Here is a 57671-nt window from a genome sequence, read left to right as displayed (position 1 = left end):
TCCTCTGCCTTGCCGACGAAGAACTCGGCATTTGTGATTCCGTTGATCTCGGCATTGTGTCTTGCATCATCTATAGCCTGTGGAACGATCTCCACTCCGTATACCTTCTTTGCCTTCTGTGCGAGGAACAAGGATATGGTTCCTATTCCGCAGTACATATCCCACACGGTCTCATCGCCTGACAGGTCCGCATACTCCAAAGCCTTGTTGTACAGGACATTTGTCTGGACAGGATTTACCTGATAGAAGGACAATGGGGATATCTGATATTTGATGTCACCGATATAGTCCGTGATGTATGACTGCCCCCAGAGGGTTATGCACTTATCACCGAGTATACGGTTCGTATTCTCCATGTTGACATTCAGGCAAATGGATGTCATGCCGTCTATCTTAACCAGTTCATCTATCAAAATCTCACTGTGCGGAAGCTTGTTGCCATTTGTCACCAGACACACCATGATCTCCTTGGTGGTAAATCCAACTCTGATAAGGATATGTCTGACCAGACCTCTTCCAGTCTCCTCGTCGTAGGTCGATATGTGATTGTCCTCAATGAAGCTTCTGACAATAGCAACTATTTTGTCATTCACTGGCGCACCGATGGCACAGCTCTCTGTGTCTATGATGTCGTGGCTTCTTCCAGCGTAGAATCCGATGACAACATTGCCATTCTTGTCTCTGCCGACAGGGAATTGGGCCTTATTCCTGTAGTGGAATGGATTGTTCATGCCGTAGGCTGGCTTTTCCATGATGGCTTCCACGTTCTCCATCTTGCCGATCCTCTGCAGACAGTTCTTCACCTTGTTCCACTTGTATTCGAGCTGCTGCTCATAGGAAACCTGCTGCATGGTGCATCCACCGCATCGTTTCGCCTTGTCGCACACCGGCTCCACACGGTATGGCGATGGTGTGATGAGCTTCATCAATCTTCCGTAGGCTATGTTCTTCTTCACCTTGACGATCTTCACCTCCGCCAGATCGCCCACCACGGCATCCTTGACAAATACAGTCATGCCCTGAACGTGTCCAATGCCCTCTCCGTCATTGCCCATGTCCTCGATGAGCACCTGATAATCCTCATTTTTGACAAGTGTGACTTCACCAGTATTTGCCGCATCCGTTCCGGATGTTCTAACAACTGAACTTGCACTATTCACTGCCTCCATGGTATTTTTTCTCTGCATACCATTTACTCGTCTATTGTTCTTAGGTCTCCTATTGTTCCTAATATCTGACATATACTATCTCTCTTCCTATTGCCGTTATTAATTATCCGACGTCTTTCGGATGTTGGACTGGAGAGCTCTGTTGAAGCCCAGCCAGCCATTGTTGTCCTTTGCCGCATCCAGCTCCTGGATAAATGTCTGGATCTTGGCGTCTGTGTTGTCCGCCATGGACAGTGCCAGAGCCTCGATGAGTGCCGGCTTCTTTGGTGAGCCGTACTCAAGCTCCCCGTGGTGAGCCAGTATGCAGTGCTCCAGCTCATTTGCCGCCTTGGCAGGGAAATTGTCTATGGTATTGATCTTATCGCGGATCATCATCGTTCCCATGACTATGTGTCCCAGAAGCTGACCTGCGTCTGTGTAGTCGTTCTCAGGGAACTTGGAGATCTCGTAGACCTTGCCAATGTCGTGGAGAAGTGCCGCTGTGATCAGCAGATCTCTGTTGAGCACCGGATAATATGTAGTGTAGTAGTCGCACATCTTGGCAACTGCCAGCGAGTGCTCCAAGAGGCCTCCTATGTATCCATGGTGTATAGATTTTGCCGCTGAATGATTCTTGAATTCCTTGACAAATGCAGGATCCTCGGCGAAGAATTTCTTCAGAAGCACCTTGTAATAATCCTTGTCGAGTGATTCCACGAGAGCCATAAGATCCTTGTACATCTGCTCTATATCTTTCTTGGTACACGGCATATAATCAGCCTCTGAGTATTCTCCCTCATCTGCAATACGAATCTTCTTGATATTGAGCTGAAGCTCATTGTTAAATGATGTGACCTGACCATCCACCTTGATAAAGTTCTTTGACTCAAAGTGTCCTATCGCATTGCTCAGCTCCCAGACCTTTCCGGCTATACTTCCTGTCTTATCCACAAGCTCCAGGTTGTAATATGTCTTTCCTGATTTTGTAGTTCCTGTCTGCTTGTTCTTGCAGAGATAGACATTTGATATCATGTCGCCTTCATTGAAATCTGTTATAAATACCATTTTTCTTTCCTCTTTCTATGCTTAATTATTAATATGTTATTTACATTTTAATCATATATAAGAATACAATAGGCGGTTGTGAAAATCCAGTATTTACTGAACATTTCCACAACCGCCTATATTACCATATCCCCCCACATCACATCTTATCATACTCATGAAGCTTATCTGAAGCAGCCTTCCCATTCTTCCGTGATTCTTCCCTGTCAAGCTTTCTCACTCCAAACAGCCCCTTGATGACAAATGCTATTCCCACGCAAAGTGTTCCAAGAATAAGTGTAAGCTCAAGTCCTGACATATATCTCAGTGAAACATTCAATGATATTATGATGCATACAAAGAATGCTATACAAAGTCCTGTGAACACAAGTCCTGTTCCCATGTTCGGCTTAACCAAAAGTGCGATAAATGCGATGACCAGCAGGACAATAAAGATTCCTCCAATATTCACACCACCACCTATACGAAACAGTGAACTTAAAAGTCCCCAGTCGGACACGACGACATTCTTAAGAAACATCACACCGCCTGCTATCATCAATACTATCCCCAACAAAAACTGCAATAACTCTTTCATCCGCTTTTTCTCCTCTTCCTTTTGTAATACGTAACTCTCTTTGTCTTAAGTCATATATCGCTTTATTTTTCCCAGATCAAACTGTATTTTATAATATCAGCTTTGTGTTTCTCCCGCAACCACAGCCGCTGAATTAATCAGGGAAAATGTGCCTATTTCTACACCTGCAATATGTTGACGCTCTATAATTATAAGGGGTATAATCAATTATGTATGTGTAGAATTAGAGACTTTATGTATATTTAATTATGCTTTTCATGCACTTATCGAGTTAAACACTGATCCTATTCATCATATGATCACAAGATTCATGCCCGTGCATATGAATTTTACAAATCTGCATTTGTATGAACATATTTATATAAACGAATTTACATAAGCACTATAAAATAAAAAGTTAAATAATAAGGAACACAGAAAATGAATCTAAGAACATTAAGAGTTATAGAATACAACAAAATAGTTGAGATGCTGACAACATTTGCCTCATCACCCATGGCGAAGAGGAAGTGTCAGCGCATAAAGCCCCGCAAGGATCTCGCCATGATCGAGACGCTCCAGCAGGAGACAAGGGATGCTCTTCGTCGTCTGAACACCCAGGGCAATCTATCATTTGCAGGACTTAAAGATATCGGGGCATCTCTAAAGAGACTTGAGGTTGAGGGAATCCTCACCACCGCAGAACTGCTTGATGTGGCAAGCATGCTGGACCTCGCACTCACCGCCAAAAGATATGGTGAGAACGAAGGCACAAGCATGACAGATACGAGAAGGCGCAGCAAGGAGCAGATTGAGGAAGAGAAGGCTTCCAACAAGATGCTCGGGCTCAGCATGAACCCGGATGGCACCACATGTCCGGACAGCCTGCGCACGAGATTTCTGGAGCTCATGCCTCTGGAGCATCTGTCCAGGGAGATCCACAGATGCATAATTTCCGAGAACGAATTTGCCGATGACGCTTCATCAGGGCTCAAGGCCGTACGAAGGAACAAGCGTCTGACAAATGAAAAGCTGCACAACCAGCTTGCAAAGCTTGTCAGCGATACCAGCAAGCAGACCATGTTCCAGGATAACCTGGTAACCATGAGAAACGGCAGATACTGTATCCCGGTCAAGGCCGAGTACAAGAACCATTTTCCTGGTATGATACACGACCAGTCGTCGACCGGAGCAACAGTGTTCATCGAGCCTATGGCCATCGTGAACCTGAACAACGAGCTGAAGGAGCTGGACAATCAGGAGCTTGCCGAGATTGAGAAGATACTTGAATCTCTGTCAGCGCAGACCGCAGCGGAGATCGAATACATAAAATACGACTTCGACACTCTGGCTGAACTGGATTTCATCTTTGCAAGAGCTTCATTTGCAAGAAGCTACAAGGGAACCGAACCGGTATTCAACACCGATGGGATCGTCGATATAAAGCAGGGGAGACATCCGCTGCTGGAGAAGCACACCGTCGTACCTGTGGACATCAAACTGGGTGAGGACTACAACCTCCTCATCGTGACCGGTCCTAACACCGGTGGTAAGACGGTATCACTTAAGACTCTGGGACTCTTCTCACTCATGGGACAGTCCGGACTTCATATTCCGGCACTTGACGGTTCAAGACTGAATGTATTTGACGACGTATTTGCCGATATCGGAGATGAGCAGAGTATAGAGCAGAATCTGTCCACATTCTCATCCCACATGAGCAACATCGTGTACATACTGGATCATGTCACCCCCGGCAGTCTGGTTCTCTTCGACGAGCTGGGCGGCGGTACGGACCCTATAGAGGGTGCAGCACTTGCCATCGCCATCCTGTCACACCTGAACGACATGGGTGTCAGATGTATGGCAACCACACACTACAGTGAGCTCAAGACATTTGCCATGAGCACACCGGGTGTCGAAAATGCAAGCTGCGAATTTGACGTGGCAACACTCCAGCCGACATATAAACTGATGATCGGTATTCCTGGAAAGTCAAATGCTTTCGCCATAGCGAAGAAGCTTGGAATCGACGATAGCATCATCGAGAGCGCCAAGGCAAATATCGACAGCGATACAGTTGACTTTGAGACCCTGATCGCGGATCTTGAGAGAAGCAAGAGGGAGATTGAACAGGACAAAGCCGACATTGCAAGACTCAAGGAGGATGCAAAGCAACTTAAGGAACGTGCACAGATGAAGGATACAGAGCTCTCAGACAAAAAATCCGAGATTCTGGCAAAGGCGCGCCAGGAGGCATCCGAGATCATAGAGGAGGCGAAGGCTGAGGCCGATGCCGCTATAAGAAAATACAACAAATGGACCACTAACCCGTCAAAGGCCGATGCCAAGGCGATGGAGGCCGAGAGACAGAAACTCCGCGCGAAGATCAACGACCTCGGCAGGATGAACGAGGAGAAGCGCAAGACTGTAAAGTCAGACCACAAGGCATCCGACTTCAAGGTTGGCGATACCGTACATGTTATCAGCATGGATTCCGAGGGAACCATCATGGCACTGGCTGACTCCAAGGGTAAGCTGAAGGTCCAGATGGGTATAATCAGCGCGGCTCTTCCACCTACTGATCTTCTGCTGGTTGAGCATGAGAAGAAGAAACCGCAGAAGGCCACAGTCACAGGTGGCAAGAGCATGAACAGGATGATGAATATCAAGCCTGAGATAAATGTTCTCGGAATGACGGTCGACGAAGCCACATCACTTGTGGACAGATTCCTTGATGATGCCCTTATGGCACATCTGCACAGAGTCACTATCATCCATGGCAAGGGCACCGGTGCTCTTCGAAAGGGAATACATCAGTTCCTGAAATCACAGCCACATGTCAAATCCTTCAGACTTGGCGAATTCGGAGAGGGTGATGCGGGAGTCACCATAGTGGAACTTTAAAATAATGCTTCAACAATGAAATCGGTGTACGCCTTCGGATTTTTTACAAACTATATTATTATAAATTTACTGGGAGGTTTATATATATGAGCAAAAATAATATTCTCATCGTTGACGACGACGAGAACATCGCAGAGCTTATATCACTCTACCTCAACAAAGAGTGTTATGAGACCGAGATAGCCGCAAGCGGAACGGAAGCTCTACAGTTATTTGAAGAATATTCACCTGATCTGGTTCTCCTGGATGTCATGCTTCCGGGAATGGACGGCTATCAGGTGTGCACAGAGATAAGGAAGACATCGAATACACCTATCATCATGCTCTCGGCCAAGGGTGAGGTATTTGACAAGGTGCTGGGGCTTAAGATCGGTGCAGATGATTATATCGTCAAGCCATTTGACTCCAATGAGCTGGTGGCAAGGGTCGGCGCCCTTCTCAGAAGGTCAGCCATGACTGAGAGTGCACAGAAGCAGCCACAGAGCGCAGCTTACGATGTCACAAGTGCAGACCATGTAGGTACATTTGTGGAGTATGACGGGCTGGTCGTAAATATCTCCAACTACACAGTAACCTTTGAGGGACACAATCTCGAGATGCCGCCAAAGGAGCTGGAGATCCTCTACTTCCTCGCCAGCAGACCAAATCAGGTATTCACCAGGGAGCAGCTTCTGGACAAGCTGTGGGGATACGAGTATGTGGGCGACACTAGAACCGTGGATGTACATATCAAGAGACTTCGTGAGAAGCTGAACAACAATCATAACTGGAGCATTGCCACTGTATGGGGCATAGGCTACAAGTTTGAATGGAGATCATAATGAAGAAAACAGCATTTGACAAGATCGTGGTCGGATTCGTAGTGCTGGTTGTGATCATATTTGCACTGCTCATGGTGTACAGTATATCAACAGCACAGAATTCTGTTCTCTCAGAGCGCAAATCCACCATGAAAAACGAGATCACAATGCTTGCCGACGGCGCCATGACTGATTACAGCAACGGAACCATTGACAGCAAGGAATTATACAAGGAGCTTCAACATGCGGCGGATACCCTGGACATGGGAATCTGGCTCACCGATGAACGCAGCAACATTATTTTCAGGTCGGGAAGCTCTTCAGGAAGCAGTGAATCCGGTGGATCTTCCAAGGATTCAGATTCACACAGCAGCACAAATGACAACCTCAAGAATTATGTGGAACCGGATGAATTGTTTGCATCATTCTGCTTCGAGAATACATTTGGCGGCTATTTCTCGGAGGACACTCTGGTGATCGGCCAGCCTCTCTACTCGTGGAACAATTACATGGGAACTATCATCCTGACATCACCTATGACATTCAAGCAGGATATAAAGAGCAGGATGCTTTCAACGACATTTGTGCCATTCCTGATTCTCATGCTGATCGCCATGATCGCGCTTATGCTCATGTCAAACAGCCTGCTCAAGCCTATACGTGAGATCATCAAGACGTCCAAGTCATACGCCCAGGGTAACTTCAATGCCAGGGTAAATGTGACCGCGAAGAACGAATTCGGCGAACTTGCGAGATACATGGAGGAGATGGCAGATGAGCTGAGCCGTTCAAATGAGTACAGGAAGTCATTTATATCAAATATATCCCATGACTTCAGATCGCCACTCACATCCATCAAGGGTTACATAGAGGCCATGCTGGACGGCACTATTCCACTGGAAAAGCATGAGAAGTACCTCGGCATAGTGTTAAATGAGGCACAGAGACTGACCAAGCTGACACAGGGACTTCTGGAGCTGAACAACTTTGACTCATTTGACCTGCAGCTTGACAAGTCCAACTTCGATATCAGGGATATCATCACGCCAACCATCAATACATTTGAAAAGAGATGTAATGACAGAGGAATATTCCTGGACAGCGTCTTTCTCACGGACAACACAGTGGTATACGCCGACAGGACCAAGATACAGCAGGTTATATACAATCTGGTTGACAACGCCATAAAGTTCACACCCGAGGGACGCCAGATCAGGGTTCAGGTGACTGAGAAGGACAACAAGATATATACAAGCGTCAAGGATGAAGGCGTGGGAATTCCAAAGGATGCCCAGAAGAAGGTATTTGAGAGATTCTACAAGACGGATCCGAGCCGTGGCAAGGACAAGACCGGAACCGGACTGGGACTGGCCATAACCAAGGAGATCATCAAGGCTCACGGCGAGCAGATCACCCTCACATCCGAGGAGGGCGAGGGAAGCGAATTTATCTTCTCTCTTCCTAAGGAGAAGGATATGCAGGTGCCTATCAAGCCTGTGCATGTCGAGCACACTGAACACCACTCCGATACAGACATATCATCGTCTGGCGTGAAGAGCAATGGCAAATTCAGGATCAAGGACTCATAACATATCGCAGAATATTAAAGCCGGGGTATTACCCCAGAGAATGTCTCTGTTGTAATACCCCGGCTCTATTTATTTCACTTTACATTTCCTACCATCTATCCACACATTTTTCACCTGTGAAACATCTATCGGCTTAGTGAAGTTCAACTCCATTCTCTGTATGCTGTCGCCATCACCGGTCTTGCCGATTCCATATACTACATCTTTCAATTCTTTATTGTCTGTCATCTCAAGTATTATATTCTCCAGCGAGTCATCATCGACCGCCGCATTTTCAGCAATGTCAATGGTTATGCCCTTTGTATTTATTGTACATTTTTCAATGCCATCTATGCCGGATATATCCACACTATGTCCCTGCATATCATCCTGAACCTTAAACTGTAAGGTCCAAGGGCCATCCACCTCGTCTGCTACATAGGTGACCGCGCCATCACTTGATTTATTTTTGTTGAACAGGGTAATGCTGTTACATCTCATGGTGATGACATCCCCCACCCTGTATACATTTTTCTTTTTTAACTTGTATACAATATCAGACATTGTCTGCTTGTTCGTGAGCGAGATTCCATCGCCAGGAGCCGTGCTGCCCGCATATTCACTGACGATATTCGCACCGCCTTCTATTATCTGCATCTGAGCATCAAAACTCTCATATTTTTCTGTGTCAAAGTCATCGTATGTGATCACCATCGCAATGTTGACCTGATCGCCATCCACTGCTACCTTCTTCAGATCAAAGCTTACTTTTGCATCGGACTCGGTTATCACCTTTACACTGCCCTTATACTCGTTATTTATGTAGCTCTCGTCCACATATTTTGATGGAATAACACTTCCTGTCTCCCTGCTCAGGCTGTCAAAAAACCATGCCAGCGAGCCGTTCTCTGCCGCATATGTCAGTCCGCCTCCCGACAGGATCAGAACAGCCGCCACTGCCGCTGCCGCCGTCTTCCATCCATGATTTCTTCCGGTTTTCCTCGCCTTCACCTTGTGCCTGAGCCTCTTCACACAGGCATCCTTCTCTTCATCCGACATATCCATGGTCTCAATGTCCACATTTACATCGTTCATAACGTCATATACATTTCTGTCTTTTCCGTTTTTCATGATCATTCACCGCCTTTACACTTGTTTCAATCGACTTCTTGCTCTGGACATTCTGCTGTAGATAGATGATGAAGATACCCCATAATCTTCCGCTATCTCATCTACATCCTGATCATCCCAGTAGTACCTCAGAATGATGTCCCTGTCTTCGTCCGACAGACCACTCAGCAGCTTTTCCATGCTGTCCGATATCTCCTCATTGAGTATCTCCAGCAGGTTGTCATTTGCAAGCTTGTTCTCATAGTCTGCTATGTCTTCCTCCGAACATCTTCTGCTGTATCTTCTCAGATAATCTATGGATCTGAATCTTGCAATTGCCGTTATCCAGCTTCTGAACGAGCCTTTGCTCTCGTCAAATCTGTCTATATTGTTCCATACATCCAGAAACACATCGTCCATGCACTCTTCAATTTCCTCCGGCATGCCCGAAAGATTCTTGTACACAGCGGCTTTCACCTGCCCGCCATATTCCTGAACCACAAACTCCAGAGCTTTCTCATTATGCCGTTTCAGCTTCGATATATAATTGTTCCTGGTTACTATATCATTCACCTCCCCGTGTGTTTCTAATATATATTCCGATCAAAATCTGTGTTTTCTTGCAGTAAAAGCGATTTTTTTATAAAAAAGCTGCCAGTTTTTTGAATTATACTGACAGCCATCTCTTTAATTATTATATTTGTTATTCATTTCCTTTACAGCCTCACCGATCTGGGCTCTGAGCTCTGTGGGATAAATGACCTCCACCGAGGTTCCATACTGCATCGCCCAGTGCGCCATCGCCTGACGGCTGCACACAAGCCGCACGTAAGTTACATCATCCTCAGTCTCCCTGAAGCCTTCGTACTGTCTGGCTATATTTTCATCGACCACATCAAAGTTTCTTCCAAACCAATCCACCACATCCGATATGGCAGTCTTTCTGACACGCATCACTATGGTCACCGGCTCATCGGCAAACATATAGATATGCTCAGCCATATGCTTTGGAAGGTTGAGTCCATGCTCCATTCCCTTTACCTCTGTGCGGTTCTTCACAGGCCTGTCAACTATCTGGACCTGTGTCATCTTATCCACTCTGTAATTCGACAGATTGTCATATTTGTCGTAATTGCAGATGAGGTAATACTTTCCGTCATTCGCCACCATCTGATACGGATTGACTACGTACGGCTCCTCCCGCCTCGGATGAAGCTTCTTGTCCTCACCATAATTATTGTACACAAATGATATCTGCTTCTTCTCAGATATGGCATCGTCTATCATTCCCACGTTGAACAGTGTCTGCTTGTTGCTGGTGTGCTCGAGACCCGGAAGACTGCTCACATGCGTCATCTTGTTTGTAAAATATATATTTGACAGACCTGCTATCTTGTCTATGAGCTGGCTTGCCTGACCAGCCGGTATGGTCTTTGAGAACAGGATACTGTCTATCATCATTCGAAGCTCTGCATCGTCAAACTCATGATTGTAATACCAGTTTGATGTAAGTGTCTCCTTTGTGCCATCCTTCTTCTCTCGCTCAGTCTCGGTGTACTCAATGTCATAGCCATAATCCACCAGACAGTTGAGATTTGCCTTTACGGATTTTCTGTCCACAGTTATATCATAATCCTCTTTGAGCTTCGCAATGATATCCTTCTGATCCATGGTGTGGTCACAGTCCGTATATTTCTTCAGTATATCCAGAATGCATATGTTCAGCATCTTTTTTCCACTTGTAGGATACGCCATGTATATTCCCCCTCTATCACTACATGTCCCAACTAAGGCGATGTAGATTTCCTGCTTCCTCTAGACCTGGGAAATCATTCTGTCTGAGTGCTTCATACAGCACTATTGCCACAGAGTTGCCCAGATTCAGTGAACGAATGTCCGGGAACATTGGAATCCTGATAGATGTATCCTTATAATCAACCAGGATCTCCTCAGGTATACCCGCGCTCTCCTTGCCGAACATGATGTATGCGTCATCCTCAAACTTCACATCTGTATACTTCTTCCTGGCTTTGGTTGTCGCCATGTATATCTTTGCTCCGGGATTCTTTGCAAGGAAATCCTCGAAATTCACATATGTTGTCACATCCAGCTTGTCCCAGTAATCAAGCCCGGCACGCTTCAGCTGTTTCTCATTTATCTGGAAGCCCAGCGGCTCTATGAGATGCAGTCTTGCGCCTGCTGCCACACATGTTCTTCCTATGTTGCCTGTATTGGCCGGGATCTCCGGCTCATGTAATACTATATTTAGCATACTACTCCTCCTATAAAAACCTTGGCGGTGTAAGAAATCTCCTCTCGTCGTCGTGCACTACAACCCTATCGCTTTTTTCCGTAAGATGGCCTATGACTGAAGCCTCATATCCTGCCTCATAGAGCTTATCAGCCAGCAATTTTCCATCCGGAACTACGAAGAGTGCAGAACCACAACCATCTATCATATACGGATTATCCCCGGTGTGCTCACATATCTCTATTGTCTCCTGAAGTATCGGTATATTGTCATGACATACCTCAAGCCCGCACTTCAGCGCATCTCCCATCTCCCAGAGAGCTGCAAATACGCCGCCCCTCGATATGTCGTGTGAATATATACAGCCATGATCTAATGCTATGTCAACCTGGCCGCCAAGCAGTATAAGCTGCTCGAGCTGCTCCACAGGTCTCAGATAGCTCTCCGAATATCTCTCAAAAAGTTCCTTCTGATTGTCATAGTAGAGCTGCAAAGTTCCCCCAACGCCAGTCTGTCCACACATAACTATATCCATACCGGCCAGTCGTTTTGATCCACACAGGTCTAAATCATCATATCCTGCATATTCCTGACCTACAGATATTCCCATCATTGTCAAACTTATAATTGGCTCGGCAACAGAACTGTTCACCTCAGTATGTCCCGTCACTATGTCAACGCCGTATTCCACACATATGCCCGCAAGCTTTCTGAGCAGTTTCTTCATGCGTCGTTCATCGTCATCAGGCATAACTATGGTATCTACTGCCGCCCATGGCATATATCCGCCAATCCTTATACTGTTGTAAAGTCTCGCTATATCAAGTCTGAGTCCCATATACCCGCTGTCACAGCACACACCAGCCGCAACATTCACGCTTTTAGCTGCGCCGGTGTCTCCGCTACCCCCATCACGCAACAAGAGCCGGGCATAGTCATCTCCTATTCCGGCTCTCGTCACATCGTCGTGGACAGTACGTGGCAGACTCTTAAGTATCGATCGCACCGTCTGGTGCTCTCCAAACTTTCCTCTCATATCTACTCTCCAATTCGACCTGTTTTCCTATTAGAATGCTGAAACTAAAAGTGTAACAACCATTGCGATACACAGAACCACAACAATTATTCTGGATACCAGTGTCTTACCTTTCTTGCTGCTAAGATCTATCATCTTTCCACACTCCTTATCAAAGTATCTTGCTCTACAAAATTAACTTAATAATAACAAAATATAAACCGTAGTTCAACAGCAATTATTTTTACAATCCCTGCCCCTTAAGGTAGTTGATAAACTGCTGTGCAGTACGTCCGCTTATGCCGCCATGTGCAAGCTCCCACTTGTTTGCCTCTGCGCAGAGCTCCTTCTCGTCCATGGTGATGTGCTCCTTCTCAGCAAGTCCCTTGACGATCTCAAAGTATTCCTTCTGTGAAGGTGCGCTGTAGCTGATCGTGACTCCGAATCTGTTGACCAGTGACAGCTTCTCCTGAATGGTATCACTTCTGTGAATACCATTGTTATTCTCCATATCATTCCTGTCGTTCCATGTCTCCTTGATGAGATGACGGCGGTTGGATGTGGCATATATGAGCACATTGTCAGGTCTGATCTCAAGTCCACCCTCGATGACAGCCTTGAGGTACTTGTACTCTATCTCAAATTCCTCAAATGAAAGATCATCCATGTATATGATAAATCTGTAATTTCTGTTCTTGATAAGCGATATGACCTGCGACAGATCCTGGAACTGATGCTTGTATATCTCTATCATACGAAGTCCTCTGTCATAGTACTCGTTGATGATCGCCTTGATCGTGGTTGACTTTCCTGTTCCACTGTCACCAAAGAGAAGTGCATTGTTCGCCTTGCGGCCCTCCACAAATGCCTCAGTGTTGTCCACGATCTTCTTCTTCTGTATCTCATATCCGATGAGATCATCCAGCATGACATCCTCTGTGTTATTTATAGGTACAAACTCCAGATCTCCATGCTCACGGGTGATCCTGAACGCTTTGTTGAGACCGAACATACCAACACCATAAGCCTTGTAGAATGATGTCACTATGTCAAATATCTGGTCCTCGTTCTCAGCCTCCTCTATCGCATTGCTGACAGCCTGAACCTTCTCGCTGACATTCTTATTGTACATTCTCTCCTTCTTGCCAATAGACTTGTAATTGTTGATAGTTGAGAAACAATCTATTCCAAGTGCGCTCTCTATCTCTGAGAAATCAAAGTCGAACAGCTTCTTGAATATCCTGAAATCATTCTTTGCAAAATAATTAACTGTTCCGTCATTTGCTCCTACCTTCTCACTGGTTATACTGAATGAGTTCTCATTGGTGATGAGTATAAATGCCAGATAGTTGTGCCACAGATTCTTATCGAATCCATAACTGGTAGCAAGATCCAGAAGTCTCTTGATCTGATCGTATATGCGGGCACACAGCTCCGCATTCTCACACCTCTTGAGATTAAAATCCTCAAATATTCCAGACAGCTTCATAAGTATACTGTCCTCTCCAAGATCTCTGTATAAAACCAATTTCGCTATGTCTCTGTACATGTGTATATCCTTCTTTCTGAACGGCTATATGTATCACCACACAGATGATGCCATATATGAGCCGTTATTTCTTTCTCTTCTTGTAGTTTTTATTTCTGCTACTGTTTCTGACTGTATTGTTTCTTTCTATGTTATTTCTTTCTGAGCTATTTCTTCCCGTATTGTTTCTGCTTGTGTTGTTTTTCCCAGAATTGCCGCTTCCGGCTGTACTGCCCGGTGCATTTGACTCATTCGTCTCGGTCTGCCCGGCGTCCACCTTGCTGACATCAGACGCACATTCCTCATCCAGCCTTCCATTCCATCGCCCCTCGGGGATGTTGCATGCCAGATTATATTTCTTCCACGATATGCCCTTGTCTCTGAGTCTCTTAACCACATATTCTTCAGACATCGCATACAGGACGGAGAAAAGCGGTACAAATATGAGCATACCCAGAATGCCCAACATATCACCTCCAAGCATGACCGCCACAAGTACCCATATAGATGGAAGTCCCACCGAACCGCCAACAACATGAGGATATATGAAGTTTCCCTCTATCTGCTGCAACACGACAAATATGATCAGAAACACTATGGCACGCTTCGGATCCTCTACCAGGATCATAATCGTTCCGGCAAAACATCCGACAAATGCTCCAACAACCGGGATCAGTGCAAATACTGCTATTATGATGCTGACCGTAAGCGCATACGGAATACGGAATATGGTCATCGTAATGAAAAACATAAGTCCAAGGATGCACGCCTCAAGGCACTGACCTGAGATGAACTTGGAGAAGGTCTTATCCGCAAGAACACAAGTCTGAATGAATCGGTCCGCCTTTTCTTCCCTGAACACCGCATACAATACACCCTTTACCTGCTTCTCCAGAGTCTCCTTCTGAGCCAGTATGTAGCACGCAAAGAACAGTCCCACCAGAACATCGACCACGGCGCCTACCACACTGCTGGCAATGGAGAACGTGGAAGACAATACACTGCTGCCGCCGTTCTTCACAATACCAACCACATTTGATATAAGTGCATCCCAATTAATATTGATACTCTTTATCTTATCCACTATCTCCGGCTGGTCCTTCATCAGCTTGATCGCCTTCCTCTGTATATCATCCATGGCCGATGGCAGCTTCTCTGCAAACATAGTTATAGTCTTGGACATCTCAGGTATGATCATAGTTATTGCAAACGTGAGAACAGCTATTATGCACAGAAACGACAGTATGAGGCACACTGGTCTCCTGAACCTGTACAGTCTGCTGTCTTTATTCTTAAACAATACCTTTTCAAGTCCCTTCATAGGTACATTCACCACAAATGCTATGGCAAATCCTATGACAAATGGCATGAGTATATTGATGAGCCAGCTGAACATACTGGACACCTTATCAAAATTAAACAGTACATATGCAAACAGCACCACACCGCACAATATAATCACGGTCCTCACTGTATCCCTCTTATTCCAGTTCATGAAGTCCTCCTAATAATCCACATTATTATTCTATGTAGTCATCAATTACATATCTATTCACCCAGATGTATATCTCCAAATGCCTCGGACAGGGAATATGTCAGATTCTTCTTGGGCTTGTACACATCGATGACCGGGGCCATGATCCTGAAAAAATTCTCCTCATCCTTTGAGAGCTTGAACACCTCAGCGGTATTCCTGGCATCCCACAGGGCATCATGCTCTGCCCCCTGAAAGTTTTCTCCCAGATAAAACACAGCGTCCGACAGTGATATCCTTCTTGACGTTCCTATGAGCTTGGCATATTCCTTCTGGAAATCCTTCCACCTTGATATGATACTTTCCAGCCCGGGGTGCGTGTATTCCTTCAGCCTGGCCTCCTTGCGGAGCTGTCTCAGGTCATTCTCACTCCATGCGTATATCACATCGGCATCAGCACACCACTCTATAAAGCTCCCCATGGCAAAAGCATATGAAGGAGCATCCTCCACCATATCATCTGTTATTCCTGTGAGCTTTATTATACGCGAAGCCATGGTTCCATATGCCGGCTTCACATAACTCTTAAACGAATCTATCTCATTATAATCTTCATCCAGTTTAACCGCACCGATCTCTATGATCTCGCTCTTACATATTTTCTTTTCCTTCTTATACTCTGAATCTATCATATTCATTTCAAAGTCCACAAATACGTATATCATACACTGTATTTCCCCTTACATTGCCGATTTAATCATTGTAACACTGTGACCGGAAAACTGTAAACAAGCATATTAGGTATTTGTCAGCATTTCCGCAAATATTTGAGTATATTTTTGTCCTATTATGAGTTAAAATTTCTGTGACGACATAATCTGCACTTATACGGCAGCATACGACACGAAAGGAATATACATATGAAAAATATAATCTTTGATATTGGCATGGTCCTCGTAGACTTCCACTGGAAAAGCACCATGGAGAAGCTTGGCATACCAGCGGACGTGATAGATACTCTTGATCACAACATGATAAACCACCCTATGTGGAATCATTTTGACCTGGACGATATGCCTGAGCCAGAGCTCATCAAACGTTTCAAGGAACTCAGCCCGGAATGCAGCAGCTACATAGACCTGTTCATGAACAATCTCGATGAAGTGGTGGACATGTTCCCGGGAGCCGACATGTGGCTCAAGGATCTCAAGTCCAGAGGTTACAACATCTACCTCCTGTCCAACTACCCAAGAAGACTGTTTGCACTCCACACGCCTAGATTCCACTTCCTGCCTTACACGGACGGAAGAGTGGTCTCCTATGAATACCACGTGACCAAGCCAGACGCCGCCATCTATGAGCATCTCTGCAACAAATATAACCTTGTCCCTGAGGAATCCATTTTTCTTGATGACAGGCAGGCGAATCTCGATGCCGCCGCAAAGCTTGGTTTCCACACTCTTCTGGTCACAGATCCTATAGGAGTGAGGGTCGCACTTGACGACATACTCACACGCGAATAAGGAGATGCCAGATGAAAACAGATACAACTCAAAGCAGACACTGTGGTCTGCTGTGGCGTTCCATATTCTTTCCGCTGGCCTTTATTTATATGGAGATCCTGTTTCACATTGCAATTTATGGATCTGCAGGCAGCAGCATACTACATCCCCTGACATTTGCGCTGGCATGCGGACTTACCCTGTCAGCACTGACCTCCTTCTGGCACAGATATGCAAATGCAGCCATAGCCTACCTGCTGTGGAGTATATTTACGATCTACTATATTGCACAATTTGTATACTATAAGATATTCAGAACATTTTTGAGTCTGGTGTCCATCGGCGGTGCCCAGGATGCTATGAACTTCAGGACTGTGCTTTTTTCAGCATTGCGATCCAACTGGTATATCATAGTGCTGTTCCTGCTGCCACTTATATGTCTTATCATCATGAACAGGTTCTGGTTTTCATTTGGCAGATGCCGCATCGGACAGAAGCCTGGTGTGCTCAGGGCAGTGCTGGTGCAGCTGGGTATCTCCGTAGCTGCATGGGTACTTGCCATCTGTATTCTGGCAGTGCACGGGACTGCGGCCTATACTCCATATGCGCTGTTCCACGGACGCTATGTACTTGAACTGTCCATGAACAAGCTTGGAGTCATGGTCACCACGGGAAGAGACTGTGTGACCATGGTGACTCAGAGCAGCCAGAGCAAGACATTTGAGCTTGCAGATATTGGAGATAATCAGTCAGATGCACAGACTGCCGCATTAGATATCAATGCCGCATCTGCGGACGGGACAGATTTTTCATCAGCTTCTCAGACCGGCGGCTCAGATCAGGCGGCAGGATCAACCGAGGCCGGTGAGCCGGCATATGTTCCACAGATTGATGAGAGCATAGACTTCAAAGGTCTGTACAACCAGACCGACGACGAGGAGCTTAAAAACCTGACGGCATATTTCTCGGGGGTACAGCCAACTTACACGGACGAATACACCGGCATGTTCGAGGGGTACAATGTGGTATTTGTCACCGCTGAAAGTCTCAGTACATATGGAATATCCAGGGAGGCCACACCGACACTGTACAAGATTTATCACGAAGGCTTTGAATTTACTAACTTCTACAACCCACTGTGGTATCACAGCACCATAGACGGCGAATATACCAACTGCCTTAGCCAGTATCCGGCATCCTCCAAATGGAGCTTTGAGGCATCCGCGGACACCTATCAGCCATACGCCCTCGGCAATATGTTGAACGCACAGGGCTACAAGAGCTACGGCTACCACGACTTTGATGCCACATACTACGACAGAACAAGAACCCATCCGAATATGGGCTACACCACCTTCAAGGCCATCGGCGCAGGATTGGATATTCCTGACCACGTTATGTATTCCGATCTCGAATGTATGGAGGCTGTGTATGGGGATTTCATTCAGGATGACAAATTTAACATGTATTTTATGAGTTTCTCCGGCCATCTGCCTTACAATTACGACAATCAGTATATATGCATGATTAACAGGGAGGGAGCCGAGAATGTCCTCTCCGGAAAAGGGTACTCAGATGAGGCCATAGCCTATGTTGCAGCCCAGATGGAGCTTGACAAGGCTCTGGAATTCCTGATGGATAAGCTGGAAGAGACTGGCAAGCTGGACAACACTCTGTTCATCGTGGCACCTGACCACTATCCTTACGGACTCAGCGACGGCACCTACAACGAGCTTGCGGGCAAGGACATAGAGAATGATGACTTTGAGCTTCACCACAACCAGTTTGGTATATGGAGCTCATCCATGGAGAAGCCAGTAGTTGTCGACAAGCTCTGCTCCAGTGTGGACATACTTCCAACTGTGTTAAACCTTCTCGGAGCCGACTTTGACTCAAGACTCCTGGCAGGACGCAACATTTTGTCCGATTCCGATGAGCTTGTGATCTTCGCGGATCAAAGCTTTATGACCGACAAGGTCAGGTACGATGCCAGCACGGGGGAGACCTCTTACTTCGTCCCTGAGTCACAGATCCCTGATGGATACGTGGATCAGATGATCGAGGAGGTTGAAAACCGGCTGTATATATCGGACGAGATGATAAACACGGACTATTTTTCATTTGTATATAGCAGATAAAAGGCCGAGACAATCCCCGCCAGCACATCGGCGGCGGCCTGGACAAAAGCCACTCCATCTACGCCATACATGCGCGGCAGTATGAATACCAATGGTATAAAACATACTCCCTGCCGCAGGGCGGATATGAGGGTGGCTTTTCCATATGCTCCAAGAGCCTGATAGTACATTCCGGTCACCAGACACACAGCTGCAAACGGCATGGATATGGCATGCGCCCGGAGAGACAGCGCCGCAAGCTGCATAGCTTGAGTGCCACCTTCATGCAAGAATACACCGGCCACCTCGGATGCCCACACCCAGGTCGCAGCACCCATGGCACACATGAATATAACCGCAGTTATCATAGTAAATCTCAGAGATGCCCTGACCCTGGATGAAAGTCCTGCACCATAGGCAAACCCGCACACCGGGGCAAATCCTTGTCCATAGCCCACCAACACCGCAAATATGACTGCAAATATCTTATTTGCAACTGTGATGCCCGCCATGGCTCCATCTCCGTACTGCCTGCAGCTTCTGCTTATCATGACCGCCGCAAGGCACATGAGCCCCTGTCTCAGGAAGGATGGCAGCCCTGTTCTCACTATACGCACCCCATATCTGAAGCTCCACAAGTCTGATATATGCAGCCTTACCACGCTGCACCTTGACCTGACACATATATACATTATGGCAAGACTTATCCCCTGTCCGGCAAGGGTCGCTATGCCTGCACCGGCTATTCCAAGTCCAAGCACTCTCACCAATATATAGTCAAATAACGCATTTGACAGTCCTCCTGCCAGAATACCCAGCAGGGCAAGATACGGCTGCCCCTCAGCCCGCAGGGCATTGTTCAGAACATAGGCACCGCACATGACCGGAGCCGCCAGCATGATATATATTCCATACTGCTCCGCAGGAGCAAGACTTGTGTCCGTGGCTCCCAGAAGTCTTACCACATCCTCCCTGAACACAGCAAATATAACCGCCATGACCGCGCCCGACAGTATTCCTCCCGCCAGCGCCGTGGCAAGCGTCTGCTCCGCCTCACGCTTCTTCTGCTTACCCAGGAGTCTCGCTATCTCGCTTCCAGCTCCCATACCCCAGGTGTAACCCACAGCCTGTATCAGCGCCATGACAGAGAACATGATCCCCACTGCGGCCACGCTGCTTTCTCCAAGGTCTGATACAAAATAGGTATCTACAATATTGTAGGTGGTTGCCACCAGCATGGTGAATATTGTAGATACCGAAAGTGACAGTATGAGAGAAGGCACAGGAGTCTCAGCCATTTTGCTGTGATTCTCCTGTGCCTTCTTCTGTGTATCCACACTCTCAGGAATGTCCATTCCCGAAAGTATCAATCTGTCATATATTCCATTATCGGGTCTGCTGTGTAACCGCCGTCTGTTGCTGCGCCTGTCCATGTGTGTAGTCCCTGCTTTCTTCCTTACTCTCACGCAGGAATTTCTTAACCTGCTGCAATTTCTCCTTTGCATCGTACACACCCAGCTCATACATGGCCTCGATCATCTCCGGCTTCTTCTCAAGCCTTGATATCTCTATAGTCTCACTCGGTCTGATTATCAACGTATCACCCTCCTTTTCAAGCTCCTCCAGCTTGTCCAGGGTCTTGTTGTAATACATGTGTCTCATGTGACATCTTTTAACGAACTCAGGGTACTCCCTGTACCTTCCGGCCTCCAGCCTGAGCATCTTGTCCGGGCCCTTGCGGTATCCCTCCGGTCTTGTCAGAACTACTATATTTCTCCTGTAGCCCATCCTTCTGAATGCAAATATCGGTATGCTGTCGGATACACCTCCATCCAGCAGCTTCATTCCATCAACCTCTACAATATTGGACACCAGTGGGAGGGATGCCGAAGCCCTCACCTTATTCACATCCTCAGGCTTTCTCATATCTGTACACTCCAGATACTCCGCCTCTCCTGTATCCAGATTAGAACATCCCACATAGAGCTTCGTAGGATTTGCAAGGAATGCATCGTAGTCAAGTGGATCCAGTTTCTCCGGGATATCGTGGTAGCAGAACTGCTCACCACATATATCTCCTGTAGTTAAAAGGGAGTACAGGCTCATGTAGTGCTTGTTGTTCCTGTACTTCATATTGTAACGCATGTTGCGCCCTCTCTGTCTCGCCACATAGGAGAGTCCATGTATGGCTCCCGCCGACACCCCTATGACACCGTCGACCTCTATATCATTGTCCATGAACACATCCAGGACTCCGGCGGTATATATGCCTCTCTGGCCGCCGCCCTCAAGTACCAAACCTGTCTTTGCCATATCGATCACCTTTCATCCCAATATTTATATGTCCGTCTTTGTCTGAAAAATCCTCAGACTCCTGTCAAGAATCCCATTCATATGAGCTATAGCAGTTCCATAATTCGTCATCGGGATACTCTGCTGCTCCGCCCTTCCCTGACGACTCTTCATCTCGCGTTCATTCAGCATACAGCCTCCGCAGTGTATCACCAGATCATATCCTGTCAGATCCTCCGGGAATTCCATTCCGCTGACAAATGTAAATTCAGGCTCAAGTCCTGTGTATCTGCGTATCCATCCTGGCAGCTTCACAGTTCCTATATCATCACACTGTCTGTGATGGGTGCAGCCCTCAGCTATGAGTATCCTTGGAGGTCTGCTGTCCGCATCTGTCCGCTGGCCTTCATCCCTCAGCCTGTCCAGGACATATGCGCCATTTACCGCCGCATCAAGCTGCCCTTTAAATCTTGCCATCAGTATTGAGAATGACGTCAGATATATGTCATACGGCACGATCTTCATAACCTTTGCAAATGCCTGGGAGTCAGTGACCACCAGAGATACCTTCCCCTCCAGCCGTCTCAGAGTATCCTCAAGCTCCGTGTCCCTGCACACCACAGCCGTAGCTCCGGTCTCAAGAACATCCCTTACGACCTGCTGCTGCGGAAGTATCAGCCTGCCCTTCGGAGCTGCAGAATCTATCGGTATGACCAGCACCACCATGTCTCCAGGCTGTATCAGATCTCCGACCAGTCTCCTGGTCATGGTGTCTGTCACCGTGAGCTTTCCTATCAATTCCTTCAGCTCCTCTATTCCCTGTCTGCGCTCTGCGCTGACCCATATGGAATTCTCCGCTGAATTCTGAACCATTGTATCATCTTTAACGAGATCACTCTTATTGTACGCAATTATATAATTTATATTCTTCTCTTTGAAAAGCTCTGTGAGCTCCCTGTCCGCCGCCGAAAGGCCAACCGAACCATCAACCACCAGCACGGCGACATCTATCTTCGCAAGCACCTGTCTGGTCTTCGACACCCTGAGTTCACCCAGCTCGCCGGTATCGTCTATTCCCGGTGTATCTATGATGACCACCGGTCCAAGCGGAAGCAGCTCCATGGACTTGTACACCGGATCCGTGGTGGTTCCCGCCACATCCGACACAACAGCAAGGCTCTGCCCCGTCACTGCATTTACCAGACTGGACTTGCCGGCGTTCCTGCATCCAAAGAAACCTATATGCACTCTGTTTGCCGACGGTGTATCGTTTAAACTCATTTTGCTCCTCCACAATGTGTTAGAATCTAAAATCTCTGTCTCCGTGCTTTATCCTGTCAAGTCTCTCGACCACTATCTGTCTGACTTTCTCATTCGGAATATTCTTCAGCTCATCCTGTATGAGTCTCCGGCCTATCTCCGCGGTCTCCGGCGAAGCATAATCCACCAGATATTCCTCCAGCGTCATGAGTGCGTTCGGATGACAGCAGTTCTGTATCTGTCCGCTCTTGCACAGGCTCATGAACCTGTCGCCGGTTCTGCCCTCTCTGTAACATGCCGTACAGAACGATGGTATATAGCCCTTGGTCATCAGCCAGTTCACAACCTGATCCAGAGTTCTCGTGTCGCTGACATCGAACTGCTCCGACTTCTCATCCTCTGGCTCCGGCTCATAGTAACCCCCCACACTGGTCTTGGAACCACCACTTATCTGCGACACTCCAAGCCTTATGATCTCGTCCCTGACCTTTGGATTCTCCCTTGTGGAGATTATCATTCCTGTATAAGGAACGGCGATTCTGATACATGCTGCGATCTTGCAGAATACATCGTCGCTTATTCCGTTGTCAAATGCCTCAGGATCTATGTCGTCAGCCTTCTTGACTCTTGGCACACTGATGGTGTGCGGACCAACTCCATGAACAGCCTCAAGGTGCTCCGCATGCATCAGCAGCCCCGCAAATTCGTACCTATACTTGTCCAGACCAAAGAGCACTCCCAGACCCACATCGTCTATACCACCTTCCATAGCACGGTCCATAGCCTCTGTGTGATATGCATAGTCATGCTTCGGTCCATATGGATGAAGCTTCTCATACGCTTCCTTATCGTAGGTCTCCTGGAAGAGGATGTACGTTCCAATTCCTGCCTCGTGCAGCTTCCTGTAGTTCTCCACTGTGGTCGCCGCTATATTTACATTTACACGCCTTATTGCACCGTTCTTGTGCTTGATGCTGTATATCGTGTCTATACACTCCAGGATGTACTCGATAGGATTCATCTGAGGATCCTCACCGGCCTCAATGGCCAGTCTCTTGTGACCCATATCCTGCAGTGCTATGACCTCCCGTCTCACCTCTTCCTGGGTGAGCTTCTTTCTGGCTATATGCTTATTCTTGATGTGATACGGACAATACACACACCCATTTACACAGTAGTTGGACAGATACAGCGGCGCGAACATAACTATTCTGTTGCCGTAGAAGTCCTTCTTGATCTGCTCCGCCAGATCATATATCTCATTTATCTTGTCCGGCATCTCACACGCAAGAAGCACGGATGCCTCCCTGTGGGTAAGCCCCTTCCTGAGCTTTGCCTTCTCCATGATACTGTCGATAAGCTCCACATTGTCCTTGTTCTGATCCGCATAGTCCAGCGTCTCACGGATCTCGCCATCATCTATGAAGTCCTCTGCCTTCATGGATCTCACATCATACATTTTTTGTCAGCCTTCTTTCTTGTATACTGTATGCCCTTCCAATCTTATACACACAATATTATTCAGTGGTCTCCGCCTCTGTTGTCTCCTCACTGTCAGCATCCCCGGAATCGACCGGCGTACTCATGCTGTCTATTTCATCCGGCATACGGACATAGTCCACATACCAGCCATCGTCGCACTTCAACATACATTCCTGAACGTGTACCGTGACCTCGCCGCCATCCTTGCCTGTCACTATCCAGTCGGCTTCCACACTTCTGTACTGGGACACGCCCTTAACTCCGTTGTCCGCAAATTGCTGCTGCACATCCTCTATATTGCTCACCGCCTGTATATCGGTGACCTTGCACTCGATCGTATCTATATCCCCGACCTGCTCATCTGTATACGCTCTGAACTTGTTTATATATATGTCCTGTATGTCACTCACCGACAAAACCTTTGACGAATCCTCAAACTTCTTCACGTATCCCGGGGCTATCATGTCAGCCATCTCTCCGCCATCGCCAAATGCGTATATGCGGGCGGTCTCCTTTGCCAGCTTGTCCGCCTGATATGAAAATCTGTAATAGATCACATAAAATACCGCAAATACTACCACGATCGCCACTGCCAGAACTATTATAAGCTTCTTGAGGAATCCGCTTTTTTCATTACTGTTTCTCTCTTTACTCTGTCCCATATCTCTACTTCCCAATCCTTGTTTTTGTGGTTAAATACCCTTTTATATTGTATTCACCTGATTTGATATAGTCAACACCTAGCTTCCGTAACCCCCGAACGGGCAGATCATCAACATGACCTGCCCGTTCAGAATAATTATCCATATATCGTTACCAACAATTCATTGTCTCCATCGTATCAAGCTTCCTCTGGATCTTGTCAACGACCATATCCCTGATCTCTGTGGTCGTCTTATCCGCTATAACCTCATATGGGATCGGCTCCAGAAATGCAAGCTGTGTCGTCACACGCCTCAGTGACCATCCTTCAAATGGCTTGAAGGAATCATACAGCACGACTGGAACGATAGGACACTTCGCCTTCTTGGCGATCTTGAAGCTTCCCGGCATGAACTCCTTGAGCTCATTGTGACTGTGATCGTATCCTCCCTCCGGGAATAAAATATATCTCCTTCCCGCCTTGATCTCCGTGGATACATCGTTTATAACCTGTACCTGCTGCTTTATGTCTTCCTTGTCAAGTCTCTGTGCCTTCACAAGATCCGTAAGCTGATCTGCTATGAACAGCTTCGACCTCTTTGCATCCATGACATACGTAATCGGTTTGTCATGGGAAACTATAACTCCCAGTACATCATACTTACCCTGATGATTGGCATACATGATATATCCACCCTCCTTAGGAAGGTTCTCCATACCCGTGGCAACCGTCTTGATAAAAGCACGACGTCTCACATGATTGCACATAACCTGTGCCATCTGATAACATATATCCTCACCATATTTTTCCGGGTGCCTAGCATAATACGACATCTTTGGCACATAGTACATGATCAGAAACAAGCACGAAACTATTACCCAAATAAATCTTAACATAAATACCTCTAACCAAATACCTTTAACTCAAAAATGTGTGCATATACATGCACACGTCCTCTTTTTCATAAACTCTTATATACATAGTTCACTGTATATACAGTTCACCATATACTATCTAGTAATTTTCTCAGTAAAGGCAAAAGTTGTCAAGTAACATTTTATCTATTGTGTCTGCACATAAAAAGGCAACGCCACATCGGTTTCATCGTCCCGCTGCTGGCACTGCCTTTTATAATAGACTCGAAGTCCCGCGCTGACGCGCTCTGTCTTCGCCCCGCTGCACTTTCGACTGACGGGATTCTTCTAGACTCGAAGTCCCGCGCTGACGCGCTCTGTCTTCGCCCCGCTGCACTTTCGACTGACGGGATTCTTCTAGACTCGAAGTCCCGCGCTGACGCGCTCTGTCTTCGCCCCGCTGCACTTTCGACTGACGGGATTCTTCTAGACTCGAAGTCCCGCGCTGACGCGCTCTATGTTCGGCTTACGCCGAACGACTTCTCGTTAAAACCGCTTGAAACCCCCAAATGCCTGCAAGCAGGCGCTTGGGGTTTCTGCGCTGGGTTTTATATCTTCTCTGTCACTCTGAGTCTTGTGAGTGCACGGGCAAGTGATGCCTCGCTCTGCTTGTATTCCTTCAGACTCTCTTTCTGTCTGAGTCTCTCTTCCGCTCTGATCTTTGCCTCCTTGGCTCTGACCCTGTCGATATCCTCCGGCTTCTCTGCGGAATCCACGATAAGGACAACTCGGTTATTTACTATCTGAACAAAGCCCTCACCGACAACACCGACTACCTGCTCACCCTTGCTGGTGGTAATCCTGATCTCGCCTATGCTGGTGGCTATGACCATGTTCTCGTGATGTGCAAGAACCGCTTTCTCTCCATCTTCAAGTGGAAGAATGATCTTCTCTACTCGGCCTTCGAAGAATATCTTATTGCTGGAAATAACTCTCAGATAAAATGTATTCATCTACGCACTTCCTTTACTGACCTTTCTCGGCCTTTTCCTTTACTTCCTCTATAGTACCTACATTGAAGAATGCCCACTCAGGATACTCGTCCATCTCACCGTCAACGATCATCTTGAAGCCCTTGATCGTATCCTTGAGACTTACATACTTTCCAGGAATACCTGTGAAGTTCTCAGCAACATGGAATGGCTGTGACAGGAATCTCTGAACCTTTCTGGCTCTAGTAACTGTAAGCTTATCCTCATCTGACAGCTCCTCCATACCGAGGATTGCGATGATATCCTGCAGCTCCTTGTACTTCTGAAGTATCTCCTGTACACGTCTTGCAACATTATAATGCTCCTCGCCGACTATATCAGCCTCAAGAATTCGTGAGCTTGACTCCAGCGGATCTACTGCCGGATAGATACCCTGCTCAACAATCTTTCTTGAAAGAACTGTATTTGCATCCAGATGCGCAAATGTTGTGGCTGGGGCAGGATCTGTAAGGTCATCGGCTGGCACATATACGGCCTGGACTGACGTGACTGATCCTTCCTTGGTAGATGCGATTCGCTCCTGAAGCTCACCCATCTCATTTGCAAGTGTTGGCTGATAACCAACGGCTGATGGCATACGTCCGAGAAGTGATGAAACCTCTGAACCTGCCTGTGTAAATCTGAATATATTGTCGATGAACAGAAGCACATCCTGATGATTTACATCACGGAAATACTCTGCCATTGTAAGTCCTGTCTCTGCAACTCTCATTCTGGCTCCAGGTGGCTCATTCATCTGTCCGAACACCAGGGCGGTCTTGTCGATAACGCCTGACTCGCTCATCTCTGTCCACAGATCATTTCCCTCTCTTGAACGCTCTCCAACACCGGTGAATATTGAGTATCCACCATGTACGGATGCGATATTCTGGATAAGTTCCTGGATAAGGACTGTCTTACCAACTCCGGCACCGCCGAACAGACCGATCTTACCACCCTTTGAGTAAGGTGCAAGAAGATCTATGACCTTGATACCTGTCTCAAGTATCTCGATGACAGGACTCTGATTCTCAAATGTTGGCGGCTCTCTGTGGATTACCCAGTGCTCTGTGTCTGAGAGATCCTCCTTGCCATCTATTGTCTCACCAAGCACGTTGAACAGACGTCCAAGTGTCTGATTTCCTACTGGAACTTTGATTCCTGATCCGGTCGCAACGACTTCCATATCTCTTGAAAGTCCCTCGCTGGCGGACAGCATGATACATCTTACTGTATTATTTCCTACGTGCTGTGCTACTTCCATAACACATTTTTTTCCATGATTATCTACTTCAAGAGCATCCTTGATGTATGGCAGATCGTTGTCTGGAAATTCTACGTCTACGACAGGTCCCATGACCTGTACTATCTTACCATTTTTCAAAACATCAGACCTCCTTTACAATTATTTATTGAGCTTATTAGCTCCTGTCTCTCTGAGCTCTGGCGCCGCCCGCGATCTCTGTGATCTCCTGCGTTATGGCTGCCTGCCTTGCTCTGTTGTATTTGATATTGAGATCATCCAGCATCTCCTTGGCACTCTTTGTGGCTGAGTCCATCGCCATCATTCGGCTGTTCTGCTCACTGCAGAAGGACTCTACCAGAGCGCCGTATATATATCCCATGACACAGTTTGGTACGATTCGGTCAAGCACTGCCTTCGGTGAAGGCTCCATGGTAATCTCCTCGTGGAACACATCCGCAGGAACGCCTGCGAAGTCAGTCCTCTTCATAGGGAGGAGCTGTATCATCTGCGGTTCAACGACCACACTGCTCTTCATGTTGGTATATATGATGTATACCTCATCTATATCGCCATTCTCATAGTTCTCAAGCATCTTGTCCGCTATGACTCTGGCTCTGTGAAGACTAGGATTCTGCGCTGTATACTGGAAATGTATATCTATAGGCACTCCCTTCTTGGCGAAGTAGTGTCTTCCCACCTGGCCGACTACATACAGCTCACTGTTTGGGTGGGTTGCAAGCTCCTGCTCAGCGATCTTGATTACATTGTGGTTGTAGGCACCAGCCATACCTTTGTCGGCGGTAATGACCAGATAACCTCGCCTTCTGTCCTCTTCCTTGATTCCCTCTCTGCTGTCGAAGTACAGATGCTCCATCTCAGGAACATGTCTGAGCATTCTGGCAAGAGCAACCTGGAGTGTGTAGAAGTAAGGCTCCGTGTTCTCAAGATCTGTCCTCGCCTTTTTAAGCTTGGAAGATGAGATCATATACATTGCATTGGTGATCTTCTGAGTATCCTTGATACTCTTTATTCTATTCTGGATTTCTTTGGTATTTGCCAATCAAATCACCTCTCAACGAATCTTCTTATTTCTCCTGAGATCTACCTCTCGATAAACTCCTTAGCGGCTGCGACTATCTTGTCCTTCAGCTCATCGGTAAGCACCTGCTTCTCCTCGATCTCATCCACGATATCCTTATGGGCACTGTGGAAGTATTCAAGCATCTCAAGTTTCTTCTTCTTGACCTCTGAAACCTCAACTGGAAGGAATACCTTATTGGTAGCTGCTACCAGAATGATAACCTCCTCGGCCATTGACAGCGGATTGCACAAAGGCTGCTTTAAAAGCTCCATAAGTCCCTTGCCATACTGAAGCTGTTCCTTGGTGTTCTCATCAAGATCTGAACTGAACTGTGTGAACACCTCCATCTCTCTGTACTGTGCCAGATCGATACGGATACTTCCTGCGGCCTTCTTCATCGCCTTTGTCTGCGCTGCACCACCAACTCGTGATACCGACAGACCGACGTTGACAGCAGGTCTCATACCTGAGAAGAACAGATCGCTCTCGAGGAATATCTGTCCATCTGTGATAGATATAACATTTGTAGGTATATAAGCAGATACATCGCCTGCCTGTGTCTCGATAATAGGAAGGGCTGTGATGGAGCCTCCGCCCAGCTCATCCTTAAGCTTACTTGATCTCTCAAGAAGTCTTGAATGGAGATAGAATACATCTCCAGGATATGCCTCACGTCCTGGTGAACGTCCGAGAAGCAGTGACAATGTTCTGTAAGCAACAGCGTGCTTTGACAGATCATCGTACACGATCAGCACATCCTTGCCCTTATGCATGAAATACTCAGCGATCGCTGTACCTGAATAAGGCGCAATATACTGAAGTGGTGCTGAATCACTTGCTGTAGATGCAACGACTATCGTGTAGTCCATGGCATCATATTTGTTCAGGTTATTTACAACCTTGGCTATTGTTGAAGCCTTCTGGCCTATAGCCACATATACACAGATGACATCCTTGCCCTTCTGATTCAGAATGGTATCTATCGCTATGGATGTCTTACCTGTCTGTCTGTCTCCTATGATCAGCTCTCTCTGTCCTCTTCCGATTGGGAACATGGCATCTATCGAGAGGATTCCTGTCTGAAGCGGCTGGTTGACCGACTTACGATCAACTATGCTTGGAGCCGGATTCTCTATTGGACGATAATCCGTTGACTCTATGCTGCCCTTTCCATCTATAGGTGCTCCAAGGGCATCAACTATACGTCCGATAAATGCATCGCCTACAGGGATGCCTGCACGCTTTCCCGTTCTGCTGACCTTTGTTCCTTCTTTGATTCCTGTATCACGACCGAACAGAATACATCCTATCTCTGTTCTTCTGATATCCTGAACCATACCTTTGACACCATTCTCAAAAACAACGATCTCGCCGTACATGGCATTGTCTATACCGTATACGGTTACGATTCCATCACCTACATAGATGACCTTACCGACTTCTTTGTCCCTGGAGTCAAAATCATAATTCTCTATCTCTTCTTTGAGTATAGAAATAATATCCTCTGAACTAATTGAACTCAATTTATCACCTCATAACCAGTTTCTGTCTAAGGGATTTGTACCTGCCCAGAATGCTTCTGTCGTACTCGCGGTCTCCCGTTCTTATGACAAATCCACCTATCAATTCTTTTTTCTCCACCATAGAAAGCTGTACCGCCTTGCTTCCATACTCTTTCATAAGGAAGTTCTCGATACCTGCCTTCTGCTTATCAGTTGGCGGTGTGACATAATAGAGAGTTGCCGAAAGGATATCCTGCTGCTCTCTGGCATACTTCTCATACTCGTCAAATATGTCATGTATCATGTCAAATCCATCGTTGTCACACAGGGTCTTCATGAAATTTACCAGATTCTTATTGCCAAATCTGTCAAATACCCTGTCAACGACCTTGCGCTTGTCCGCGTGGCTGACCACCGGATCTGCCAGTGCATATACCAGCTCCGGACTACCATCCACAAGCGCCTTTATCTCCTCCACCATGTCCTGACTGATTCCAAGCTGATAGAGGACAATTCCGTAATTAATTGCCTTCTGTGTCACCTGAATCACCTACTTCATTCAAAAACTCGTCATACATGGCAGCTCCTGCTGATTCCGCATCACCTTCACCGCCCACGATCTTGCCGGCTGCTGCCATTGCAAGCTCTGCGATCTGTGACTGCATATCAGAAAGTGCCTTGTTCTGCTTGATCTCTATGGTCTTCTCCGCATCCTTTATCATCTTGACTGACTTTGCATCAGCCTGATCTATGATACGGCTGTACTCATTCTGGGCCTCCACACGGGATTTCTCACGGAGATCCCTGCACTCAGCATCAACCCCTGCAAGGGTATCCTCATACTGAGACTTGAGTTTCATTGCTTCAGCCTTCTGATTGTTGGCATCCGATATGGTGCCAGCGATCATATCTTCTCTCTTCTTGATGACATCGTTGAGCGGTCCTATCAAGAACTTCTTCAAAAGAAGAAACAGAACTATTAAGTTGATAATGGTGAATGCTATTGTAGAAAATTCTATATCAATCATATAGCCACTCCTATCTTTCTGTTTCTATTATCCGCATCTCTTCTGCAATTCCAGATTTCTATTAGATATTTCTATTAAAATATCCATCTGACCAAAAATCTGATTACTTAAGAAGAATGATTGCAAGAAGTCCGATTACGAAACCGTAGATAGCTGTTGCCTCTGCAAGGGCACAACCGATGATAAGAAGCTTTGTGATCTTTCCGTCTGCCTCCGGCTGTCTAGCTACAGCCTCAACTGCCTTTGATGTTGCAAGACCAATTCCAAGTCCTGCGCCAAGTCCTACTAATGCTGCTATACCTGCTCCAATTGCTAATAATCCGTTCATATCATTTTCTCCTTCTTATTTTCATTTTTAAAATCAGATAATCTTTACTCCATCGCTTCCTGCATGTAAAGCGTAGTCAGGAAAGTAAATACAAATGCCTGTAAAAATCCATCAAAGAAATCAAAGTACAGGCTGAGTGGGATAGGGACAATGAGTGGAACTACTGCCTCTATCAGCTTCATGATGACGAATGCTCCGAGAACATTACCAAAAAGTCGCATACACAGCGACAGCGGCTTGATGACAAGCTCAAGTACATTAAGCGGTGCAACTATTGCTACCGGCTCTGCAAAACTCTTGACCCAGCCTTTTGTCCCCTTTCCTCGTATTCCTGCCACCTGTACGAGTATGATACTCATGATGGCCAGTGAGGCTGTCACATTCAGATCCTTTGTCGGTGGTTTAAAGCCAAATACACCCATGATGTTGGCCATGCCAATGTACAGAATAACCGTTATCAGATACGGAACATACTTCATGCCCGCCTCTCCGATAACACCTTTGAACAGGTTGTTAAAAGTAGTTATTATGGTCTCCAGCACAAGCTGTTTCTTACCCGGATTCTCAACTTTGAGATTCCTTACAAGGATAATCGACAACAGTACAAGCACTGCCATAATGATCCATGTTACCACCACAGATTCTGTTACTGGTATTCCACCAAATATTGGTATTGTAAATACTGTTTTGCATTGGAGTTCATTGGATAACTCTTCTGCCAGATCCGTAAGACATCACTTCCTTTCACACTGTTTTCTATCAGGTGTTTGCGAAAATTCAAATATCCTAGTGTCTGAGCTGCTTTAGCATACCCATCAGGGAGCGCTCCCGCTTAACTCAGCCTGCTGCGGTACTAAGATGCCGCTAACGCGCCATCTAAGGACCGGCGGCTTCGTATATCCCTGAGCGGGTAATGCTAAACAGCTCAGGCACATTCTCAATTACTTATTTCGCAACCACCTATATGTCAAAACACTATTTCTTCTCTCATTTATTATTTGTTTATTATAGAAATAGCATTCATGGCATCTGCCTCAGACAGCCCCACAAGTACGTTCTCTGTGTTGATCCAGTGAGAATCGAGTTCATGAGCCTCCCAGTCCATATCCATATCATCCAGTATGACATATCCCTCTACGGAATTCGCAGCCACATAATCCTTGACTGCACAGGCTCTGGTATAATCCCCGTACTTGTTTCTGAGCTCATCCCCTGAAGAAGTTGCCCCATATACTTCCATTCCAGCATCCGCAAGTCTGTCTATCAGTTCCCTTACGTGTGCCTTACTGATATCCTTATCAATCACCTGTTTTCTCCAGTCACTTGTCATGACCAGCTTCGCTCCTGTGGCATCCACAACCATCTTGAGGTTAGCCACATTCTTAGGATTGATAAACTCCCCATGCTTCTCACACAGGAATTTCTCCGAATTCAGTACGCCGTCTACATCAAAAAATACTACATTCATACGGTCATACTCCCCTATCTTTTTTTCTAAAAAGCTACTCTCGCTCCTTGCTTGCGTATTTTATCACCATTCAAAACAAATTTAAAGTCATTTATTTGCCCTTATAGTCAAATTTTAATCATTTTTTATTTTTGTATTATTTTTCGTAACAAAAACAGTTTTTTGTCACAGTTTTCCCAAGAAACCCGCATAAAATCTAACGTATCGCCAGTTTATACTTTTTTTATAATTTTAACATTTCGTTTATAATTAGCTTTTCTTCCAAATCATCAAAGTAAAATTCGCCACGCCCATCACCCTTCCGCCAGAAACAGGCTGGGTATTCTTCCGCGGCTGTATATCATCTGCTATATATGTGGTATCGGTAGCGAATACGACTGAGCTTCGGTGCTTCTTGCCGAGTTGGAAACCGCATCGCCCTTATCGCGGCCGGAAACGAGTGCATATAGAAGCTAAGCCGAAGCGAAGGAAGTAGAGCGTGATACCACATATATAGCAGATGATATACCCGCCCCGCGGAAGAATACTCAGCCGTCCGTCCTTCACCCCCCCACGAAAAAAGGCTATCTCGTGTTCGACGCCCTAACGCTCGACACGTGATAGCCTTGTTCCCTCTGCCGTAATCCGTCACCCCCATTGTGACAGACTATTGTAGAAAATGACCCCCTTGTCATCTCTCGATGTAACAGATAAATTCATTATATCATATTTAATTTCATATTAAAGAGCAGTTCATACACTTTTCTGCGCACACACAAATCGCAAAAGTGTATATTCTTACACTTTTCAACTGGACAAGCCTGTTTCTTCTATTATATAATGTTACTGAGGTGAATTACATGCAGCAACAATACGATATAGGGAAAAGACTCAGGGAAGTCATGGCTGAACGCGGGGTTACGATCAGTCAGTTAGCTGAGATGACAGATGTCTCTGAGGATACGATAAAAGCCATCAGGAGCGGCAAGACCAAGAGCCCGGGAATACAGCTTATGATATCCATCGCAGACGCACTTGGATGTACCATGGATGGATTTCTCCACAGGCGCAGCCTTACGGACGAGGAATTGTATCTCCTGCAAAAATACAGAACACTCAACATCCACGGCAAGCGGATGGTCATGCTAATGGCGGACTCTGAAGATCACATGCAGAAGAAGCTTCCTTCAGCGGATGCGTACTGCGCCAAAACGCGCAGGATTCCGTGTATTTCCTCAACTCACACGCTTGCTTCCAATTCAGACTACTCAACACACGCGACAGAATTTATAGAGATACCCGCCGATTATTTTCCAAAGGCAGATTATTGTCTGAGGCTCACGACCAATATGCTCCATCCTATCTATATTAAGGATGATATTATAGCCGTGGAACAAAACTTTCCTCATTTCGGAGATATTGCGTTATTCCTGAACGAGAATGGAGTCGAGATGATCAGAAAATATACAGAAAAGGATGGCTCACCATACCTTGAAGCTGTCAGCAGATGTGATAGATCCCTGTATCTCACAAGTGATATCATTTGTCTGGGAACGATCCTCGGAATCGTCCGTCTGGAAGACACAAGAAAACCGCCTATTACATAAAGGCGGTTTTTCTTATATATAAATATTATGATGTCGATTACTCTGCTCCACCGGTGATAAGCCATGGTGACGGCTGGGTAACGAACATGTTGTCCTTGTTGGTTTTGGATACAGATATCTGAATAGCCTCCATATTCTTTATTCCGAGCTTGTCAAATATGAGCTTTGCCTGTGCAAGTATTCCTAGATCAAGTGTGTATATGACAAACTGCATATTCGGATTGATCTTGAGCAGTCTCTCCATATCTGACTCCAGATAATGATTTGCAACTATGAATGCCAGTCTCGGAACAGGTATGGCTGCCAGAGTCTCCTCGCTCATATCTGGGATTATCTGTACATTATGTACTCCGAACTTGTCAACATTCTCCTCCATGGATCTTCTCGAACCCTCGTCCGGCTCAACGGCTATAATGTTGCCCTCGCTTGCCACGATCGCAGCCTCAATGACTATACTCTCGGCCTGGAGTGCCAGGATGGTGTCATGCGTATCCACATCCAGCAGACTCATGATGACTGCTCTTATCTCCTTGCCGACATAGTGTACTGTTCCAGCCGAGAAGAAATCATTTGCAATTCCGTATCTGACGGATTCCCTTGTCTTCTCGTTCATGATGAATATAACTGTAGGCCCTGTTATCTTCCTGTTCAGCACCTTCTCCAGCTTGTCATGGTGAACCTCGCCGCCGGGCTCCACACCCTCTGCATACCACATGTCATACTCGCCAAAGCCCTTCTCCCAAAGCGTGTACAACAGATCCTCATGACTCTGATCTGCAAATATAAGAACTCTCTTGTGTGTGTCTATAGTCGGAACAACGTTCTTCTGCTTTCCGCATATATTCAGCATCTTTATCTTCTCAGGACTGACCTTCATTATGTCTGCAAAATAGCCAAGCCAACTGAGCATATCCTTGTTCTCGTACATAACCATAACCCTCCTTTAGTTGTCCGTCCAATCTTTTATATAGCATATTTATTATACTATTTTATCGATCTTCTGTACACCCAAAGAGAGGCAAACAGACACTTTTTTGACTGTCATCAACTTACCACGTTCAGCTTGTGATCTCTATACATATTGTATACGGACTCCGGAAGCTTATCGTCGGTTATGATGGTGAATTCCGGCTGGAGATCACTGAGCTTGAAATCTCCCTTTGTCTCGAATTTCGTGCTGTCCGCCAGCAGAAATACCTCGCTAGCATGGCCTATCAGCATGCACTGATTCTCATAGGTTTCCCTTATAAAATCATGTGCGCCATCCTCGACCGAAAGTGCCGAAGGTACTACAAATGCCTTTGAAAAATACAGTTTCTGCATCGCCTCATGTGTCAGGAAGCCATAAAACAACTTCTCCTTCGGGAGATATTCACCGCCCAGCAGGGTTATCCTGTAATTTTCACATTCCGATAATATGGAGAACACCTCCGAGGAATAGGTTATGACGGATAGTGAGTCAAAATTGCGCGCCTTCAGTGCCATGGCGAACAATGACGCCGTGCTGCCTGAATCTATCGCTATGGTGTCTCCATCCTTCACATACTCAAGCGCTTTCCTGGCTATCTGCTCCTTGAGTTCCATATTGGATGTGCCCCTGACATCCATATTCTCAAACCGGTATCTCTTCTTCACAGAAACCGCACCGCCGTGTACCCTCGTGAGCATGTTGTTATTTTCAAGATCCTCAAGATCACGTCTCACCGTCTCGGTCGACACGCCCAGCAGCTCAACCAGTCTGGCAACAGTAACCGAATGATTAAGATTTACCTGATCCAATATTATCTGTTTACGCTGATCTGCTAACATCTGTCCCCTCCCTTACTTCCTTATAAACTGAGCCCTATGTTTTCTGACCTGCAACATGATTGTATCAAAATAAGCGGTGCCGTGTAAACCTTTATTCCGACATATCCAGTCCATACAGCCTGCAGAGAACCGCAGTATATCCCTCTATACAGTCGAGGATCCTGTCGATCTCCACATGCTCCTGTGCCTGATGCGCCTGACTCATCATCGCACCCGAATATCCTATAGTCGGTATGTTGTATTTGCCGCATATAACGCTTCCGTCGGTTCCAAACTGCCAGTATATCTTCTCAACATCCTGACCAAGCTCCTTAAGCGTCCTGTACGTCAGCTCGACATACTCATTATCCTTGCCGGTCACCCACGCCGGATGCTGCTTTGCCGCCTCCGCCTCATAACCGGTGTAACACGTCCTCTTATTCATTCTCGGATGAACGACAGCTCTGAGCTCAGGATCATTTTTCTTCTGCTCATCCAGGAATTTCTGAACCCTGCTCACCGTATCCTCTATGGTCATAGGTGGCACATATCTCTGATCCACTGTGATCTCACAATAGTCCGGCACACAGGAATACTTCTGTCCCGGTGTTACCACCACATCAGTGATGACCATGGACGTCTTACCCATCTCATGTACGAGCGGTTCCCTGCCAAAGTTATGCATGATCGCATCCATTATAGGGAGAGCTTTCTCAACAGCATTTATGCCCTCCTGCGGAGCGGACGAGTGCGCCACCTTACCGCACACCTCTATGACAAGCTCGATCTTGCCTCGCTGTCCGATGGCAAGATTGCCGTCTGACGGCTCCCCCAGATAGCACAGGTCAACATCAAGGCCGTGCTCCGGAAGAGTGTGCTCCATAAGATAAATCGTTCCGATACTCTCCGCCGGCTCCTCATAGACGACTGCAGCAAATATAAGATTGCCCGATATCTTCGCCCCGGCATCCACCAGCTTTTTGATCTCCATAAATGCAAAGAATTCCGAAGTCAGGCCAGCAAGCATATCGCTTATGCCTCTGCCGTATAACTTTCCATCCTCCACCTTCGGCTCAAATGGCGAATACGGACTCCATGCATCTATGCTTCCCTCAGGCACAACATCCATATGTCCAGTCAGAAGCACGTTTGGACCGTCACCCTCTCCGCGGATGACTCCGACCACGTTGCCGCACTCATCGCGGAAATGCTCAATACCAAGCTCCTCCATGGCCTGCATAAACACCTCCGAGGTGGCTTTCTCCTCCCCGGAATATGCCTGTGCGCGTATATTCTTACTGACAAATTCTACCCATGAATCTTCCATATTCTTATAATAATCTTTCATGATATACATCTCCCTTTCATGAACCGGTTTCATAATACGATCTGCTGATCATCAACTGATACGGGTACTCTTCTCCCTCGCAACGTCGAGCCAGTAATCCAGCCTTGAATCGAGCCAGAAATGCTGCAGTCTCGCCATCTTCTGTCCATACCAGTTCATGTAATCAAACTCCACGTTGGAGCTGGCCGCCTGATACAGTGCCCAATACGCCCACTTGATATCGCAGGCTATCTTGTTCAGCTTCATTCTGGCAAATGCTCTCTCATCAACCTTGCCTCCGCCGTATATCTTCATCATCTCCACGTCCATATCCTCGGTGAAATAGTTCACAGCAGATATCAGACCCAGATCCACATAAGGATCATTCATGGACGCATACTCATAATCTATGATCTTCAGATCATTTGTCTCCTCGTTGTACATCAGGTTGTTTGTCCAGAAATCATTGTGGCACGGACACAGCTCCTCACTGCCCGCCAGCGCCTTCTCAATAGCAGAGAGCAGATACTCCATCTTGTCATTAAACGGTGATATATAGCCGCCCTTCTTCGCCCTTGCGTTCATATCCCACGCCTGTTCAAATATGCTCTGCTTCAGGTTCAGCGGCTTTGTCTCGAGATGGTGGAAGTCCCTGATCCTCTCGAATATCGACTGGAATATATCTTTGTCATACACATCGCCAAATGTCACCTGGCGGTAGCCGTCAAGCCACTGGAATATCTCAACACCTGTATCCCCGAAATAATAATAGACTCTTGGGCCTGCCTTGCTCTCGTCCGCGATCACATTTGCCTCGTGGCATACTTCACGGTTTATGTAATCCGTGCCGGCTCCCGGTATCTTGAGGAAGAAATGCTCTCCCTCCACATCCACTTTGAAATTCGGATTCGTTATTCCTCCTGAAACGGGCTTGTAACTGATCTCCTTGCCCTTCCAGTCATCGACCCTTGCGATCGCCTCATCAATTGTTGTCTTGCGCATAAAAAAGCCTCCTCTCCTACTTGCTCTCATCAATCAATGCTTCTCTTCCAACCTCTCCGGTTCTAACCTTCACAACATTTTTCACATCGTATACGAATATCTTGCCATCGCCATAGTTGCCGGAGTACAGCACCTTCTCCGCAGTTTCCACAACCCTGGACACAGGTACAGTGCTGACTATGACCTCGACCTTCACCTTAGGAAGCAGGTTCAGATCCGCATCCGAGCTGCGGTAATATTTGTCATTATTTCCCTTCTGTATACCATATCCGGTCACATCCGTGATCGTAACTCCAGTTACATTTATGTCATTCATGGCGTGAAGCAGTGCGTCAAGCTTGTTCTTTCTCGCTATGATGACCACCTTGGATATGTTAAGATTCTCCGCATTTTCTGTGCTGTCAAATGCCTTGCCATCGATCTTAGGCACATTCATCATAGGCGCGCTTATTCCGTCTGAGGACAGCACCTCTGTGTAAGTATTTGAAAATCCGTGCTCACTGATATCCAGTCCATCCATCTCATCCTCAGCCGATACACGAAGGCCGATGGTCTTCTGAACGATCTTGAACAGTAGTGCCGAAGCTGCAAATACATACAGGAACACAACTATTCCGCCAAGGATCTGGATTCCGCACTGATAGCCACCGCCACCGAGCAGCAGTCCCTTTGTCTTTGTGGCGGTTCCATCAGAGAATAACCCAACCGCTATAGTTCCCCACAGGCCTCCGAATCCATGTGCCGCAATGGCTCCCACAGGATCATCTATCTTTACCACGTTCTCTATGAAATGCATTCCACCAACTACTATCGCCCCGGCCACGATTCCGACCAACACCGCAAGCGGTGTGCTTATAACGTCGGCTCCCGCGGTGATCGCAACCAGACCTGCCAGAGCACCGTTGAGTGTCATGGCGATATCCGGCTTCTTCTTCCACGCCCAGCTTATGCACATCGCTGAAACTGCTCCAGCCGCAGCGGATAGATTGGTGTTACAGAACACCTTACCAACAAGCGACACCGTATCTCCTGTCAACGGCAGAACCGAGCTTCCATTGAAACCGAACCAGCCAAACCACAGGATAAATATTCCAAGCACCGAGAGCGGCATGCTGTGTCCCGGTATCTTCTTCGACTTTCCGCTTCTTGAATACTTTCCGATACGCGGGCCGAGCATCCACGCTCCTGCAAATGCAGCGGCACCGCCCACCATATGTACAACTGTGGATCCGGCAAGATCATGGAATCCGAGCTGTGCCAGCCAGCCGTCTCCCCATATCCAGTGTCCCGATATAGGATAGATCACCAGACTTATCATCAGACTGTAGATACAATATGCTGCAAATTTAGTTCTCGCCGCCATGGCACCCGACACGATGGTCGCCGCCGTCGCAGCGAATACTGTCTGAAATATCAGGAATGCCCAGAATGGGATTCCGTCAGGAAGCATGCCGCCTCCATATACCGATTCCATTGCCACACCTTTGATCTTACCCAGTACAGCTCCATCGCCGCCATACATAATTCCGAATCCTATCAACCAGAACGTCACCGAACCGATACAATAGTCAACCAGATTCTTCATGGCGATATTTCCTGCATTTTTTACCCTCGTCATGCCGGTCTCAAGCATCGCAAAGCCCGCCTGCATGAAGAAAATGAGTACCGTTCCTACCATAATCCATATCGTACTGACTGCACTATATTCCATCACGATTCCTCCTTAATCTCTGTTATATCTGTCCTGCCTTGTGACAGCGAACCGTATGTCCCGGTGATACCTCTGTCTCCTCCGGGCGCTCCTTCATGCAACGTTCATCCGCATATATACAGCGTGTACAGAACGGACATCCCGGCATCGGCTTTGCCGGATCAGGTATATCACCTGGCTTAAGGTCTATGTCAAAGCCCGCATCCTCAAGTCCCTTGCTTATACTCGGAGCCGCCTTGAGCAGAACCTTTGTATATGGGTGCTGCGCATTCTTGTATATCTCGCTGCTCGGTGCACTCTCGACTATCTCTCCGAAATACATGATCTTTATCTGATCCGCGATCTGTCTCACCACAGCCAGATCGTGGGCGATCAGCAGCATGGACAACTTATATTTGTCCTGCAGATCCATCAGCATATTTATGACCTGTGCCTGCAATGACACGTCCAGTGCCGATATAGGCTCATCGGCAAATATGATCTTCGGTGTGACGACCAGACACCGCGCTATGATTATCCTCTGTCTCTGTCCACCGGATAACTGATGCGGATATCTGTCAAGGAACATCGGTGCCATTCCAACCTGTGAAAGTGTGTCCAGAATGATCTTCTCCCTCTCCTCCTTGTCCTTCACTCCATTCAGGATCAATGGCTCCTCAAGTGATTCACGGATACTCATTCTCGGATGCAGCGATCCCAGAGTGTCCTGAAAGATCATCTGTATCTTTGCTTTCATATCGCTCTTTTCCTGGGGCGTCATATCGTCCACGGATTTTCCTTCAAATACGATACTTCCGTCCGTCTTGTCCTCTATTCCCAGCAGGACTCTCGTCAGCACCGTCTTGCCACAGCCCGACTCTCCGACGATCGCAAGTGTCTTGCCCTTTTCCAGCTCCAGCGAGACATGGTCGACTATGTTCTTCTGTCCGACAACCTTGTTGAACATTCCCTTTTTCACCGGATACTGCTTCAGCAGATTATCGCAAGATAATACTATATCCTTCATATGATCACCCCAATTCTGTATCTTCGTTAATGTCATAATCCAGTGGGAAATGGCAGGCACACATATGTCCCTCTCCAACCGGTTTCAGTGCCGGCACCTCTTTATGACATATATCTTTCGCATATTCACAACGGGAAGCAAATGGACATCCCTCCGGGACATTTGACATATCCGGCGGGAATCCCGGAATGGATTTCAGTCTCTTCGTCTTACGAGCCTCGAGAAGCGGAACAGAACGGATAAGTCCAACCGTATAAGGATGCTTTGGATTTCTGAGCAGATCCTTCTTGGATGCCGACTCCACGCATCTTCCCGCATACATGACAAATATGTCGTCTGAGAACTGGGACACCACGCCAAAGTCGTGGGTGATTATCATGATGGAGATGCCGGTCTGCTTCTGCACCTCACTGAGGGCTTCGATGATCTCCGCCTGAATGGTGATTCCAAGACTTGTTGTAGGCTCGTCCGCTATGAGCAGATCCGGGTACAATATCATTGACATCGCTATGAATATCCTCTGTCTGAAACCCGCTGAGAACTCACACGGGTATTTCTTTATGACCTCCTCGCCGTTGGTTATTCCGACAAGCTTGAGAACTCTCATTATCTCCTGTTTTGCCTTTTCTGAACCCGATGGGGTATGTGCGTTATAGGCCTCGGCAAGCTGTGCTCCAATTGTCATGTAGGGATTGAACGATGTAGTAGGATCCTGGAATATCATGGAGATCTCATTTCCACGGATGCTCTTCATCTCCTTCTCTGGGAGCTTCAGTATATCCTGACCTTTGAACCTGATCTCGCCGCCTGCTATGTAACCCGGAGATTCCACGATCCTCAGTATCGATCTCGCCGTCACGCTCTTGCCAGAACCACTCTCTCCTATTATTCCAAGCACCTTGCCCTTCCGCAGTGAGAAGTTGACTCCCTCAACTGCTTTCACGACTTTGTGCGGACCGGTCTTGAAATAGGTCTTTAAATCCTTTACCTCAAGGATCACATCTGTATCTTTTTCTGTATTATTATCCATACTGTTATCCTCCTATTTGCGAAGCTTTGGATCGAAATGAACCTGAAGATTGTCACCGATAAAATTCAGTCCGAGAACCATGATGATAAGAACGATGCCGGGGATCATGATATACCATGCATCAGATGCAATATAGCCACGGGCATCGGACATTATGTTTCCAAGGGATATCTTTGGCGGATTTATACCGAGTGACATGTAGCTGAGCAAGCTCTCGTTGATGATCATTCCGGCGATATCAAGCGGTATGAGAGGAAGCATGGCAGGGATCAGATTCTTGCCGATATACTTCGTGGATATCCTCCATGAGCTCGCCCCCATGAGCTTTGCCGCTGCGATATAATCTGTGCTCTTCTGGGGTATTACATTTGACCGCACCGTTCTCGCATAGGCCGGCCACAGTGCCAGACTCAGCACTATGGTTACCGACACCTCATTCGGTGCGAACAGTGTGAGTGCGATCATGGCAAGTACGATAAATGGGAATCCCATCTGTACATCGGTGATTCTCATCAGCACTGAATCCAGAGGTCCCGGACTTGTGAGACCGGATATGATTCCGACTATCAGTCCTATGATGGCGGCCAGCAGAACGCTGCAGAAACCAATTATGACTGAGGTACGGATCCCATACAAAAGTCTCGAGAACAGATCACGTCCTATGGCATCAGTTCCCAGCCAGTGTGCCGGATCCTGAAACGGTTTCAATAATCTGATGGATGGGTTTGCCTTGCCCGGGTCCGACGGCGCGATGAGCGGCGCAAAGATTCCGGCAAGGAGATAGATTCCTACAATAATGATTCCAAGTGTAAATAATTTGTTTTTACCAATCCACTGAAGGACTGATCTAAATTTACTTTTTTTCTTCATAATTACAGTCCTCCCTGTGCTTTTCTCATTCGTGGATCAAGACGGATACTTCCAAGATCAATGGCAATATTCAAAACAATAAAGAATACGGAAAACAGAATGATAATTCCCTGAACCAGGTTGTAATCTCTTCGAAGGATCGCATTTAACACCGTGTATCCGATTCCCGGGAAGTTAAATACATACTCGACAACAACGATACTTCCTACCAGAAAGCCAAGCTGTGTTCCTAGGGATATCAGTACAGGGATAAGTGAATTCCTGAGTGCGTATTTGAAATATATCGCCACTGTCGATATTCCTCTCGCATATGCAACCTTGACAAATTCCTGATTGTAACTGTCGATCAGTGAGGAACGCACCACCTTGGTGAGCACCGCCGTGAGCGGAAGTGCCAGTGCAACTGTCGGGAGCACGCAGGATGCAGGTCCCGAATAATCCATTGACGGCAGCAGTCCAAGTCTGACTGAGAAAATAATGATCAACACGGAGGATACCCAGTAGTTAGGCATTGACTGGAACAGTACCGCAATACTCGAGATGAAACGATCCTCCCATTTATTTCCATTTAGTCCTGCGATGGTTCCCAGGATCAGGGATAATATGATCGATATGACCACTGAAGATATCAGCAGTATCAATGATAAAGGTGTGGCCTGCTCCATAACATTCAGGACTGTATCGCTCTTGAAATATGACTCTCCAAGATCTCCGTGGAACAGATTCACCATGTACATTTTAAACTGCTCCGGGATGGACTTTTCCAGTCCCATACTGTCTCTGATTGCCTGCTGCTGTTCTACTGTTGCTGTCGGAGCCATGACCTTCGCCGGATCTCCCGGTATCATTCGAAGTATTACAAAGCTGATAAATATAACGCAAAAGGTAACAAAAATGCCCTGTGCAAGTCTTTTTAAAACGGTTCCCAGCACTTTGATTTCCTCCCTTCTTAAAAAGGGCCACATGCTGTATCCTTACACATGCAGCCCCTTTTTGTGAATCTAATGTATTGCTATGCGCTTACTCTTTTGTGACATTTGTGAAGATATAATCTGCACCACTTGTGTACTCAAGGCCCTTGACATTTGATCTCACTCCGAAGATAGTCATGGACTTGATGATAGGGATATCAGGCATCTCCTCTGCCAGGGCCGGAAGGTACTCGTCCTGAAGGATCTGCTTTCTCTTATCTGGGTCTGTCTCAGTTGCGAATCTGTCCATGATGTCCTGAAGCTCTGCCGTAGGCTCATAGTGGCTGATTCGACCTGCTGCATACCATGAATTCAGCTTCAGCTCAGGCTCGATACCTGATGGCTGCCATCCACAGTCGATCATGTAGCAAGGAGTTTCTTCATATAACACATCGCCCCATGATGAAGTATCAAGTGGAACGACCTTACAGTTGATACCGACAGCCTGTAAACAAGCTGCAATGTACTCGTAATATTCCTTTGTCTTAGGGTAAAAACCAACGGATGTGTAAATGTTGAGCTCTGGAAGGCCCTCGCCATTCTCATAGCCGGCTTCCTTCAGGCACTCTGCAGCCTTCTCAGGATCGTACTCGCCGACACCACCTACAGCCTTGTAGCCCCATATAGTTGAGGAGATAAAGCTGTCTGCCTTCTCTGCATATCCGCCAAATATATCATTTACGATTCCGTCATAATCGATCGCGTAGGCTATCGCCTTTCTGACGAGCTTCTCATTCATAGGCGGCATCTTGAACTTTGGAATAAGGTGCTTACACTCTGTGGTGAGGAACTTGTCAACCACGATATTGCTGTCTGACTCAAGCACAGACACCGCATCGGAATCAACACGCTCGATGACATCGGCCTCACCTGACTGCAATGCTGACAGACGTGTTGTGGCATCCGCAACGTACTTGTACTCGATCTTCTTTATCTTAGGAAGAGTTCCCCAGTAATCGTCGAACAGCTCATATGTCGCTGTATCGTTCTCAAAGCTTACCATCTTGTATGGGCCGGTTCCGTTGTATCTCTTATCCAGAGTGTTCTCAGGATCTGCAAGATCGTCAGCGGACATTATCGGAGTTGAACAAAGCATGTTGACCAGAGAGCCAAGAGGCTTTCCCGATGCTGGAGTTATGGTAAATGTATAATCGTCGATGACCTTACACTTTAACTCATCTGCCCACCATGAACCGGATACGTTCTGTGAGCTTGAATATGCCTCACATGATGCTGCGGCATCCTCTGCGGTAAAGTCTGAACCGTCGTGGAACTTTACGCCCTCACGGAGCTTGACCGTCAAGACTGTCTGACTGTCGTCATATGACCACTCAGTAGCAAGATTAGGCTGTGGCTCCTGTGTCTTCTCATCCATGACCAGTAGATGTTCCAGAGCTATGGCCTCTGCGTGAAGCATCATCGTGGAAGTGTGCTTCAGTGGGCTGAGTGATGCCTGCCAGTTCTCTGCTCCCAGGATCACCAGTGTGTCCTTGTCCGTCTTGGACTCAGAGCTTGTTGTCACTGCCTGTGTGCTCCCATCTGTACTTCCTCCAGAGCTTCCACATGCAGTCACCGTAAGTGCCAGTGCGGCTGCCAAAAGTATTGAGCAAATCTTCTTTTTCATAATTCTTCCTCCTTTTCGTGTGTTATCTATGACTCAAGCTGATGCAGACATTTATCGAGGGTTGATGCTATCCAGTCGATATCGCACTCCTGGAATGCCATAGGCGGACGAAGCTTTAAGACATTTCCATAAGGGCCTGCAACAGAAGTCAGTACATTGTTGTCTCGCAGAAGTTCGATGGCATCCAATGCCTTCTGCTGATCCGGAGTCTTCTTGCCGTCATTCTTCGCAAGCTCAAATCCAATGAACAGGCCTGCGCCTCTGACGTCTCCCACAGAATCAGGATGTCTGTCCTTTACCTCCTGCAATGCTTTCAGAAGCTTTGCACCGACCACCTTGCAATGCTCCTGCAGCTTTTCTTCTTTTATGACATTAAGCACAGCCTGTGCGGCTGCGATAGCCACTGGATTTCCTCCAAATGTATTGAAATATGGAAGTTTGTCGCTGAATGCGGCGAGTACCTCATGCTTGGCGGCAAGTCCTGATATCGGGATTCCGTTACCCATAGGCTTTCCTGTTGTCACCATGTCAGGTATGATCCCATGTCTGGCGAATCCCCAGAAAGCATCTCCCGTTCTTGCAAATCCCGGCTGCACCTCATCAGCTATGAATACACCGCCATTCTTATGTACCACATCGATGGCCGCCTTCAGGAAACCGACCGGATTCGGATGTACTCCATCTGATGAGAATATAGAATCTGCAAGGAAGCATGAGAACTTATATCCTGCTGCCTCCAGCTCATCGATCTTCTTCTGCATCTCTCCTGAGTACCACGCGGTGAACTCCTCAGGCGTACCGCCATGTCTGTAATAGTCAGGAGTGTCAATAAGTCTGACATTTGGAAGCAGTGGCTGCTCACTTCCAAGGGCTGGTGAACATCCAGATGTCAGAGCACTTGTTCCGTGGTACGCCTCCCTTGAAACTATGATTCCGGTGCCGCCCGTGTATTCCTGTGCCACTCGGAGTGCCAGGTCATTTGCCTCAGAACCGGTACACATGAACATTATCTTGTCTATCTCGTCCGGCATCATCTTCAGCAGATCCTCACTGTAATCAATGATCCTCTCATGCAGATAACGTGTGTGGGTATTTAAAAGCTTCATCTGCTCTGTAACTGCCTCGACCACAGCAGGATGGCAATGACCGATTCCTGCCACATTGTTGTACATGTCCAGATATTTATTCCCCTCTGCATCCCAGAGGTACTGTCCCTGTCCTCTCACAAGGTTGACCGGCTTTCTATAGAAAAGTCTGTATGCGCCACCCATCCATTTCTCACGGCGGTTTATCATATCCCTTGTCGTGTTACTGAGCAGTGAACTGTAGTCATCACTGTAGCTGTTAGTGTCCATAATGCTTGATTTAGTAGCCATATTCCACCTCCAAAAGATTTCCCTGTTAAAACAAAAGGGGCACAGAGATGAAACTTTACAGTTCTATCTCCGTGCCCCTTTGCACTCTAAAATCAGATACGCGCTTCTGTTTTGCTTTGTATCATAGCCACGCCATGTGGAATTGTCAACACATTTTGTGGGTTTTTCTGGTTTTCATTTGTTTTTCATGTTTTTTTGTGTTGTTTTGTGGTTTTATTAGTTTATGTCCCCCAAATATTTATTTTATTAACCTGGGGCAGCGCACAAAAAAACATCACCCCTGTGTCTGAAGTGATGTTTTCCTGTTATATGTAATTATCAGTAATCCTGCCTGTATTATGCCTCGAACTTCTTCACAAGTATACTTGCGTTGTGTCCGCCAAATCCCAGTGAGTTGCTGAGCGCATATGTAATATCCTTGTGTACACCCTCGCCCATGGTGTAGTTGAGATCCATCTCACCCTCTGTCTCGCGGAGACCAACTGTTGGATGGATGTATGAATCCTCTATGGACTTCACACATGTTATGAACTCAACTGCTCCGGCAGCTCCAAACAGATGTCCTATCATGGACTTTGTGGAATTGATGTTCACGTTGTATGCGTCATCGCCCATAGCATACTTGATGGCTCTTGTCTCAAAGAGGTCATTGTGATGGGTACTTGTTCCATGTGCGTTGATGTAGTCAACGTCAGCAGGTGTGATTCCGGCCTCCTCCATGGCAAGCTTCATGGCACGTCCTGCACCACTTCCATCCTCCTTAGGGGATGTGATGTGATATGCATCACAGGTTGAACCATATCCGACTACCTCAGCCAGGATCTGGGCACCTCTCGCCTGAGCATGCTCAAGTGACTCAAGTACAACAACTCCTGCGCCCTCTGCTATTACAAATCCACATCTGTCCTTGTCAAATGGTATGGACGCTCTCATAGGATCCTCTGCACTTGAAAGCGCTGTCATTGAGATAAATCCTGATACATTTGTCTCACAGATAGGTGACTCTGCACCACCTGCAACCATGACATCGGCCTCTCCTGCCTGTATATATCTGTAAGCCTCTCCTATAGAGTTTGTTCCTGTGGCACAGGCTGTAACTATGTCAGTACATTTGCCCTCAAGGCCAAACTGTATTGCAACATTACCCGCAGCCATGTTGGATATCATCATAGGAACCATCATTACACTGACTCTGTTCGCTTTGCCCTCTACAACCTTCTTGTGCTCCTTCTCTATGGTTGCCACACCGCCAAGTCCGTTTCCTATACATGTTCCGATCCTTGTTCTGTCTTCCTTCTCAAGGTCAAGACCTGCATCCTTGATCGCCTCGCCTGTAGCTGCTATGGCATACTGACAAAATGGCTCCATACGTCTTGCCGCCTTTGGATCCATATACTGCTTTGGATCAAAGTTCTTCACCTCAGCAGCAAGCTTGCACTTGTAATCGCTGACATCAAACTTTGTGATCTCTCCGATACCAACTGTATTCTTCTTTATATTATCCCAGAATTCTTCTACACTGTTTCCTATAGGTGTCACAGCACCCATGCCTGTTACAACTACTCTTTTCATCTCATACCTCGTATTTTTCATTCTATCTGCTGACAGTGCATTTTTGCACCCCAGATAAAAATAATTTTACCACAATGTAATATATATAACAAGGTTAAATAGTTTTGATTACTACATAGTTTGCTATTTGAGCAGTCCGCGGCTCTCCTTCAGGGTGAGTATCCTTCGGACGCTCTCGTCTATCCTGTCCTCTGACAGCTCGCCGTCCGCCACTGCCTGTTCTATGGAATTCACCGCCGACGCCATATCCTTCGGCTGCAGTATCATATCCATTCCGGCTTTTACCGACATCACTACCGCATCATCCACACTGTAATTGTCCGCTATGGATTCCATCTCAAATGAATCGGTTATGGCAACTCCTTCAAACTTCAGTTCATCCCTGAGAATACCGGTCGCTATCTTGTATGAGAGAGTGGCTGGAACCTCGTCTATATCCGGGACGATCAGATGTCCGACCATGACAAATTCTGCCCCCGCCTCTATACCCGACCTGAACGGCTGCATCTCATCCGCCATAATCTCTTCCTTTGTTCTATGCACATAGGCACTGCTATAATGTGAGTCCTCCGCCGTGTCTCCATGCCCCGGGAAATGCTTCAGGGTGCACATGACTCCTCCGTCGTTGAAGCCCTTCACTGCATTTCCAACGAGCTCTGCCGCCTGAGCGTAGTCATCACTGTATGCGCGCTCGCCGATAACCGTATTGTCTGGGTTCGACCACACGTCCGCCACCGGCGCAAAGTCGAGATTGAAGCCAAGCGCCGACATATCATTTGCTATGGTGTATGCGTTCTCATATGCCGTTTCGTCTCCGTCGTCCTTGTAATAGTACATGGAGCCTATATATGTGGTTCCGACAGTATCCATCAGGCGGTTTACCACGCCGCCCTCCTCGTCGGTCGCCACAAATAATCCTATACTGCTGTACTTCTGGGAGTTGTCGATCATCTCCTTCACCTGATCCTGACTCTCAAGGTTCTTCGCAAAGTACACGATACCGCCAACAGGATAATTCTCCAGAGCCTGTCTGGTCGCATCCCCTGCCACTGTCACGCCGTCCTCTCCCGTGAGCTCCTCCGGAGTCACAAACATCATCTGACAGACCTTTTCATGAAGCGTCATCCCAGCAAGTGTCTCATCCACCAGACTCGGCTTCTCCTCCTCGGTCACCTCCGTCGTTTCCTGGCTATCCGCGGTCTGCTCTTCTGTCGTAGTTCCGCTCTCCGTGACATCAGCAGCTACGCCTGTATTTCCATTGTCATTTTCTACGTGGTCCCCGGCTTTCCCCGCGCTGCCTCTCAGCATGAAGATTCCCCATATTCCGGCTGCCAGACACACCATTACGATCAATAACACAATTGCTTTTTTCATTGGTTTTCTCCGTGATTCAATTACAACTGGAACACAACCACCAGAAGCATCTTGAACTGCTCCTTGCCGTATACGGCATGTGGATGCTTTGCAGGCATTACTATTGACTCGCCCTCGTGGAGTTCATACTTGACACCGTCTATTGTCACCTCGCCCACACCGTCAAGGCATGTCACAAATGCATCTCCGTCAGACTCGTGTGTGCTGATCTCCTCATCCTTGTCAAATGCAAATAAGGTTATACTCATGCATACATTCTGGGCAAGTGTCTTACTTACGACCTGTCCCTCCTGATATGCCACCTGATCCTTGAGCTTAAGTACCTCTGACTGTGCGATATTCTTCATGATTCCCATGTTCGTTACCTCCTGATATATTCTGATATATTGTTCGCTTATAGTATTATTCCACTTTTTAGTATTCTAGTATGCTGAAAAATCAACGTACTAGAATTGTTGTAATGATTTATTATGACATTTGTACGAATCAAAACAACCTGGCATGCACACATTACTATCAGAGTACATCTGATCAATAACAAATGCCCAAAATATGACAAAAAAAGCCATTTTTCTATTATAAGTATAGTTTTATCTTTTGTAAACCCAATACCATTCAGCTATTATTAATTAGTGAGGGTCACTACGTTTTTTTGGATTTAAAGGAGCTCTGATTATTATGATAGGTGAACAATTAAGAACACTGCGCACCGCGAACAAGATGACACAGAAAGAGCTTGCAGGGGAGTTATCAGTGGCATTCCAGACTATAAGCAATTGGGAGAACAATTCCATCGACCCGTCTGTGAGCATGATTCTCCGCATCGCTGAATATTTCAACTGCTCCACTGATTATCTTCTCAAAGGGGATGATTCAAGTGCCAAGTATATTGATACAACCCAGTTGACAGAACATCAGCACGCACAGCTTCTTGGGCTTGCAAAGGAATTCTCCAAACTGAACAAGAAATAAAACATAACTTTATAATGTTCATATTACAGATACAGGGTATCACAACATTGTTGCGATACCCTGTTTTCTATTTGTATTATTCCAGATCGTGATCTGTATATCCTACAGGCTCATGCCACCGTCAACCTTGATGACCTGACCTGTTATGTATGATGCCTTATCTGAAGCAAGGAATGCTGCTGTCTCAGCGATGTCTGATACTTCACCAAGTCTCTTGACTGTGATATGGTCAAGCATAGCCTCCTTTGCCTTGTCTGAGAGTGCATCTGTCATGTCTGTCTTGATGAATCCAGGAGCGATGGCGTTCGCTGTGATTCCACGGCTTCCGAGCTCCTTGGCTATAGACTTGGTGATACCTATAACACCAGCCTTGGATGCTGCGTAGTTCACCTGTCCAGCATTTCCCTCTATACCTACTACGGATGACATGTTGATGATACGTCCGTACTTCTGCTTCATCATGGTTCTGTACACATGCTTGATACAGTTGAATGTACCCTTGAGGTTGATATTGATAACATCGTCGAAATCAGCCTCCTTCATTCCAAGTACAAGATTGTCTCTTGTGATTCCCGCATTGTTCACGAGAATATCTATTCTTCCATATGTAGCAACTGCGAACTTCATGAGTGCCTCAGCCTCAGCGAAATCTGCAACATTTGCCTTGAATGCAACTGCCTCTCCGCCTGCTGCCTTGACCTCCTCAACCAGGCTGTTTGCGCGCTCCTCTGAGCCGTTGAAGTTTACTACTACCTTTGCGCCGTATCCGGCAAATGTCTTTGCTATCTCACGTCCGATACCTCTTCCGGCACCTGTTACCACTGCTACCTTGTCCTTAAGCATTCAGTTCCTCCAATTTCGCTAAATCGTCTACAGTTGCAATATTTATACTCTTTACCTCTCTGTTGATCTTCTTCATGAAGCCTGTGAGAGTCTTGCCCGGGCCGACCTCGATAAATGTGTCAACACCGTCAGCTATCATGTTCTCTATTGTCTGCTGCCATCTTACTGATGAGTACACCTGTCTCTTCAGAAGCTCTTTTACCTTGGCTGCGTCTGTGATCTCCTCTGCGTCTGCATTGCAGTAGTAAGGAGCAAATCCCTCTGCAACATCCACGCCCTGAAGGAAGTCATAAAGCTTCTCTCCTGCTGGAACAAGCATCTGTGAGTGGAAAGGACCACTTACGTTGAGTGGGATAACTCTCTTGGCTCCAGCCTCTGCAAGTGCTGCTGATGCTGCCTTAACAGCCTCTGCCTCACCTGATATAACGATCTGTCCAGGACAGTTGTAGTTTGCTATCTGTACCTTGCCAGGTGTGTTCTCACATATCTCGGCAATCTTGTCAGCGTCCATTGCTATGACTGCTGCCATTCCGCCCATTCCGAGAGGTACTTCGTTCTGCATGAGGATACCTCTTCTTCTAACTGTCTTGATGCCGTCAGCGAGAGTCATGGCTCCTGCTGCAACAAGTGCGCTGTACTCACCGAGTGAGAGTCCTGCAAATACATCAGCCTTGAGACCTGCGTTCTTCAGGTGCTCATATATGGCAACCTCTGCAGCAACCATGGCCGGCTGTGTGTACTCTGTCTTGTTGATGTCATCGTTCTCCTCGAAACAGATCTTCTTAAGCTCTATATCCAGAACGTCATCTGCCTCGTCAAATACCTTCTTGCTGTCCTCAAAACTGTCATAAAAATCCTTTGCCATGCCCACATACTGTGCGCCCTGACCTGGGAATATAACTGCTGTCTTACCCATTTCTTTTTTCCTTTCTTTTAACCTTTATTTTCTATATTTATATCTATCCTGCCACTATGCAGACTTTTGAAATCACAAGTCATTTGCTATTATATGCCATGCCTCGCAAAATCGCAAGGTCAAGATGCCGCATGTGCGTTTAATGACGCAATCATCTACCGAGCAAGCTCGGAGATGATTGTGTCGCACGGCTCACGAATACTATGTGCGTTAATACCCCAGGTTGCTCCGCACTTCGTGCTCCCGCAACCTGACGCAGTACATTCACACTCCGGCCTGCCGGCCTTCGGTGTTTCATGTACCGCTTAACCGCCAAATGACACCGACATCTACCGAGCAAGCTCGGAGATGCCGGTGTCGCTTGGCGGTGTATTAACGCACAAAAAAAGCACATGCCATCAAGCCCCACGGCTCAAAGCATCTGCTGTAAATAAACTCTCATATAATATATATAACCTTGGATGGTCAGTCAGGACTCATGTCCTGGCTGGCTACCAAAGTTATGTCATGTCCGATACATGACAACTTTGAATAACAAATGTATTCAAAACAGTCCAATCTGTTCAGTTAGCAATATTACTCCTCAACACCCTTGCTCTTAAGGTAGTTAAGTACGTCCTCAAATGTAGCTACGTCATCGAGCTCCTCAGCAGGGATCTCAACATCGAACTCATCCTCAAGCTTCATAACGATCTCGTAAAGATCAAGTGAATCAACACCAAGATCATCCTTGAAGTTTGTGTCAAGCTTCATCTCGTCCTGTGAAACTCCTAACTGCTCCTCGAATATTGCCTTAACCTTATCAAACATGTTCTAATCCTCCTAAACTATAGTAAATGTTACCATTATCCTCACGGACGCTTATACTATAACCTAAGGCTACAGTAAAGTCAACACGAAGATTTTCATTGTTTTTTCGCTTATTTTTCAGCGTCAGACTTGATCGCACCTGTCTCATATATGAACTTAACTGTGCTCTTTGTACCATCGATAGTACCTGTGAAACTTGTGTAAGTTGTGTCGTCTGAGAAGAGTGCCTCTATATAATCAATGTCTGCCTGATAGTTGCCTGCAAACAGCTTTGTGATCTTCTTGATACCCTCTTCGTTGAACTGCTTCATTCCATCGCTGAGAGTCTTTGAACCTGTTACAAGCTCCTTTGCTCCGTCATCCAGAGTCTTGCTTCCGCTGTCAAGCTGTGATGCTCCATCACTGAGGGTCTTTGCTCCTGCTGCGATCTGGCCTGCACTTGAATCAAGAGTTCCTGCCGCTGTCTTTAACTGGCTGCTTCCATTTGCCAGTGTTAAGCTTCCCTGATACAGTGTGTTCATATTTGTTGATATTGTAGCTGCTCCATCGCTGAGAGTCTTTGTACCCTTCTTGAGTGCTGCTGCACCACTTGAGAGATCTCCGGTTCCCTTTGCGATTGCCTTGACACCTGCATATGCGGAATCGATTCCTGTTGAAATGCTTGAAGCACCGTCACTGATGGTCTTGAGTCCTGTTGACAACTCGCCCATCTTGGTATCCAGTGTCTCAGCACCCTGCTGTAATGCTGTTATCTGTGCTGTTGTCTCCTCTGAAGTCAAAGTAGCTGTGAGGGTCGTTCCTATCTGATCGATCGCATTGAGAGCACCCTTTGCCTTTGCAAGGCCTGTGTACTGTGCAAAATATGCATCGTATGTTCCATCGCCCTTTGCCGCATCCAGAGTAGTCTTACCTAATGCAAGTGCTCCTTCAAGCTGTGACATAGCCGCATCTATTCCGGCCTCGCTTGTTATGGAACCGCCGAGCTGGCTGTATACATTTGACTGAGCCTGGCTTACGATCTGTGATGGCATTCCTGTCAGCATGGTGATCAATGTGTTCACACCATTATTGAGCTCTGTAGCGCCCTTTGCAAGTGCCTGTGAACCTGCATATGCATTGCTTGCTCCTGATGCCAGTGAGCTTGCGCCCTTGGAAAGTCCAGGATTGCTGTCCGTTCCCTCAAAGCCTGCCTGAAGTTTATTTGCACCACTGTTCAGCTTGTCAGCTCCGCTCTTGAGTGTGCCAACGCTTGTATCGACTGTCTTTGCTCCTGTTGCCAGTGTCTTTGCACCATCGTTGAGAGCTGATGAACCATCCTTTATAGACTTGATTCCATCGTCCAGAGTTCCCATGGCTGTTGATATCTGTGAAGTACCTGCTGCAAGCTGGCTTGTGTAAGTTTCAAGTGAAGCTGCACCGTCTGCCAGTGTGTCAGCGCCCTTCTTCAGTGAGTAAGTACCATCCTTCAGAGTCTCCAGACCATTTGTGATCTTTCCTGAACCCTCCTCGAGCTGATCTGCAGAATCACCGAGCTGATCTACGCTGTCTGTGAGTGAGCTCACATCTGCCTTGTCCTTAACCTCGTCTATGGCATCCTCTGCGCTTGATCCGAGAAGGTCACTTGCTGCAACCGTCATGGTCATTGAGAGCTCGAAGTCTGTGACATCCGCTGTAACCTCAACATAATCAGGTACATCTATGTTATCAAGTGCTGTCTCTATCTTGCTGTCATTTATACCATCCTGTAAGCACTGCTTGAATCCAGGAACTGCATATCCGACTACGATCTGGTTGCTTCCCTCTGAGATGACCTTACCATTCTCAACCTGAACGTTTGAGAACTTATCTACAGGAAGGATCATTCCTGAGAGCATTACAAATGGTGAGATGACCTCTGTATTCTTGCTGTCCACTGTGACTGTCTTCTTGGTGTTGTTGGTATAATCAAATCTGATGGTGACCTTACCGCTCTTGCCTGCAAGCTCTGAAGGCTCTATCTCCTCGCCGTCCAGCTTGTATGTTACCTTTACGTCAACAGGGAGCTCCTCATTTGACTTGCCCTGATAGTAGATATCTGATCCATTTGCAGCCCATGTTATAGTGCCATCGCCGTTGTCCTTGTATTCCTCATAGCCCTTCACGTTCTGGATGTCTGTGAGGTTTGTCTTGTCGTTGAGTCCCTCTGCACCGTCTGAGTTCTTCAGCCATGTGCTGACTGTAACGTCATTTGCATTTCCATTTGCATCGGCAAGGACATATACTGTCTCTTCCTTGTCTGCGTCAGATGTGCCATCCTTGGATATCTCAGATGTAAGTGCATCCTGAAGTGTGTCTGACTCGCTCTCGGTTGTAGCCTCGGCCTTGTCTGAGGATGAGCTGTCATTTGTATCTCCGCATCCTGTTGCCAGTGATGCCATCATAACTGCTGATAATGCAACGCATATATATTTCTTCCATTTGATCATATTATTACCTCTTTTCATAGATTACAAAAGTTCCGTAGTTACATCTGTTTATAACTGCTATACCTGAGTGGCTGCAGTGTCCTCATCGCTAACCTTCGCTGATGGTCCATCCATCAGGTTCTTCCTGTATCTGAACATGATGACCTTATCGAAGAGCATCAGTGCTGATGGAAGCATCAGGATAACTGCACACATACTTATTAGTGCTCCACGAGCCATAAGTGTACACAGCGCGCTGATCATATCTATATCTGAGTAAAGACCTACGCCAAATGTTGCAGCGAAGAATGAAAGTGCACTGACAACTATGGACTGTACTGACTCCTGGCATGCTGTTGCCACGGCGTCAAACTTTCTGTATCCGTTCAGTCTGTTTCTCTTGTACTTCGTTGTCATCAGTATGGCGTAATCAACCGTCGCGCCGAGCTGGATAGTACCGATAACTATTGAAGCTATGAACGGTATCTCTGTTCCGGTGAAGCATGGGATACCCATATTGATGAATATCGCAAACTCTATGACTGCCACAAGTACGATTGGCAGTGATATTGAACCGAATACACAGAGGATGATGATGAATATCGCTCCGATGGATACTGTACTTACAGATGCGAAATCCTTATCTGTTATAGTGATAAGATCCTTTGTACAAGGAGCCTCACCAACCAGCATGTTCTTCTCGTTGTATGAATCGATGGTATTATCGATCTCTGTACACTGATTGTTAACCTCATCTGAAGCAACCTCGTACTCTGATCCGACGAGTATCAACTGCCAGTCATCGCTCTTGAGCGCCTCTGTGACATCTGAAGGTATGAAGTCGGTTGGAATACCTGATCCAATGATGCTGTCAAGTCCGAGACAGAACTTAACTCCATCGATGTTCTCGATATCTGACATCATGTTTCTTGTGTCCTTGTCACTCTGATCATTTGTGACAAGTATCATATGTGTTGAATTCATGTTGAATACCTCAGCCAGCTCTGTGTTGGCCTGAACACTCTCCAGGCTGTCTGGAAGTGATGAATCCAGCTTGTAATAAACCTTTGTATGATTGTATCCGTATATTGCAGGGATCAGGATGATCACGAACAATACAAGGAATACTTTGTAGTGCTTAGCTATGAATTTTCCTACTCCCTTGAACTCTGGAAGTATTACTCTGTGTGTTG

The 57671-nt window shown here is 46.7% G+C and carries 52 protein-coding genes (2 of these 52 running past the window's edge); 7 read left to right on the top strand and 45 right to left on the bottom strand.

Annotated elements, in window-relative coordinates; translation table 11 throughout:
* The 3 genes from rlmD to DWX57_RS08025 all read right to left on the bottom strand — a co-directional run.
* Positions 1 to 1241, bottom strand: partial view of a 23S rRNA (uracil(1939)-C(5))-methyltransferase RlmD gene (rlmD, locus tag DWX57_RS08035; protein WP_243106194.1) — the 5' portion only. The gene continues 592 nt to the left of window position 1, outside the view; only the first 1241 of its 1833 coding nucleotides appear in the window; the start codon lies at positions 1239 to 1241; the stop codon falls past the left edge of the window.
* A 27-nt stretch (positions 1242 to 1268) separates the two neighbouring features.
* Entirely contained in the window at positions 1269 to 2213 is a 945-nt protein-coding gene (locus tag DWX57_RS08030) for a 3'-5' exoribonuclease YhaM family protein (RefSeq protein WP_022216953.1), read from the bottom strand.
* 139 nt (positions 2214 to 2352) lie between these two features.
* Positions 2353 to 2790, bottom strand: a complete 438-nt coding sequence (locus tag DWX57_RS08025) for a hypothetical protein (protein WP_022216954.1) — start codon at positions 2788 to 2790, stop codon at positions 2353 to 2355.
* Between the two features lie 420 nt (positions 2791 to 3210).
* Here DWX57_RS08025 and DWX57_RS08020 point away from each other — a divergent pair, with 420 nt between their 5' ends.
* The 3 genes from DWX57_RS08020 (at position 3211) to DWX57_RS08010 (ending at position 8065) form a co-directional block, all read left to right on the top strand.
* The gene (locus tag DWX57_RS08020; RefSeq protein ID WP_120123475.1) at positions 3211 to 5676 is read left to right on the top strand and encodes an endonuclease MutS2; all 2466 of its coding nucleotides are present in this window, start codon (positions 3211 to 3213) and stop codon (positions 5674 to 5676) included.
* 86 nt (positions 5677 to 5762) lie between these two features.
* Entirely contained in the window at positions 5763 to 6497 is a 735-nt protein-coding gene (locus DWX57_RS08015) for a response regulator transcription factor (protein ID WP_015534659.1), read from the top strand.
* A complete protein-coding gene (locus DWX57_RS08010; RefSeq protein WP_243106193.1) occupies positions 6497 to 8065 on the top strand; it encodes a sensor histidine kinase in 1569 nt (522 codons plus the stop codon). Before DWX57_RS08015 ends, DWX57_RS08010 begins: the two co-directional genes overlap by 1 nt.
* Before the next feature lie 69 nt (positions 8066 to 8134).
* Here the strand turns inward: DWX57_RS08010 and DWX57_RS08005 are convergent, their stop codons facing one another.
* The 8 genes from DWX57_RS08005 to DWX57_RS07970 all read right to left on the bottom strand — a co-directional run bounded on the left by DWX57_RS08005 (position 8135) and on the right by DWX57_RS07970 (position 16147).
* Complete coding sequence (locus DWX57_RS08005; RefSeq protein WP_120123470.1) at positions 8135 to 9175, bottom strand: hypothetical protein; 1041 nt, start codon at positions 9173 to 9175, stop codon at positions 8135 to 8137.
* A gap of 15 nt (positions 9176 to 9190) precedes the next feature.
* Positions 9191 to 9727 carry a sigma-70 family RNA polymerase sigma factor gene (locus tag DWX57_RS08000; RefSeq protein WP_158547598.1) on the bottom strand — a complete coding sequence of 179 codons (537 nt, stop codon included), beginning with the start codon at positions 9725 to 9727 and terminating at the stop codon, positions 9191 to 9193.
* 114 nt (positions 9728 to 9841) lie between these two features.
* Complete coding sequence (locus tag DWX57_RS07995) at positions 9842 to 10909, bottom strand: WYL domain-containing protein (protein WP_119999835.1); 1068 nt, start codon at positions 10907 to 10909, stop codon at positions 9842 to 9844.
* A 19-nt stretch (positions 10910 to 10928) separates the two neighbouring features.
* On the bottom strand, positions 10929 to 11426 hold the full coding sequence (trmL, locus tag DWX57_RS07990; protein WP_022216959.1) for a tRNA (uridine(34)/cytosine(34)/5-carboxymethylaminomethyluridine(34)-2'-O)-methyltransferase TrmL: 498 nt from the start codon (positions 11424 to 11426) through the stop codon (positions 10929 to 10931).
* A 10-nt stretch (positions 11427 to 11436) separates the two neighbouring features.
* A complete protein-coding gene (locus DWX57_RS07985; protein ID WP_120123467.1) occupies positions 11437 to 12441 on the bottom strand; it encodes an AIR synthase family protein in 1005 nt (334 codons plus the stop codon).
* Between the two features lie 223 nt (positions 12442 to 12664).
* The gene (locus tag DWX57_RS07980; protein ID WP_120123465.1) at positions 12665 to 13969 is read right to left on the bottom strand and encodes an ATP-binding protein; all 1305 of its coding nucleotides are present in this window, start codon (positions 13967 to 13969) and stop codon (positions 12665 to 12667) included.
* Between the two features lie 64 nt (positions 13970 to 14033).
* Positions 14034 to 15443, bottom strand: coding sequence for an AI-2E family transporter (locus tag DWX57_RS07975; protein WP_120123462.1), 1410 nt, complete (start codon positions 15441 to 15443; stop codon positions 14034 to 14036).
* A gap of 53 nt (positions 15444 to 15496) precedes the next feature.
* Positions 15497 to 16147 carry a 3'-5' exonuclease gene (locus tag DWX57_RS07970; RefSeq protein WP_022216962.1) on the bottom strand — a complete coding sequence of 217 codons (651 nt, stop codon included), beginning with the start codon at positions 16145 to 16147 and terminating at the stop codon, positions 15497 to 15499.
* Positions 16148 to 16342: 195 nt separating this feature from the next.
* Between DWX57_RS07970 and DWX57_RS07965 the strand changes: the two genes are divergently transcribed.
* Positions 16343 to 16945, top strand: coding sequence for an HAD family hydrolase (locus DWX57_RS07965; RefSeq protein ID WP_120123460.1), 603 nt, complete (start codon positions 16343 to 16345; stop codon positions 16943 to 16945).
* 11 nt (positions 16946 to 16956) lie between these two features.
* Positions 16957 to 19062, top strand: coding sequence for an LTA synthase family protein (locus DWX57_RS07960; RefSeq protein WP_120123457.1), 2106 nt, complete (start codon positions 16957 to 16959; stop codon positions 19060 to 19062).
* Here the strand turns inward: DWX57_RS07960 and DWX57_RS07955 are convergent.
* From DWX57_RS07955 to DWX57_RS07885, 15 genes are all read right to left on the bottom strand, one after another.
* Entirely contained in the window at positions 19035 to 20474 is a 1440-nt protein-coding gene (locus DWX57_RS07955) for an MATE family efflux transporter (protein ID WP_120123455.1), read from the bottom strand. The two genes, DWX57_RS07960 and DWX57_RS07955, sit on opposite strands and share 28 nt — an antisense overlap.
* A complete protein-coding gene (locus DWX57_RS07950; protein WP_022216965.1) occupies positions 20428 to 21354 on the bottom strand; it encodes a patatin-like phospholipase family protein in 927 nt (308 codons plus the stop codon). The genes DWX57_RS07955 and DWX57_RS07950 overlap by 47 nt, the downstream gene beginning before the upstream one ends.
* Before the next feature lie 24 nt (positions 21355 to 21378).
* Positions 21379 to 22614, bottom strand: a complete 1236-nt coding sequence (hydF, locus tag DWX57_RS07945) for a [FeFe] hydrogenase H-cluster maturation GTPase HydF (protein ID WP_120123453.1) — start codon at positions 22612 to 22614, stop codon at positions 21379 to 21381.
* 19 nt (positions 22615 to 22633) lie between these two features.
* Positions 22634 to 24052: a [FeFe] hydrogenase H-cluster radical SAM maturase HydG gene (gene hydG / locus DWX57_RS07940; protein WP_120123451.1), complete on the bottom strand. Its 1419-nt coding sequence runs from the start codon at positions 24050 to 24052 to the stop codon at positions 22634 to 22636.
* Between the two features lie 58 nt (positions 24053 to 24110).
* A complete protein-coding gene (locus DWX57_RS07935; RefSeq protein ID WP_022216967.1) occupies positions 24111 to 24737 on the bottom strand; it encodes a hypothetical protein in 627 nt (208 codons plus the stop codon).
* 151 nt (positions 24738 to 24888) lie between these two features.
* Positions 24889 to 25614, bottom strand: a complete 726-nt coding sequence (locus tag DWX57_RS07930) for a lysophospholipid acyltransferase family protein (RefSeq protein WP_022216968.1) — start codon at positions 25612 to 25614, stop codon at positions 24889 to 24891.
* Positions 25615 to 26180: 566 nt separating this feature from the next.
* On the bottom strand, positions 26181 to 26585 hold the full coding sequence (gene atpC / locus DWX57_RS07925; RefSeq protein WP_117550214.1) for an ATP synthase F1 subunit epsilon: 405 nt from the start codon (positions 26583 to 26585) through the stop codon (positions 26181 to 26183).
* 13 nt (positions 26586 to 26598) lie between these two features.
* On the bottom strand, positions 26599 to 27987 hold the full coding sequence (gene atpD / locus DWX57_RS07920) for a F0F1 ATP synthase subunit beta (RefSeq protein WP_022216970.1): 1389 nt from the start codon (positions 27985 to 27987) through the stop codon (positions 26599 to 26601).
* Between the two features lie 37 nt (positions 27988 to 28024).
* Positions 28025 to 28909 carry an ATP synthase F1 subunit gamma gene (gene atpG, locus DWX57_RS07915; RefSeq protein ID WP_117874433.1) on the bottom strand — a complete coding sequence of 295 codons (885 nt, stop codon included), beginning with the start codon at positions 28907 to 28909 and terminating at the stop codon, positions 28025 to 28027.
* A 41-nt stretch (positions 28910 to 28950) separates the two neighbouring features.
* The gene (gene atpA / locus DWX57_RS07910) at positions 28951 to 30453 is read right to left on the bottom strand and encodes a F0F1 ATP synthase subunit alpha (RefSeq protein WP_022216972.1); all 1503 of its coding nucleotides are present in this window, start codon (positions 30451 to 30453) and stop codon (positions 28951 to 28953) included.
* A gap of 4 nt (positions 30454 to 30457) precedes the next feature.
* Entirely contained in the window at positions 30458 to 30973 is a 516-nt protein-coding gene (atpH, locus tag DWX57_RS07905) for an ATP synthase F1 subunit delta (RefSeq protein ID WP_120123448.1), read from the bottom strand.
* Entirely contained in the window at positions 30954 to 31460 is a 507-nt protein-coding gene (gene atpF, locus DWX57_RS07900) for a F0F1 ATP synthase subunit B (RefSeq protein WP_022216974.1), read from the bottom strand. Before atpF ends, atpH begins: the two co-directional genes overlap by 20 nt.
* 103 nt (positions 31461 to 31563) lie before the next feature.
* Positions 31564 to 31788 (bottom strand): ATP synthase F0 subunit C, encoded by a 225-nt coding sequence (gene atpE / locus DWX57_RS07895; RefSeq protein WP_004852001.1) that lies wholly within the window; start codon positions 31786 to 31788, stop codon positions 31564 to 31566.
* A 44-nt stretch (positions 31789 to 31832) separates the two neighbouring features.
* On the bottom strand, positions 31833 to 32510 hold the full coding sequence (locus DWX57_RS07890; RefSeq protein WP_071849465.1) for a F0F1 ATP synthase subunit A: 678 nt from the start codon (positions 32508 to 32510) through the stop codon (positions 31833 to 31835).
* A gap of 272 nt (positions 32511 to 32782) precedes the next feature.
* On the bottom strand, positions 32783 to 33256 hold the full coding sequence (locus DWX57_RS07885; protein ID WP_120123446.1) for an HAD domain-containing protein: 474 nt from the start codon (positions 33254 to 33256) through the stop codon (positions 32783 to 32785).
* 839 nt (positions 33257 to 34095) lie between these two features.
* Here DWX57_RS07885 and DWX57_RS07880 point away from each other — a divergent pair.
* Entirely contained in the window at positions 34096 to 34842 is a 747-nt protein-coding gene (locus DWX57_RS07880; protein WP_117550203.1) for a helix-turn-helix domain-containing protein, read from the top strand.
* A gap of 37 nt (positions 34843 to 34879) precedes the next feature.
* Here DWX57_RS07880 and DWX57_RS07875 read toward each other — a convergent pair whose 3' ends face one another.
* The 14 genes from DWX57_RS07875 to DWX57_RS07810 form a co-directional block, all read right to left on the bottom strand.
* A complete protein-coding gene (locus DWX57_RS07875) occupies positions 34880 to 35770 on the bottom strand; it encodes a Precorrin-6B methylase 2 (protein WP_117550201.1) in 891 nt (296 codons plus the stop codon).
* A 116-nt stretch (positions 35771 to 35886) separates the two neighbouring features.
* Complete coding sequence (locus tag DWX57_RS07870; RefSeq protein WP_117550200.1) at positions 35887 to 36651, bottom strand: DeoR/GlpR family DNA-binding transcription regulator; 765 nt, start codon at positions 36649 to 36651, stop codon at positions 35887 to 35889.
* Positions 36652 to 36742: 91 nt separating this feature from the next.
* Positions 36743 to 37978, bottom strand: a complete 1236-nt coding sequence (locus tag DWX57_RS07865) for a M20 family metallopeptidase (protein WP_165852777.1) — start codon at positions 37976 to 37978, stop codon at positions 36743 to 36745.
* 51 nt (positions 37979 to 38029) lie between these two features.
* Complete coding sequence (locus DWX57_RS07860; protein ID WP_165852776.1) at positions 38030 to 38959, bottom strand: choline kinase family protein; 930 nt, start codon at positions 38957 to 38959, stop codon at positions 38030 to 38032.
* Between the two features lie 16 nt (positions 38960 to 38975).
* A complete protein-coding gene (locus DWX57_RS07855; RefSeq protein WP_120123439.1) occupies positions 38976 to 40670 on the bottom strand; it encodes an ammonium transporter in 1695 nt (564 codons plus the stop codon).
* Between the two features lie 22 nt (positions 40671 to 40692).
* A complete protein-coding gene (locus DWX57_RS07850; RefSeq protein WP_015534632.1) occupies positions 40693 to 41676 on the bottom strand; it encodes an ABC transporter ATP-binding protein in 984 nt (327 codons plus the stop codon).
* 4 nt (positions 41677 to 41680) lie between these two features.
* The gene (locus tag DWX57_RS07845) at positions 41681 to 42706 is read right to left on the bottom strand and encodes an ABC transporter ATP-binding protein (protein ID WP_015534631.1); all 1026 of its coding nucleotides are present in this window, start codon (positions 42704 to 42706) and stop codon (positions 41681 to 41683) included.
* 12 nt (positions 42707 to 42718) lie between these two features.
* Positions 42719 to 43576, bottom strand: coding sequence for an ABC transporter permease (locus DWX57_RS07840; protein ID WP_117550193.1), 858 nt, complete (start codon positions 43574 to 43576; stop codon positions 42719 to 42721).
* A 2-nt stretch (positions 43577 to 43578) separates the two neighbouring features.
* Complete coding sequence (locus DWX57_RS07835; RefSeq protein WP_158576536.1) at positions 43579 to 44508, bottom strand: ABC transporter permease; 930 nt, start codon at positions 44506 to 44508, stop codon at positions 43579 to 43581.
* A gap of 88 nt (positions 44509 to 44596) precedes the next feature.
* Complete coding sequence (locus DWX57_RS07830; protein WP_015534629.1) at positions 44597 to 46171, bottom strand: ABC transporter substrate-binding protein; 1575 nt, start codon at positions 46169 to 46171, stop codon at positions 44597 to 44599.
* Positions 46172 to 46197: 26 nt separating this feature from the next.
* Positions 46198 to 47547 (bottom strand): aspartate aminotransferase family protein, encoded by a 1350-nt coding sequence (locus DWX57_RS07825; protein ID WP_120123437.1) that lies wholly within the window; start codon positions 47545 to 47547, stop codon positions 46198 to 46200.
* A gap of 336 nt (positions 47548 to 47883) precedes the next feature.
* Positions 47884 to 49119 (bottom strand): beta-ketoacyl-ACP synthase II, encoded by a 1236-nt coding sequence (fabF, locus tag DWX57_RS07820; RefSeq protein ID WP_022216985.1) that lies wholly within the window; start codon positions 49117 to 49119, stop codon positions 47884 to 47886.
* A gap of 123 nt (positions 49120 to 49242) precedes the next feature.
* Positions 49243 to 50493 (bottom strand): glycoside hydrolase family 3 protein, encoded by a 1251-nt coding sequence (locus DWX57_RS07815; RefSeq protein ID WP_117550190.1) that lies wholly within the window; start codon positions 50491 to 50493, stop codon positions 49243 to 49245.
* A 20-nt stretch (positions 50494 to 50513) separates the two neighbouring features.
* Positions 50514 to 50849, bottom strand: a complete 336-nt coding sequence (locus DWX57_RS07810; protein ID WP_022216987.1) for a cupin domain-containing protein — start codon at positions 50847 to 50849, stop codon at positions 50514 to 50516.
* Positions 50850 to 51171: 322 nt separating this feature from the next.
* On the opposite strand from DWX57_RS07810, the gene DWX57_RS07805 reads away from it, so the two are divergent.
* Entirely contained in the window at positions 51172 to 51465 is a 294-nt protein-coding gene (locus DWX57_RS07805; RefSeq protein WP_015534624.1) for a helix-turn-helix domain-containing protein, read from the top strand.
* A 102-nt stretch (positions 51466 to 51567) separates the two neighbouring features.
* Here DWX57_RS07805 and fabG read toward each other — a convergent pair whose 3' ends face one another.
* The 5 genes from fabG to DWX57_RS07780 all read right to left on the bottom strand — a co-directional run.
* Complete coding sequence (gene fabG, locus DWX57_RS07800; protein ID WP_055224018.1) at positions 51568 to 52308, bottom strand: 3-oxoacyl-[acyl-carrier-protein] reductase; 741 nt, start codon at positions 52306 to 52308, stop codon at positions 51568 to 51570.
* Complete coding sequence (gene fabD / locus DWX57_RS07795; RefSeq protein ID WP_015534623.1) at positions 52301 to 53224, bottom strand: ACP S-malonyltransferase; 924 nt, start codon at positions 53222 to 53224, stop codon at positions 52301 to 52303. The genes fabG and fabD overlap by 8 nt, the downstream gene beginning before the upstream one ends.
* 576 nt (positions 53225 to 53800) lie before the next feature.
* Positions 53801 to 54034, bottom strand: a complete 234-nt coding sequence (gene acpP, locus DWX57_RS07790; RefSeq protein ID WP_022216990.1) for an acyl carrier protein — start codon at positions 54032 to 54034, stop codon at positions 53801 to 53803.
* Between the two features lie 110 nt (positions 54035 to 54144).
* Entirely contained in the window at positions 54145 to 56499 is a 2355-nt protein-coding gene (locus DWX57_RS07785; protein WP_120123434.1) for a hypothetical protein, read from the bottom strand.
* Between the two features lie 57 nt (positions 56500 to 56556).
* On the bottom strand, positions 56557 to 57671 hold the 3' portion of the coding sequence (locus DWX57_RS07780) for an efflux RND transporter permease subunit (RefSeq protein ID WP_120123537.1). It continues 1003 nt past the right edge of the window; 1115 of the gene's 2118 nt are visible here — the last part of the coding sequence; its start codon lies off the right edge, out of view; its stop codon occupies positions 56557 to 56559.

It is taken from the genome of Coprococcus sp. AF19-8AC, from assembly GCF_003603115.1.
Lineage (GTDB): Bacteria > Bacillota > Clostridia > Lachnospirales > Lachnospiraceae > Coprococcus > Coprococcus aceti.
Note: the sequence above shows the minus strand (reverse complement) of the source record. Positions and strands in the feature narration are given on the sequence as shown.

Coding starts and splice junctions, on each gene's coding strand:
- DWX57_RS07830 (WP_015534629.1), bottom strand. CDS start 46,171: ATGAAAAAGAAGATTTGCTCAATACTTTTGGCAGCCGCACTGGCACTT.
- DWX57_RS07885 (WP_120123446.1), bottom strand. CDS start 33,256: ATGAATGTAGTATTTTTTGATGTAGACGGCGTACTGAATTCGGAGAAA.
- DWX57_RS07850 (WP_015534632.1), bottom strand. CDS start 41,676: ATGAAGGATATAGTATTATCTTGCGATAATCTGCTGAAGCAGTATCCG.
- DWX57_RS07840 (WP_117550193.1), bottom strand. CDS start 43,576: ATGAAGAAAAAAAGTAAATTTAGATCAGTCCTTCAGTGGATTGGTAAA.
- DWX57_RS08020 (WP_120123475.1), top strand. CDS start 3,211: ATGAATCTAAGAACATTAAGAGTTATAGAATACAACAAAATAGTTGAG.
- DWX57_RS07805 (WP_015534624.1), top strand. CDS start 51,172: ATGATAGGTGAACAATTAAGAACACTGCGCACCGCGAACAAGATGACA.
- DWX57_RS07855 (WP_120123439.1), bottom strand. CDS start 40,670: ATGGAATATAGTGCAGTCAGTACGATATGGATTATGGTAGGAACGGTA.
- trmL (WP_022216959.1), bottom strand. CDS start 11,426: ATGCTAAATATAGTATTACATGAGCCGGAGATCCCGGCCAATACAGGC.
- fabF (WP_022216985.1), bottom strand. CDS start 49,119: ATGAAAAGAGTAGTTGTAACAGGCATGGGTGCTGTGACACCTATAGGA.
- DWX57_RS07965 (WP_120123460.1), top strand. CDS start 16,343: ATGAAAAATATAATCTTTGATATTGGCATGGTCCTCGTAGACTTCCAC.
- DWX57_RS07865 (WP_165852777.1), bottom strand. CDS start 37,978: ATGAAAGATTATTATAAGAATATGGAAGATTCATGGGTAGAATTTGTC.
- DWX57_RS07810 (WP_022216987.1), bottom strand. CDS start 50,849: ATGGGAATCATGAAGAATATCGCACAGTCAGAGGTACTTAAGCTCAAG.
- DWX57_RS07785 (WP_120123434.1), bottom strand. CDS start 56,499: ATGATCAAATGGAAGAAATATATATGCGTTGCATTATCAGCAGTTATG.
- DWX57_RS07870 (WP_117550200.1), bottom strand. CDS start 36,651: ATGTTAGCAGATCAGCGTAAACAGATAATATTGGATCAGGTAAATCTT.
- DWX57_RS07960 (WP_120123457.1), top strand. CDS start 16,957: ATGAAAACAGATACAACTCAAAGCAGACACTGTGGTCTGCTGTGGCGT.
- DWX57_RS08005 (WP_120123470.1), bottom strand. CDS start 9,175: ATGAAAAACGGAAAAGACAGAAATGTATATGACGTTATGAACGATGTA.
- DWX57_RS07985 (WP_120123467.1), bottom strand. CDS start 12,441: ATGAGAGGAAAGTTTGGAGAGCACCAGACGGTGCGATCGATACTTAAG.
- DWX57_RS08010 (WP_243106193.1), top strand. CDS start 6,497: ATGAAGAAAACAGCATTTGACAAGATCGTGGTCGGATTCGTAGTGCTG.
- DWX57_RS07815 (WP_117550190.1), bottom strand. CDS start 50,493: ATGAAAAAAGCAATTGTGTTATTGATCGTAATGGTGTGTCTGGCAGCC.
- atpE (WP_004852001.1), bottom strand. CDS start 31,788: ATGAACGGATTATTAGCAATTGGAGCAGGTATAGCAGCATTAGTAGGA.
- acpP (WP_022216990.1), bottom strand. CDS start 54,034: ATGTTTGATAAGGTTAAGGCAATATTCGAGGAGCAGTTAGGAGTTTCA.
- DWX57_RS07995 (WP_119999835.1), bottom strand. CDS start 10,909: ATGGCGTATCCTACAAGTGGAAAAAAGATGCTGAACATATGCATTCTG.
- fabG (WP_055224018.1), bottom strand. CDS start 52,308: ATGCTTAAGGACAAGGTAGCAGTGGTAACAGGTGCCGGAAGAGGTATC.
- DWX57_RS07970 (WP_022216962.1), bottom strand. CDS start 16,147: ATGATATACGTATTTGTGGACTTTGAAATGAATATGATAGATTCAGAG.
- DWX57_RS07930 (WP_022216968.1), bottom strand. CDS start 25,614: ATGTTAAGATTTATTTGGGTAATAGTTTCGTGCTTGTTTCTGATCATG.
- hydF (WP_120123453.1), bottom strand. CDS start 22,614: ATGAGTTTAAACGATACACCGTCGGCAAACAGAGTGCATATAGGTTTC.
- DWX57_RS08025 (WP_022216954.1), bottom strand. CDS start 2,790: ATGAAAGAGTTATTGCAGTTTTTGTTGGGGATAGTATTGATGATAGCA.
- DWX57_RS07825 (WP_120123437.1), bottom strand. CDS start 47,547: ATGGCTACTAAATCAAGCATTATGGACACTAACAGCTACAGTGATGAC.
- DWX57_RS07980 (WP_120123465.1), bottom strand. CDS start 13,969: ATGTACAGAGACATAGCGAAATTGGTTTTATACAGAGATCTTGGAGAG.
- DWX57_RS07950 (WP_022216965.1), bottom strand. CDS start 21,354: ATGGCAAAGACAGGTTTGGTACTTGAGGGCGGCGGCCAGAGAGGCATA.
- DWX57_RS07935 (WP_022216967.1), bottom strand. CDS start 24,737: ATGGGACAGAGTAAAGAGAGAAACAGTAATGAAAAAAGCGGATTCCTC.
- DWX57_RS07975 (WP_120123462.1), bottom strand. CDS start 15,443: ATGAACTGGAATAAGAGGGATACAGTGAGGACCGTGATTATATTGTGC.
- DWX57_RS07880 (WP_117550203.1), top strand. CDS start 34,096: ATGCAGCAACAATACGATATAGGGAAAAGACTCAGGGAAGTCATGGCT.
- DWX57_RS07955 (WP_120123455.1), bottom strand. CDS start 20,474: ATGGACAGGCGCAGCAACAGACGGCGGTTACACAGCAGACCCGATAAT.
- DWX57_RS07845 (WP_015534631.1), bottom strand. CDS start 42,706: ATGGATAATAATACAGAAAAAGATACAGATGTGATCCTTGAGGTAAAG.
- DWX57_RS07875 (WP_117550201.1), bottom strand. CDS start 35,770: ATGTACGAGAACAAGGATATGCTCAGTTGGCTTGGCTATTTTGCAGAC.
- DWX57_RS08015 (WP_015534659.1), top strand. CDS start 5,763: ATGAGCAAAAATAATATTCTCATCGTTGACGACGACGAGAACATCGCA.
- atpC (WP_117550214.1), bottom strand. CDS start 26,585: ATGAATACATTTTATCTGAGAGTTATTTCCAGCAATAAGATATTCTTC.
- DWX57_RS08030 (WP_022216953.1), bottom strand. CDS start 2,213: ATGGTATTTATAACAGATTTCAATGAAGGCGACATGATATCAAATGTC.
- fabD (WP_015534623.1), bottom strand. CDS start 53,224: ATGGGTAAGACAGCAGTTATATTCCCAGGTCAGGGCGCACAGTATGTG.
- DWX57_RS07860 (WP_165852776.1), bottom strand. CDS start 38,959: ATGCGCAAGACAACAATTGATGAGGCGATCGCAAGGGTCGATGACTGG.
- atpF (WP_022216974.1), bottom strand. CDS start 31,460: ATGATTGATATAGAATTTTCTACAATAGCATTCACCATTATCAACTTA.
- hydG (WP_120123451.1), bottom strand. CDS start 24,052: ATGTATGATGTGAGATCCATGAAGGCAGAGGACTTCATAGATGATGGC.